Source organism: Paraburkholderia sp. BR10936, assembly GCF_040965735.1.
In the GTDB taxonomy this organism is placed as follows: Bacteria; Pseudomonadota; Gammaproteobacteria; order Burkholderiales; family Burkholderiaceae; genus Paraburkholderia; species Paraburkholderia nodosa_A.
Genome location: NZ_JBFRCM010000001.1, coordinates 113471 through 171141 on the forward strand (window position 1 = coordinate 113471; position 57671 = coordinate 171141).

Below are 57671 nucleotides of genomic sequence, written 5' to 3' on the forward strand. Positions count from 1 at the left end.
TTCACGGCCAGCTCGCCAATGCGCCCCGCCTGCGCGCGATCCACGCCGTAGCGGCGCATGAAGCCCTCCACCGTCACCGTACGCATGTCCTCGTGCTGCGAGCGGCCCAGCAGGTCGTAGAGCACGCCCAGGCGCAACGCGCCGTCCGTGGTGTCGACATAGTCGATACCGAGCTCCTCGAACACCGCGATCATGATCGAGAGACCGCCCGCCAGCACCGGGATGCGGTCGGGCTTGAGCGCGACGAGCTTGAGCCGGTTGACGTTCTCGGCCTTGATGAGCGCGCGCTTCAGGCGCTCGAGGCCACCGCGCGAAATGCCGTGCGTGATGCCGGGATCATTGAAGCCGTTCGCCTCGACGAGTTCTGCGAGCGCGCGCGCCGTACCCGACGAGCCGATCGCCTGGTCCCAGCCGGTCTTGCGGTAGTCGGAGGAAATGATCTGGATTTCACGCGTGGCCGCGAGTTCGGCCTGGCGCATGGTGTACTCGTCGACGTTGCCCGACGGGAAGAACTGGCGGCTATGGCTCACGCAGCCGATATAGAGGCTTTCCATGCGGATCGGCGTGTAGTGCGCGCCGATGATGAACTCGGTCGAGCCGCCGCCGATGTCCACCACGAAGCGCTTGCCCGCGCTCGCCGGCACCGAGTGCGCGGCGCCCGCATAGATGAGGCGCGCTTCTTCGCGCCCCGCGATCACTTCGATCGGGAACCCGAGCGCGGCTTCCGCCTCGGTGAGAAACTCGCGCGCGTTCTTGGCGACACGCAGCGTATTGGTCGCCACCGCGCGCACCTGGTCGGGATGAAAGTCGCGCAGGCGCTCGCCGAAGCGCTTGAGCGCGTCCCAGCCGCGCACCTGCGAGGCGCGGTCGAGCAGCTTGTCCCTCGAGAGGCCGGCCGCGAGGCGCACCGGTTCGCGCAGCGCGTCCACCGGGTAGATCTGGCTGCCGGCATCGGTTTCCTCGACGCGGCCGACGATCAGACGAAAACTGTTCGAACCGAGATCGACGGCGGCAAGCAGTTGGGGATTGGTGACCATCGAAGGGGCAGGCTCCATGCGTGCATACAGAGACGAACGCGCAGCCATGCGGGCTTGCTGCGCCGCCGCCGCGCTGTCCAAATGCGTCATTTTAAGCGTAGCCGACTTCACCATGTCGCTCCTCGCATTGGTCATGACCATGGGTACTTTTACCCAGCGTGCATGTTCGCAACGCGACTTGTCGATTTCGTGAAAATGCGGCGTAAAATTTATGACACTTCGAAAGTCACAATAAAGTCATATTACTGTGAGAATTTCCGAGCGTCCGTTCGAATCCATTTCTGACATTCCGTTTTCATTGCCGATGTCCATCCGCTATCCCCTACTCAATCGCGAACTGGGCATTCTGGGATTCAATGAGCGCGTGCTCGCACAGGCGTCCGATCCCGCTGTTCCTCTGCTGGAGCGCTTGCGCTTCATCTGTATCACCAGCAGCAACCTCGACGAATTCTTCGAAGTCCGGATGGCCGGGCTTCAGGAGCAGATGCGCGACAACCCGGGCGTGCTCTCGCCCGACGGCATGTCGCTGCAGCACGTGTACGACCTCGTGGTCGAGCGCGCGCAGCGTCTCGTGCATCGCCAGTACCGCATGCTGCACGACACCGTGCTGCCCGCGCTCGAACAGGAAGGCATCTACTTCCACGGCACCGACGCCTGGAACGAAGCGCAAACCGCATGGGCGCGCAAATATTTCTTCGACGAACTGCTGCCCGTTCTCACGCCCATCGGGCTCGATCCCGCGCACCCGTTCCCGCGCGTGCTCAACAAGAGTCTGAACTTCGTGGTCGAGCTCGAAGGCAAGGACGCTTTCGGGCGGCAGGCCGTCATGGGCATCGTGCAGGCGCCGCGCGCGCTGCCGCGCCTCGTGCGCATGCCGCAGGAGCTTTCCGGCTTCCAGCACGGCTTCGTGCTGCTCGGCTCGCTCTTGCAGCGCTTCGTGGGCGAGCTGTTCCCGAGCCTCGTCGTGCGCAGCTGCAACCAGTTCCGCATCACGCGCAACAGTGAACTCTTCGTCGACGAAGACGAAATCACCAACCTGCGCGTGGCGCTGCAGGGCGAACTGCCGGCGCGGCACCTCGGCAATGCGGTGCGTCTCGAAGTGTCGGCGGAAACGCCCCCGCATCTCGTGAAGCGCCTGCTCGACGAAAGCGGCCTCGACGAAAAGGACTGCTATTTCGTCGATGGCCCCGTGAATCTCGTACGGCTCATGCAGCTGCCCGAGATGGTCGATCGCCCCGACCTCAAGTTCGTGCCGCACGTGCCCGCGATTCCGCGCCGCATTGCCGCGAACAGCAACATGTTCGATGTGATCGATCAGGGCGACGTGCTCCTGCATCATCCGTACGAGAGCTTCCAGCCCGTGCTCGAACTACTGCTGCAGGCCGCGAACGACCCGAACGTCGTCGCGATCAAGCAGACGATCTACCGCACCGGCACCGACTCGCCGCTCATGGACGCGCTCATGCAGGCCGCGCGCAACGGCAAGGAAGTAACGGTGGTGGTGGAGCTGCTCGCGCGCTTCGACGAAGAGACCAACATCAACTGGGCGGCGCAGCTCGAAGCCGTGGGCGCGCACGTGGTGTACGGCGTGGTGGGCCACAAGTGCCACGCCAAGATGATGCTGATCGTGCGCCGCGTGCCCGTGAACGGGCGCATGGTGCTGCGCCGCTACGTGCACCTGGGCACGGGCAACTACCACCCGCGCACGGCACGCCTCTATACCGACTTCGGCCTCATGACCTCGGAGCCGAAGATGTGCGAGGACGTGCACCACGTCTTCCAGCAGCTCACCGGCATCGGCGGCGAGCTGCAGCTGCACGATCTGTGGCAGTCGCCGTTCACGCTGCATCCGAAGATGATCGAGGCGATCCGCAACGAAGCCGATGCCGCGCGCGCGGGCAAGAAGGCGCGCATCGTCGCGAAGATGAACGCGCTGCTCGAGCCGACCGTGATCGACGAGTTGTACGAAGCATCGCAGGCCGGCGTGAAGATCGATCTGATCATCCGTGGCGTGTGCTCGTTGCAGCCCGGCGTGCCGGGGCTCTCCGAGAACATCACCGTGCGCTCGATCGTCGGGCGTTTCCTCGAGCACCACCGCATCTACTACTTCTATGCGGGTGGTAAGGAAGACGTCTACCTGTCGAGCGCGGACTGGATGGATCGCAACCTGTTCCGCCGCGTCGAAGTGGCGTTCCCGATTCACGACCGCAGACTCAAGCGCCGCGTGATCGCCGAAGGGCTTTCCACCTTCCTCGGCGACAATCAATCGGCGTGGCTCATGCAAAGCGACGGCCACTATCGCCGCCGCCGCGCGGGCAAGGCCGTGCGCAATGCGCAGTTGAGCTTGCTGGCGAAGTTCTGTCCGTGATGCCTTGACGGAGCAATAACGCCGAACGCAAAAAAGCCGCTTCGAATGAAGCGGCTTTTTCAATTGCGGCGGCGCTTCGTTACGCCGGCGCCGGCTGCCGTCTCGTCGTGCGCGCGGCCGGGAAGCGCACCGTGAACGTGCTGCCCCGCCCTTCCTCGCTCTTCACTTCGAGCGCCGCGTCGTGACGCTGCAGCACGTGCTTGACGATCGCGAGACCCAGTCCCGTGCCGCCCGTATCGCGCGAGCGGCTGCGGTCCACACGATAGAAGCGCTCGGTCAGGCGCGGAATATCGGCGGCCGGAATGCCGAGGCCGCTGTCGGTGACCGCGAAGACCGCGCTGCCGTGTTCTGCGCGCCACGACAGATGCACCGTCCCGCCGTCCGGCGTGTAGCGCACCGCGTTGGTCGCCAGATTGCCGAGCGCGCTCATGATCTCGGTTTCGGAACCGGTGACGCTCAGTCCGTCGTCGAAATCGGCCGTGATGCGGTGACGCCCGCCCGAAAGGCTTTCGGCGTCCTCGCGCACGTGCCCGAGCACCGCGCGCATATCGACCATGTGGTCGCCGGGCTGGCGCCCCTCGCCTTCGAGCTTGGCGAGCACGAGCAGGTCGGTGACGATATGGCGCATGCGCGAGGCCTGTTGCTCCATCAGTTCCAGGTAGCGATTGCGCTCGGCTTCGCCAAGCGGCAGCTCGCGCATCGTCTCGAGGAAGCCCGAGAGCACCGTGATCGGCGTTTTCAGCTCGTGCGAGACGTTGGCCACGAAGTCGCGCCGCATGGCGTCGGTGCGCTCGAGTTCGGTGATGTCCTGCGACAGGATGAGCTTGCGGTTCTCGCCGTACGGAAACACCTGCACCGAGATCACGTTCTGACGCTTCGCGCCCATGCCTCGCATGATCAGCATGTCCTTGTAATCGTGCGAATTGAGGTAGCGCACGAAGTCGGGCTGACGCACGAGATGCGTGATGTGCTGGCGCAGGTCGCGCCTCGCATCGAGGCCGAAGTGAACTTCCGAGATCGCGTTGCACCACTCGATCTGGTCGTGGTCGTCGAGCATGGCGACGCCGTTGGGCGACGCCTGGATCGCCTGGATGAAGCGCGAATGCTGCTGCTCCACCTGGCGCACCTGAGCGTGCCAGCGCTTCGCGAGCTTATGCAGACGGTAGTAGATTTCGCCCCAGATGCCGGGAGCGCTCGGCACTTCGCCGTAGACCGGCGCGTCGAGCAGGCGCCACAGACGCTGCTTGTGAAACGTGCTGAAGAGCATTTGCGCGAGCAGCGCCAGAACGGCGATGCTCAGCGCGATCTTGACGCCGAAAATCGCGCCAACACCCGCGCACATGAGCGCGAGCAACACGATCGATACGAGGGAGCGCGCCCAGATGATGTTCATGTTCCTGCGATCGAAGATAAATACGGTCGGATGCGGGCACGCGACATCGAGTGACTACCGCGCGCATACCGGCGGCAGTGAAACGGTCGCGCCGCCCGGTGAGTCACCCTGCGGCGCGGCCATGGGTCCAGCTCAGGCGCTCTTGGCGAGACGGTAGCCGCTGCCGCGCACCGTTTCGATCATAGCATCGCACCCTGCCGGCTTGAGCGCGGCGCGCAGACGCTTGATATGCACGTCCACCGTGCGCTCTTCCACGAACACGTGATCGCCCCATACCTGGTCGAGAAGTTGCGTACGGCTATGCACGCGCTCCGGATGCGTCATGAAGAAGTGCAGCAGGCGGAATTCGGTCGGGCCGAGATCGAGCTTGATTTCCGAGCCTTCGGCGGCGGCCGCCACGCGGTGCGTGGCCGGATCGAGCTTCAGACCGTTGATCGCCACCACGTCTTCCGTGAGCTGCGGCGCACGGCGGCGCAGCACCGCCTTGATGCGCGCCATCAGCTCCTTGGGCGAAAACGGCTTAGTCACGTAATCGTCAGCGCCGATTTCGAGGCCGAGCACCTTGTCCTGCTCGTCGCCGCGCGCGGTCAGCATGATGATCGGAATATGCTTCGTGCGTTCGTTGTTGCGCAAGTCGCGCGCGAAGTTCACACCCGACTTGCCCGGCAACATCCAGTCCAGCAGGATGAGATCGGGCAGCACGTCGCTGATCAGGTTTTGCGCCTGCTCCGCGTTGTAGGCGCGGATCGGGCAGTGGCCTGCGTGCTGCAGGTTCACCGAAATCAGCTCGGAAATGGCGGGCTCATCTTCGATGACGAGAATGCTGCTAGGCATCGGCACCTCTTGACCTTGTTACCTATGGAGTGAATTAGCTGAGCGCTTCGCGTTCGAGCGCGTCGCGCGACTTGTGGCGCACGTCGGTGCCCTTCACGATGTAGATGATGAATTCCGCGATGTTCTTCGCGTGGTCGCCGATCCGCTCGATCGCCTTGGCGATGAACAGATAGTCGAGGCCCACCGAAATCGTGCGCGGATCTTCCATCATGTAGCTCACGAGTTTGCGCACGAACGCGCGGAATTCCTCGTCGATCGCCTTGTCGTCGCGCACGATCTGCGCGGCGGCCACGGTGTCGAGACGCGCAAACGCGTCGAGCGCGCGGCGCAGGATCGACACGGCCATTTCGCCCGAGACCTTGATCTCGGCGATGTTGACCGCGCGCGAAGCGCCGTCTTCCATCAGGCGTTTGGTGCGCTTGGCGATCTTCTCGGCTTCGTCGCCGGCGCGCTCGAGGTTCGTGATGGTCTTCGAAATGGCGAGCACGAGGCGCAGGTCGCGCGCGGCCGGCTGGCGGCGCGCGATGATGTTGCTGCACTCCTCGTCGATCTCGACTTCCATCGTGTTGAGGCGGTCTTCGGCGGCGATCACGCGCTCGGCGGCGGCGCCGTCGAACTCGTTCAATGCCTGCATTGCCGTGATGATCTGCGATTCGACGAGGCCGCCCATTTCGAGCACCTTCGACGAAATGAGGTTCAAATCGGCGTCGAACTGGCTGGACAAGTGTTTGTCGGACATGATTTGCTCCCTGCTCCGATTAGCCGAAGCGGCCGGTGATGTAGTCTTCCGTTTCCTTGCGGACCGGCTTGATGAAGATCTTTTCGGTGTCACCGAATTCGATCAGCTCACCAAGGTACATGTAAGCAGTGTAGTCCGAGCAACGCGCGGCCTGCTGCATGTTATGGGTGACGATCACCACCGTGTAATCGCTCTTGAGTTCCGCGATCAGCTCTTCGATGCGGCCGGTGGAAATGGGGTCGAGCGCCGAGCACGGCTCATCGAGCAGCAGCACTTCGGGGCGGATCGCAATGCCGCGCGCGATGCATAGGCGCTGCTGCTGGCCGCCCGAGAGGCCGTAGCCGCTCTGGCCGAGCTTGTCCTTCACTTCGTTCCAGAGCGCGGCCTTGGTGAGCGCCCATTCGACGCGGTCATCCATTTCCGGGCGCGAGAGCTTCTCGAACATCTTCACGCCGAACGCGATGTTGTCGTAAATCGACATCGGGAACGGGGTCGGCTTCTGGAACACCATGCCGATACGCGCACGCAAAAGCGAGATGTCGCGCCTGGTCGTCAGCAGGTTCTCGCCGTCCATGACGATTTCGCCCTCGGCGCGCTGCTCCGGATAGAGCGCGAACATCTTGTTGAAGGTGCGCAGGAGCGTGGACTTGCCGCAGCCCGACGGGCCGATGAACGCCGTCACCTTGCCTTCGGGAATCTGCAGGTTGATGTTCTTCAGCGCGTGGTACTTGCCGTAGAAGAAGTTCAGGTCCTTCACTTCGATCTTCGGCTTGCCCAGCGCCGGCAGGCGTGCGTTCTGGGCGGGATCCGCAGGTTCAAACCCAGCGGAGGGCGCATTGCCGTGCGCAGCGGTGTTGAGGTGACTCTCAGCCATGTTCATCGGGAACTCCGCCCTTGCTTACTTGTTCGAAAAGATCGTGCGCGCGAGGATATTCAGACCCAGCACGCCGAGCGTGATCAGGAAAACGCCGGCCCACGCAAGCGACTGCCACTGCGCAAACGGGCTCATCGCAAACTTGAAGATCGTGACCGGCAGGTTCGCGATCGGTTGATTCATGTTCGCGGTGAAGAACTGGTTCGACAGCGCGGTGAAGAGCAGCGGCGCGGTTTCGCCGGCGATACGCGCAACCGCCAGCAGCACGCCCGTCACGATACCGGCGATCGAAGCCTTCAGCGTGATCGACATCACCATCTTCCACTTCGGCGTGCCGAGCGCGAATGCCGCTTCACGCAGGTTGTTCGGCACGAGCTTGAGCATGTTCTCGGTCGTGCGAATCACGATCGGAACCTGCAGGAGCGCCAGCGCAATCGCGCCGGCCCAGCCGCTGAAGTGCCCCATCTTCGCCACGACGAGCGCGTACACGAACAGGCCCACGACGATCGAAGGCGCCGACAGCAGAATGTCGTTGATGAAGCGCGTGACGCCCGCGAGCCAGCCCTTCTGGCCATATTCCGCGAGATAGATGCCCGCGAGAATGCCGATCGGCGTGCCGACGAACGTTGCGATCGCAACGAGCATCAAGCTGCCGACGATGGCGTTGGCGAGACCGCCGCCGTCGGTGTTCGGCGGCGGCGTGGACTGCGTGAACAGTTCCACCGAAAGGCCGCCGATCCCAAGCGAGAGCGTCGTGTAGAGAATCCACACGAGCCAGATCAGGCCGAACACCATCGCAGCGAGCGAGCACGTGAGCGCGATCGCATTGGTCACGCGGCGGCGACGCTGCAGCTTGTCGCGCATGCGCTCCAGTTCGGGGCCGTAAATCGCGCCCGGAATTTTCATCATCGGTTCGCTCATCGCGCACCCTCCGCTTTTTCAAGGCGCAGCAACATGAGCTTCGAGATCGACAGCACGATGAAGGTGATCACGAAAAGGATCAGGCCGAGTTCCATCAGCGCGGCGGTGTGCAGGCCCGGGCTCGCTTCCGCGAACTCGTTGGCGAGCGCCGAGGTGATGCTGTTGCCCGGTGAAAAGAGCGACACGTTGTCGAGCAGGTTCGTATTGCCGATCACGAACGTGACGGCCATCGTCTCGCCGAGCGCGCGGCCGAGACCCAGCATCACGCCGCCGATCACGCCGGTCTTGGTGAACGGCAGCACGATCTTCCACATCACTTCCCACGTCGTGCAGCCAATGCCGTAAGCCGACTCCTTGAGCAGTACGGGCGTGACTTCGAACACGTCGCGCATGACCGAAGCGATATACGGAATGATCATGATCGCGAGAATCACGCCGGCGCACAGAATGCCGATGCCGATGGGCGCGCCCTGGAACAGCGCGCCGACGATCGGCATGCCGCCGAGCAGCGAGCCGAGCGGCTTTTCGAACCACTGCGCGAAGATCGGCGCAAAGACGAGCAGACCCCACATACCGTAGACGATCGACGGGATCGCGGCGAGCAGTTCGATGGCGATGCCGAGCGGACGGCGCAGCCACGCCGGCGAAAGCTCAGTGAGGAACAGCGCAATGCCGAAGCTCACAGGCACGGCGATGATGAGCGCGATGATCGAGGTGGCGATCGTGCCGTAGATGGGCACGAGCGCGCCGAACTGCTCGCTGGGTGGATCCCAGTCGGCAGTCCAGAGGAATGCGAAACCGAATTTCTGGATCGTCGGCAACGAGGCGACGATCAGTGACACGATGATGCCGCCGAGCAGCAACAACGTGACGATGGCGGCGAGGCGTGCGAGGCCGCCAAAAATGATGTCCCCTGCCGGGCTGGGCGCTTTTTGCTGCGCGGCGTTGCCGGGCGGGTTCGACACGAGCGGGACGTCGGACATGGTGACCTGGGTTCCAGTTGCCGCGAGCGCGGGCTCACGACGTTGATGCAGCCGTGGGACTGCAGATCGCCCGACTTCCGGCCGTTAATACTGACGACTCAGCCGGAAGGCGGACGGCACATCTTGGACAGCGCGGATTCAGGCAAGCCACAAGCGAACAGGCCGCGCGCGTCACGCGGCGGCCTTTTTTTACACTTGCCTGACGCCCTGCTTACTCGGCGACCGGCTTGCCGCTCGCGTCCTTGACCTTCTCCTTCCACTGCGACTTGATTTCGCTCACGACCGACTGCGGCAGCGAGATGTAGTCGAGGCTGTCAGCAGCCGGCGTACCGTTCTTGAAGGCCCAGTCGAAGAACTTGAGCGTTTCCTTGCCCTGGTCCGGCTTGTCCTGTGCCGTGTGCAGCAGCACGAAGGTCGCGCCGACGACCGGCCATGCGTCCTTGCCCGGCTCGTTCGTGAGGATCTGGTAGAACGACTTCTTCCAGTCCGCGCCAGCGGCCGCTGCCTTGAACGTTTCGGTGTCCGGCTGAACCACAGTGCCCGCCTCGTTCTTCATGGCAGTGTAGACCATGTGATTTTGCTTGGCGTACGCCCACTCGACGTAGCCGATCGCGCCCGGCAGACGCTGCACGAAGGCTGCGACGCCGTCGTTGCCCTTGCCGCCCGTACCCGTCGGCCAGTTCACGGTCGTGCCTTCGCCGACCTTGCTCTTCCAGTCGGGGTTGACCTTCGACAGGTAGTTCGTCCAGATGAAGCTGGTGCCCGAACCATCGGCGCGGCGGACCACGGCGATGTCGAGATCAGGCAGCTTGACCTTCGGGTTCAGGGCGACGATGGCCGGATCGTTCCACTTCTTGATCTTGCCGAGGTAGATATCGCCGAGCACCGGGCCCGACAGGGTGATCTCGCCCGGCTTCACGCCCGGCACATTGATCGCCGGCACGACGCCGCCGACCACCGTCGGGAACTGGAACAGGCCTTCCTTGGCCAGATCCTCGTCCTTCAGCGGAGCGTCCGAGCCCGCGAAGTCAACGGTCTTGGCCTGAATCTGCTTGATGCCGCCCGACGAACCAATACCTTGGTAGTTCACCTTGCCGCCGCCCGCCTTTTGATAGGCATCCGCCCATTTCGTATAGATCGGTGCTGCGAAGGTGCTGCCCGCGCCGGTGATGTCAGCAGCCTGCGCTGCGATCGCGAAGAGCGCGCCAGCAACGCCAGCGAGCGCGGTTTGCATCAATTTCATGAGACCTCCAGTGTGTGAGCGGATGAACGACACCGCGAAGCTTAGGGGGTCTCTGTGACAGTACTGTGACGATTCATGAAGCGAACGTGACAGTTCGATTACTGGCTGAAAGGCGCGTGGATATGCGTTTTGGGCGACTTTGCAGGCGCGGTTGCGACATGGCCTGCACGTGCCTGGATAGCAGAAAAGCCCGCCAGGCGGGAGTTTGGCGGATGCTGAGGGTCGCATGAAAAAATTCGAGGCTTTCCTCGAAAATGGTTTGCAAACCGTTATGCGATTGTTTTAAACGTTTGCCTGCTTCCCTTGTGACGCCGAATAAATCGCAAAAAAATGAGCACGACGGCGGATTGCAACGTCGTGCTCATCGGTTAGGCGCAAGCGTGATTCAGTCGCGCGACTTGCGCGACTGAATCGTCGGCGATCACGCGATCGAACGCTTCACCACACTGGCGATCGCCTCGGCGTAATGCATCGTGTCGCGCTCCTCGCGGGCTTCGACCATCACACGCAGGACCGGCTCCGTCCCTGAAGCGCGAATCAACACACGGCCCTTGCCCTTTAATTCCGCCTCGGCGGAAGCGATCGATTGCTGGATCTCGGCGTTGCCCTTCCAGTCGGCGCCCTGCGCGATGCGCACGTTGATGAGCTTCTGCGGAAACAGCTTCACGCCGTCGAGCAGCTGCGCGATCGTCTTGCCGCTGCGCTTCATCGCCGCGAGCACGAGCAGCGCCGAGACGATGCCGTCGCCGGTGGTGTGGCGGTCGAGCGAAAGAATGTGGCCCGAGCCTTCCGCGCCGAGCTGCCAGCCGCGCTCGCGAAGTTGCTCCAGCACGTAGCGGTCGCCCACGTTCGCGCGCACCAGCTGTACGCCGAGGCCTTCGAGCGCCTGCTCCACCGCGAGATTGGTCATGAGCGTGCCAACTGCCCCTTCCACTACTTTGCCGTCGGTCGCGATGCGGTCCTTCACGAGCACATAGAGCAGCTCGTCACCGTTGTAGAGGCGGCCCTGGGCATCGACGATCTGCAGACGGTCGGCGTCGCCGTCGAGCGCGATGCCGAGGTCCGCATGATTCGCACGCACGGCGCGCACGAGCGCATCGGGCGCGGTCGCGCCCACGCCGTCGTTGATGTTGAACCCGTTCGGCGACACACCGATCGGAATCACATCCGCGCCCAGCTCGTGGAACACGTGCGGCGCGATGTCATAGGCCGCACCGTTGGCGCAATCGATCACGAGCTTCAGGCCGCGCAGATTGAACGCCTGCGGGAACGTGCTCTTGCAGAACTCGATATAGCGCCCACCCGCGTCGTGCAGGCGGCGTGCGCGGCCAAGCTGTTCGGACGGCGCGCAGGCGAGCGGCTGCTCGAGCTGCTCCTCGATCAGCGTCTCCACTTCGTCGGGGAGCTTGTTGCCGTCGGCGGAGAAGAACTTGATGCCGTTGTCGTAGTAGGGATTGTGCGACGCGCTGATCACGACACCCGCGGCCAGCCGCAGCGCACGCGTGAGATAGGCGATGCCTGGCGTCGTCATTGGCCCGGCCAGCATCACGTCGATGCCCGCAGCCGAGAGCCCCGCTTCCAGGGAGGCTTCGAGCATATAGCCCGAAATACGCGTGTCCTTGCCGATCAGCACGGACGGGCGCGGCCCGGATGCCGCTGCCGACCCCGCGAGCACCTTGCCCGCGGCATAGCCTAGCCGAAGCACGAAATCGGGCGTGATCGGCGCCTCGCCGACCTTGCCACGCACTCCATCAGTTCCGAAATAACGACGTCCCATCTTTCTACCCCTCGGTTTGGTGCTGCTTTGTCCTGTATTGTGGCGCCCGGAGCCGCTCCGGCGCACTTCGCGCCGGTCAGCGTTGCGCCGGGCAAACGCTCAGCCTTGTGTAGCCGACGTAGCGGCGGACATCGCGTCACGCATCGCCGCCCAGACTTTGAGCGCGTCCACGGTGGGCGCCACGTCGTGCACGCGAATGATCGCCGCACCGCGCTCTGCCGCGCACACGGCCGCCCCCACGCTCGCCGCCACGCGTTCGGGCGCGGGCCGGTTCACGAGCGCGCCGAGCATCGACTTGCGCGACATGCCGGCCAGGATCGGATACGGTGCGAGGCCTGCCGCAACCTCTGGCGCCGTCTCGGGCAGGTGCGCGAGCAGCGCGTAATTGTGCTCGACCACCGACTTGCCGAAGCCGAAGCCCGGGTCAACGCTGATGCGCGCCTTCGCCACGCCTGCCGCTTCGAGTTCGGCGCAACGCTGGGCAAGAAACTCGCGCACCTCGCGCACAACATTCACGTAGTCGGGCTCGCCCAGCTGCATCGTCTGCGGCTCGCCGAGCATGTGCATCACGCACAGCCCGCAGTTGCTCGCGCGCACGGCCTCGATCGCGCCGGGCATCCGGAAACCCCAGATGTCGTTGATCATGTCTGCGCCTGCCGCGAGCGCCGCGCGCATGACCTCGGGCTTGTACGTGTCGATCGACAGCGGCACGTTCGCACCCTTGAGCTTTTCCACCAGCGGAATCACGCGTTCGAGTTCCTCGTCGAGCGGCACAGGCGGCGCACCCGGGCGCGTCGATTCGCCGCCGATGTCGATGATATCGGCGCCGTCTAGCATCATCTGCTCGGCGCGGCGCAAGGCGTCGCCGAAAGCGATATAGCGACCGCCGTCGGAAAACGAGTCGGGTGTGGTGTTGAGGATGCCCATGACGAGCGGACGCTCGAACGTCAGCGTGAAACGACCGCACGCGAGCGGTTCAGGTGGGAGACTACCTTGCGAGGAGATGTTGGGCACGTCAGAAAACGTCAGATGTGTAACGAGATGCGGCGCCACAGCGGCACGCCAGAAATGCAAAACGGGCCGATGTGAACATCACACCGGCCCGCAACTTTACTCGATAAGGATCACGCCGGTGCGGTGGCGCTACCGGGCTTGACCTCAGTGCCCGTGCTGCCGCCCGACGACGCGTCGCCCGGCGACGGCGTGCTCTTCGGCGAGCGCGGCGGACGGCCGGCCATGATGTCGTTGATCTGGTCGGCGTCGATCGTTTCCCACTCCATGAGGGCCGCGGTCATGGCTTCGACCTTGTCGCGGTTCTCGTCGAGCAAGCGCTTCGCGAGGTTGTACTGCTCGTCGAGCACGCGGCGGATTTCCGCATCGACTTTCTGCTGCGTCGCTTCCGAGATCGCACGCGTGAAGCCCTTGCCGAACGGGCCACCGTCGTTGTCGTCGTCGGCGTAGACCATCGTTCCGAGCGCGTCGGTCATGCCGAAGCGCGTGACCATGGCGCGAGCGGTTTGCGTGGCCTTGTTGAAGTCGTCCGAGGCGCCCGTGCTGATCAGGTTCATGAACAGCTCTTCCGCCACACGGCCACCGAACAGAATGGCCAGACGATCCAGCAGATAGTCCTTCGAGTACGTTTCGTTGTCGTGCTCGGGCAACTGCCACGTCACGCCCAGCGCGCGACCGCGCGGGATGATCGTGACCTTGTGCACCGGGTCCGCCTTCGGCAGCAGCTTCGCGATCACCGCGTGACCCGACTCGTGGTACGCCGTGGCGCGCTTCGCTTCTTCGCGGATCACCGCCGACTTGCGCTCCGGACCCATGAAGATCTTGTCCTTCGCGTCTTCGAAGTCCTGCATTTCGACGATGCGCTTGCCGCGGCGCGCCGCGAACAGCGCGGCTTCGTTCACGAGGTTCGCGAGGTCGGCGCCCGAGAAGCCCGGCGTGCCGCGTGCAATGACCGCTGCATCCACGTCGTTGGCGATCGGCACCTTGCGCAGGTGCACCTTCATGATCTGTTCGCGGCCGCGGATGTCCGGCAGGCCAACATAGACCTGGCGGTCGAAACGGCCCGGACGCAGCAGCGCCTTGTCCAGCACGTCCGAACGGTTGGTTGCCGCGATCACGATGACGCCCGAGTTCGCCTCGAAGCCGTCCATCTCGACCAGCATCTGGTTCAGCGTCTGCTCACGCTCGTCGTTGCCGCCGCCCATGCCGGCGCCACGATGGCGGCCGACCGCGTCGATTTCGTCGATGAACACGATACACGGTGCATGCTTCTTGGCCTGCTCGAACATGTCGCGCACGCGGGCCGCGCCCACGCCGACGAACATTTCGACGAAGTCCGAACCCGAGATGCTGAAGAACGGCACCTTCGCTTCGCCGGCAATGGCGCGCGCCAGCAGCGTCTTACCCGTGCCCGGAGGGCCAACGAGCAGCACTCCGCGCGGAATGCGTCCACCCAGCTTCTGGAATTTTTGCGGATCGCGCAGGAAGTCGACGAGTTCGGACACTTCTTCCTTCGCTTCGTCGCAGCCCGCGACGTCGGAGAAGTTGACCGCATTGTTGTTCTCGTCGATCAGGCGGGCGCGCGATTTACCAAAGGAGAACGCCCCGCCTTTGCCGCCCCCCTGCATCTGTCTCATCATGTAGAACCAGAACACGATGATGAGTATGGTCGGCCCGAGGTAGTACAGCGCGGAAACGAGCGCGTTCGGCTCTTCGTCAGCCTTGCCGCTCACCTGCACGCCATATTTCATCAGGTCGCCGACCATCCAGATGTCGCCTGGGGAGACGATCTGGTATTTCTGGCCATCAGCCGGAGTGACCGTGAGGTTCCGCCCCTGCACCACGACGCTCTTGACCTTGCCGTTCTTCGCGTCGTCCATGAACTGCGAATAGGAAACGCCTTCCTGGACACGGGGCTTGTCGAACTGCTTGAACACCGTAAACAGCACCAGTGCGATTACCAGCCACACTGCTGCCTTCGAAAACATGTTGTTGTTCAAAGCACCACTCCTTCACTCATAGATGGGCGCCTACATTTGCCTTGCGACTGCGACACCACCAAAGCATTCTAATCCAGTACACGGACCCCTGCCATAACGTTTCGCTACCGCAGGAATAGCCCGAGCGCCTTGTCCGGACCGCCTCTCGGGGTCATTTTGCGACCAGATTGCGCCATTTGCACGGCAATCATGCCCCGTTTAACAGGGACGCTTCAGATGTTTACCCAAAATAAACGTTTCAGACGATTTATCACGCGAAGCCTTCGGTTTGCGTGCCGCCACGACCTTGAACTGCTGCTTGAACTTCTCGACGATCTGACTGTAACCGCTGCCGTGGAAGCATTTGACTAAAAGGGCTCCATCGGGTTTCAGATGATTCTGCGAAAACTCGAGCGCGAGGTCGCACACGTGCTCGATGCGTGCCGCGTCTGCCGACGCGACCCCCGAGAGATTGGGCGCCATGTCCGAAATTACAAGGTCGACCGGGCGGCCGCCCACCAATTCTTCCAGTTGCGCGAGCACCTCGTCGTCGCGAAAGTCGCCCTGCAGGAACTGCACGTCGGAGATGGGTTCCATCGGAAGGAGATCGAGCGCAATGATCGTGCCGTCGATCCCACCCTGCCGCTGGTCGTCGCGCTTCGTGCCTTGCGCGAGCTTGTTGCGAGCGTACTGGCTCCAGCTGCCGGGCGCCGCGCCCAGGTCCACGATCACCATGCCGGGGCGGATCAGCTTGTCCTGCTCGTCGATTTCCTTCAGCTTGTAGGCAGCGCGGGCACGATAGCCCTCCCGCTGTGCCATTTTCACGTACGGATCGTTGATATGGTCGTGCAGCCACGACTGGTTGAAGCGATTTTTTGCCATTAAAGATGAACTCTTGCTGCGTGATTCCGCGCTTTTAGCGGATAATACGCGTTTTATTCGTGCGGCCGTCGCGGCCCGCCTGGCCGGATGTTTGTTGCTCCGCCGGCGTTTTTTGCCCGCGCCCTGCCGTTCCCCACGGTTTTCCGTAGTTCCGACGCGCTTTGCCCGCTGGCGGCCCGCTTTTCGCGGACCGCAATCCACGTCTGTCCAGGTTGTCAATTCACGCCTGTCGACCCGCGCGGCGCCGTCATTTTAGTCGAGTCTGCCACATCCCATGCCCGCCCTCACTCTTTCCGCCGAACAGCGCTCCGAGCTGCGCTCCCAGGCTCACGCGCTCAAACCGGTCGTGCTCATCGGCGCCGAGGGACTGACCGACGCCGTCCTCAAGGAAATCAAGGTTCACCTTTTTGCGCACCAGCTCATCAAGGTGCGCGTGTTCGGCGACGAGCGCGAAGAGCGCCTCGCGATCTACGAAGAGATCTGCGACCGCCTGAGCGCCGCCCCGATCCAGCACATCGGCAAGCTGCTCGTCATCTACAAGCCCGAAGAAGCCAAGGCGAAGGCCACGACCGCGCGCGCCGGCGCCCGCGGCACCGTGTCGCGCCCGGCCGCCGACGTACCGAGCGCTCGTGAAGCGGGCAAGCGCGGCGCCGCGCCGCGCACCGTCAAGGTCGTCAAGGCCAGCGAGAACCCCATGCGCAAGCCGAAGGCGCAAAAGGTGACGGTCAAGGGCAACGAGCGCGTCACGCAAGGCGGCAACATCAAGCGCGCCAAGAAACGCCAAACCAGCTCCAAGCGGGCCCACCAGGGTTCGAAGTAAAAAGCGCGGCCTTCGAGCCGCGCTTTTTTTACGCCTGAACCGGCTTCAGGCCACTTTCAGCGCGGCGCGCTTTCCATGCGCTGCCCCAGCGTGCCGCGTGCCGAAGGCAGCAGCCAAACGAGCCACGCACCCAGCAGGCTCTGCACGAGATAGAACAGGCTCGACACGCCGTGCAGCAAGCCGAAGCGGCTCGCATACGGCGAACTGGCCACGTCCATGCCCGCGCTCATCGCCTGAACGCGCAACGCGTTCATGAACGGCTGCAGCGCGAAATAGCCGATCAGCACGCACAGCAGCATGGCGGCCAGAATCCAGCGCAGCCGGCGATAGCCCAACGCGCCGCGGCGCACGAGCACGCTCGAGAGCCCGAGCAGCAGCAGCCCGCACACCACGCCGATCAGACCTTCGAGGCGAAACAGCTGCGCGGCGAGTTCGCCCGCCACCGGCCTGTCGAGCGACGCGAACAGGACGGGGGCGACCGCATAGCCGATGGTCAGCTGACTGCCGACCCACAGCATGGCGAGCAGCCCGAAGAGGCGGTGCGCAACGAGCGAAACCGGAGTGGCGGAACCCACGTGGCTTGCAGTACTCACGTCGACGCGCCCTCAGACGTAGCGGACCTCGATGACCTCGTATTCGCGCACGCCGCCGGGGGCCTGCACTTCGGCGACGTCGCCTTCGGACTTGCCGATCAGCGCACGGGCGATGGGCGAGCTGACCGAGATCAGGCCGTGCTCGAGATCGGCTTCGTCGTCGCCGACGATCTGGTAGGTCACCGTCTTGCCCGAATCGAGGTCTTCGAGATCCACGGTCGAGCCGAACACCACGCGGCCGTCTGCTTCGAGCGTGGCCGGGTCGATGATCTGCGCGGCCGCCAGTTTCGACTCGATCTCGGCGATGCGGCCTTCGATGAAGCCCTGCTTTTCCTTTGCGGCGTCGTATTCCGCGTTTTCCGACAGATCGCCCTGCGCGCGCGCTTCCGCGATCGAATTGATGACCGCCGGACGCTCGACGGACTTGAGGCGCTGCAACTCTCCGCGGAGTTGGTCTGCACCGCGCTTGGTCAAGGGAATCGTGCTCATAAACAACTCGTACGGCCCAAAAGGGCCTAAAGGAGACCGCGCCACGCACGCTTGTCGCGCACGTTGCGGCCATAAAAAAATTCCGCGGTTAAGTGCATCCCGCGAGGGCGGCTGCGCGGTCTGGCGCAGCCTGAAACCCTGTTGGGACGCCGCTTAACCGCGGCACATTCAGCTTTTGTAGCCTGCCTCGTCGAACGTTAGACAGACAATGGAAGCCTTAGTTTAGGCGAGCATGGAGGCCTTGTAAATCATAGACTTCCAGGTTCTTCAGGTAGCGCAGACCCTCGACGGCCGCACGGGCGCCCGACATCGTCGTGTAGTACGTGACCTTGTTGGCCTGCGCGCTCATGCGGATCGAACGCGAATCGGCGATCGCGGAGCGGGTTTCGTCGACCGTCGTGAACACGAGCGAAATCTCGCCATTCTTGATCATGTCGACGATGTGCGGACGGCCGTCCTTCACCTTGTTCACGACCTTCACCGGCACACCGGCCGCCTCGATCGCGGCAGCGGTGCCGCGCGTGGCGACGATCGGGTAGCCGAGTTCGTGCAACATGCGCGCGACTTCGACAGCCTTGGGCTTGTCGGCGTCCATCACGGTGATGAAGACGGTGCCCGACTCCGGCAGGCGCGAGCCCGCTGCGAGCTGCGACTTGAAGAGCGCTTCACCGAAGGTCTTGCCCACGCCCATCACTTCGCCCGTGGAACGCATTTCCGGTCCGAGCACCGGGTCGACGGTCGGGAACTTGATGAACGGGAACACCGCTTCCTTCACGCTGAAGTACGGCGGCACGACTTCCTTCGTCACGCCCTGCTCCGCCAGCTTCTGGCCGACCATCGCGCGCGCCGCGATCTTCGCGAGCGGCAGGCTGGTCGCCTTCGAGACGTATGGCACGGTACGCGAAGCGCGGGGGTTCACTTCCAGCACGTAGATGATGTCCTTCTTCGAACCGTCATCCTGCGGCACTTGCTGGATTGCGAACTGCACGTTCATCAGGCCGACCACGTTCAGCGCCTTGGCCATCGCGGCAGTTTGACGCTTCAGTTCGGCGACCGTTTCCTGCGACAGCGAGTACGGCGGCAGCGAGCAGGCCGAGTCGCCCGAGTGCACGCCTGCCTGTTCGATGTGTTCCATGACGCCGCCGATGAACACGTCCGTGCCATCGGAGATGCAATCCACATCGCATTCGATCGCGTCGTTCAGGAAGCGGTCGAGCAGCACCGGCGAGTCGTTCGACACCTTCACGGCCTCGCGCATGTAGCGCTCGAGGTCGCGCGGCTCGTGGACGATTTCCATGGCGCGGCCGCCCAGCACGTACGACGGACGCACGACGAGCGGGTAGCCGATTTCGTCGGCGAGCTTGAGCGCTTCGTCTTCGGCGCGTGCCGTGCGGTTCGGCGGCTGGCGCAGGTTCAGGTCCTGCAGCAGCTTCTGGAAGCGCTCGCGGTCCTCCGCGGCGTCGATCATGTCCGGCGACGTGCCGACGATGGGCACGCCGTTCGCCTCGAGGTCGAGCGCGAGCTTCAGCGGCGTCTGGCCGCCGTACTGCACGATCACGCCAACCGGCTTTTCCAGGTCCACGACTTCGAGCACGTCTTCGAGCGTGAGCGGCTCGAAGTACAGACGGTCGGACGTGTCGTAGTCGGTCGAGACGGTCTCGGGGTTGCAGTTGACCATGATCGTTTCGTAGCCGTCTTCGCGCATCGCGAGCGCGGCGTGCACGCAGCAGTAGTCGAACTCGATACCCTGGCCGATCCGGTTCGGGCCGCCGCCCAGCACCATGATCTTCTTGTTGGCGGTCGGGTTGGCCTCGCACTCTTCCTCATAGGTCGAGTACATGTAGGCGGTCTTCGTGGCGAACTCGGCCGCGCAGGTGTCAACGCGCTTGTAGACCGGGCGCACGTTCAGCTCGATACGACGCTTGCGCACGTCCGTGGCGTTGCTGCCCAGCAGCTTCGCGAGACGGCGATCCGAGAAACCGCTTTGCTTGAGGTAACGCAGCTCGTCCTTCGAGAGACTTTCGAGCGTGCGGCCCTTGCATGCCTCTTCCTTCTTGACGATCTCTTCGATCTGCGCGAGGAACCATGGGTCGATCGCGGTCTCTTCGAAGATCTCTTCGCGCGTCATGCCCACGCGGAACGCGTCGCCCACGTACCAGATGCGGTCCGGACCGGCTTCGCCGATCTCGCGGATGATCTCGTCGCGGCTCGTGGTCTTTTCGTCCAGACCGTCGACGCCGACTTCGAGGCCGCGCAGCGCCTTCTGGAACGACTCCTGGAACGTGCGGCCGATCGCCATGACTTCGCCCACCGACTTCATCTGCGTGGTGAGGCGCGGGTCGGCTTCGCGGAACTTCTCGAACGCGAAACGCGGAATCTTCGTGACGACGTAGTCGATGGTCGGCTCGAACGAAGCCGGCGTCTGACCGCCCGTGATTTCGTTCTTGAGCTCGTCGAGCGTATAGCCCACGGCCAGCTTGGCCGCGACCTTGGCGATCGGGAAGCCCGTGGCCTTCGAAGCCAGCGCCGACGAACGCGACACGCGCGGGTTCATTTCGATCACGATCATGCGGCCCGTGCGCGGGTCGATCGAGAACTGGACGTTCGAGCCGCCCGTATCCACGCCGATCTCGCGCAGCACCGCCAGCGAGGCGTCGCGCAGGATCTGGTATTCCTTGTCGGTGAGCGTTTGCGCCGGCGCGACCGTGATCGAGTCGCCGGTGTGGATGCCCATCGGGTCGAGGTTTTCGATCGAGCAGACGATGATGCAGTTGTCCGCCTTGTCGCGGACCACTTCCATCTCGTATTCCTTCCAGCCGAGCAGCGATTCTTCGATCAGCAGTTCGCGCGTGGGCGAGAGGTCGAGGCCGCGCTTGCAGATCTCTTCGAACTCTTCACGGTTGTAGGCAATGCCGCCGCCGGAACCGCCGAGCGTGAACGACGGACGGATCACGACGGGGTAGCCGCCCGAGCCGGTGGCTTCGGCGATTTCGCCTTGCACCTTGAGCGCCTCTTCCATCGAGTGCGCGACGCCCGACTTCGCCGAACCAAGGCCGATCTTCGTCATTGCGTCCTTGAACTTCTGGCGGTCTTCGGCCTTGTCGATGGCTTCCGGCGACGCGCCGATCAGCTCGACGTTGTACTTCGCAAGCACGCCGTGGTGATGCAGGTCGAGCGCGCAGTTCAGCGCGGTTTGGCCGCCCATCGTCGGCAGGATCGCGTCCGGGCGCTCCTTCTCGATGATGCGCTCCACCACTTCCCACGTGATCGGCTCGATGTACGTGACGTCGGCCGTGTTCGGGTCGGTCATGATCGTCGCCGGATTGCTGTTGACGAGGATGACCTTGTAGCCTTCTTCACGCAGCGCCTTGCATGCCTGCGCGCCCGAATAGTCGAACTCGCACGCCTGGCCGATGATGATCGGACCCGCGCCGATGATGAGAATGCTCTTGATGTCTGTCCGCTTGGGCATAACGCTCTCGCTAAATATTCCTGTGTCTTTTACGTCTGGCGGCTCGCGGGTGACTCAGCTTGCCGCCCGGGTGCGCGCGTGGGCCGTCGTTCTTCGAACCGGCTCGCTGCGCACCCTGCTCTGCTTTTGCGCTCGATGCGGCGCTTACGCCGCCTTGGCCTTGTCCATCAGCGCCGTGAAGCGGTCGAACAGATAGCCGATGTCCTGCGGGCCCGGCGACGCTTCCGGGTGGCCCTGGAAGCAGAACGCGGGCTTGTCGGTCAGCTCGAAGCCTTGCAGCGTGCCGTCGAACAGCGAAACGTGCGTGACGCGCGTGTTGGCCGGCAGCGTGGCGGCATCCACCGCGAAGCCGTGGTTCTGCGACGTGATGACGACACGACCGTCGGCCAGATCCTTCACCGGATGGTTCGCGCCGTGGTGGCCCGTTTTCATCTTCATGGTCTTCGCGCCCACGGCGAGGCCCATGATCTGGTGGCCGAGGCAGATGCCGAAGGTCGGGATGCCGCGCTCGATGAAGGCTTGCGTCGCCTTGATCGCGTAGTCGCAGGGTTCCGGGTCGCCGGGGCCGTTCGAAAGGAACACGCCGTCCGGGTTCAGTGCGAAGGCATCTTCAGCCGTCGCTTGCGCCGGCAGCACCGTGACGTCGCAGCCGCGCTCGGCCAGCATGCGCAGGATGTTCTGCTTCACGCCGTAATCGAACGCCACGACCTTGTACTTCGGCGCCGATTGCGTGCGGTAGCCTTCACCCAGACGCCATTCGGTGGTGTTCCACTTGTACGGCTCGTCGGTCGAGACGACCTTCGCGAGGTCCATGCCCGCGAGGCCCGGGAACGAGCGCGCGAGTTCGATGGCCTTCGCTTCGTCGTCGGAGCCTGCGAGGATCGCGCCGTTCTGCGCGCCCTTGTCGCGCAGGATACGCGTGAGCTTGCGCGTATCGATGCCGGCGATGGCGACTACGCCTTCGTCCTTCAGATACTGGCCGAGCGTGCGCTCCATGCGGAAGTTCGAGGCGAGCACAGGCAGGTCGCGGATGATCAGACCGGCGGCATGGACTTTCGTGGCTTCGACGTCTTCGGCATTGACGCCGACGTTGCCGATATGCGGATACGTGAGGGTGACGATCTGGCGAGCGTAGCTCGGGTCAGTCAGGATTTCCTGATAACCGGTGATGGCCGTGTTAAACACGACTTCACCGATCGTATGACCCGGCGCGCCGATCGAGTAACCACGAAAGACCGTGCCGTCGGCGAGCGCGAGCAGAGCGGGAGAGAATGACGGCAACACGGGAGACTCCTTGGGGGAGCACCCTGTGCCGACCTGTTATCCGACGTTGCGATCTTGCGACCTGTGGGAGCGGCTGCGGCGTCGGCACCCCTTTCCGTGAGGATCAGGATGCGCGCGCGGCTCGCTCGCTTGCGCGACTCTTCGTGCGGTCGACCGTTGTGGCGCCGGGCCACGAGCGCGCGTTTGTGACGCAGGATCGGGCGGCAGCCGGCCAGTTGACGATGAAGCGCGGGCGGCGGATGAACGGATGGGAGGAGGTAGGCGCTAGGGTGCGGGTTGATAAGCTCAAACCTTGAAATTATAGCGCGAAAGTCACCTTTCCTTCAAATTTCAGGATGACGCTGGCGACGGGGAGCGTGCTCGCGGCCCGGTGCATGGCCCTTTCCACTATAGCGGGCGGGGGCGCAGCGGCAAGCGTCGCCCGCACGGCGCCGCACCGAATCACGCCCTTTATGTTTGGGACCCGCCAATGAAAACGCCGCCACCTGGCGGGGTGACGGCGTCAAACACAACAAAAACGGAAAAGTGATCGGAGCGAAATACCATGCGCTGCCCCCGCAACGCATGTTTGAGCACCCTTCGCCAGCCGCTATTTTGTATGGTGTTTCTGCGTGTGGGTGTCGGCCTTCGGGCGGCTCGCCGTACCCTTCGACGCCTTGCTGGGCGCAGCGCTGACCGTCCTGGCCTTGACAGGTTCAGAAACCTTGACGACCTCGGTGCGCGCGCGACCGTGCTTCTTATCGTATCGCGACTTCGACCCGGTGTCTGCAACGCGGGTGCCAATTCGCTGCACTCCACCACTAGAAACGTTCGTTGCCAGACGCTCCGGTCCCGGCTCGCTCGGCATCGCCTTGTTGACCGGTACGTGCAAAACCAGCACCTGGCCGGGCGCGACGTAGTCGCGGCGGGTCTTGTTCCACGCCTTCAACTGGCCTAGCGACACGCCATAGCGGCTCGCCACGGCTTCCATCGACTGCTTGCGGCGTACGCGGATCAGCATCTTGCGCGTGTCGGGTACGTCCGGCTCCATGGCCAGCACCGCGCTTTCCGCCACGTCGGCGCTGATGTCCTCGTCGTCGCCGTCGTCGGTGCGCGGCACCACGAGCGTCGAGCCCGCCTTCAGGCGCATGCCCGCCGGAATCTTGTTCACCGACATCAGCGTATCGGCGTCCACGCCGATCTTCTGCGCAATCGCCGCAGGCGTGGTGCGCGAGTCGGTCGTGTAGACGGTCCACGACGAAAGCTGACCGGAATAGGCCTTCAGGTTGCGCTCGAACGCGCTCGCGTTGTCGAACGGCAGCAGGATCTGCGGGTCGGTCGCGCCGAGAATCACGGGCTTCTTGAACGACGGGTTGAGCGAGCGGAACTCGTCGGTCGTCATGTTCGCGAGCTTGGCGGCGACGTCCACGTCGATGTCGTGCGAGGTCGTGACCGTGACGAAATACGGGTGGTTCGGAATGGATGGCAGCGTAAGCCCGTACTGCTGCGGGTTCATCACGATGTTCTTGACCGCCTGAAGCTTCGGCACGTAGTTACGTGTTTCGCTGGGCATGCGCAAGCTTTGATAGTCGGTCGGCAGGCCCGCCGCCTCGTTGCGCGCGATGGCGCGCTGCACGTTGCCCTCGCCCCAGTTGTAGGCGGCCAGCGCGAGATACCAGTCGCCGAACATGTCGTGCAGGCGCGAGAGATAGTCGAGCGCGGCGCTGGTGGAGGCCAGCACGTCGCGGCGCTCGTCCTGCCACATGTTCTGCTTGAGGTTGTAGGTGCGCCCCGTGCCCGGCACGAACTGCCACATGCCGGCGGCCTTCGCGACCGACAGCGCCTGCGGGTTATAGGCGGACTCGATGAACGGCAGCAGCGCGAGCTCGGTAGGCATGTGACGCGCCTCGAGCTCTTCGACGATGTGATAGAGGTACTTCTGCGAACGCTCGGTCATGCGCGCGACGTAGTCCGGCCGCTGGGCGTACCAGTTGGCGTTCATGTCGACGAGGTCGCTCTGCAGGTCGGGCATCTGGAAGCCGCGGCGAATGCGTCCCCAGAGGTCGGCGTCGGGGCTCGTCAACTGATCGACGGAGCCTTGATCGACGTTAATGGTTTCTTTGGCAGCGGAGGTCTTACGAATGAGGTCGGCGTTGGCCTGGGCGTTGGCTGGTGCTTGAGAACTCGCAGACGGTCCCCCGCTCGCACAGGCGGCGAGCATGAGGACCAGCAGCGCACTGATTATGAATCGCATGAAAATCTACATCCGCATGGCTGGAATTTGCAGCCGATAGTACGGAACGTGCCGGTTTCCGTCAATCGGAATTAATGGAAAAAAAGCCATGAAATCCGCAGCTTGGGCGTGATTCCATACGATTGGGTTGAGCATGCCCCCTGGCCCGGCTGGGTCAGCGGAACCGATTCTTCCATTCACGCATCATTGCGAAAGCCGCCAGCCGGTCCGGCACCGATTCGTGCAGCGCCTCTGAGAGCGCGGCTTGCACCGCCGCATCGCCCGCGCGCAGGAAAGGATTGACGGCGCGCTCGTGCGCGATCGTCGTAGGCAGAGTCGGCACGCCGCGCTCGCGCAGCGCCGCCGCCTCGCGGCTCCAGTCGAGCAGATCGCCGTTTTCGGGATCGCAGGCGAGCGCGAAGCGAATGTTCGACAACGTGTACTCGTGTGCGCAATGCACATGGGTATTGCCGGGCAGCGCCGCGAGTGCGTCGAGCGAGTCGAGCATCTGCGCGGGCGTACCCTCGAAGAGGCGGCCGCAGCCGCAGGCAAAGAGCGTGTCGCCGCAGAACACGTGAGGTGTGCCGGTGGCATCGGCCGCCAGGAAATACGCAATATGGCCACGCGTATGGCCAGGCACATCGATCACCGTCAGGTCGAGCGCGGGTGCATCCAGATGGACGGCGTCGCCACCCTTCACGCGCGTGACGAATCCATCGAGCGAGCCGAGCGCCTCGCCGGCCGGGCCGTAGACGGGCACGCGTGCGTCGGCGAGCAGGTCGGCCACACCGCCGACATGGTCGTTGTGGTGATGGGTGAGTAAAATAGCGACGAGCCGCCAGCCGCGCTTCGCGAGGTACGCGCGAACCGGAGCGGCGTCGCCCGGATCGACGGCAACGGCATTCCGGCCGTCCGAAACGACCCAGATGTAATTGTCTTCAAAAGCCGGAACCGGTACGTACTCGTAGGCGCACGCATCGCTCGAACGCGCGTACTCAAGCGGATTCTTCATGGGGCGACGTATTCTTCGACATGTCTGACCGATTGATTATAGACTGGCCCGCCTGGACCGCCTCGCCCGCTGGTAGGTATGTGCTCGGCTGGGAGCAGGAGCAGCTCGACCGCGTGGTGTCGAACATATTCGGCTACCATGCGCTGCAGCTCGGCCTGCCGCAGCTCGACGCCCTGCGCGAGAACCGCATGTCGTGCCGCGGCCTCGTGCTCGATGCCGCCAGTGCTGCAAGCGCACCCTACTCCGTACCCGGCGCGTCGGCCCATTCCCACCCGAACGGCGGGCAAACTCCGCCCGAGGCAGGCGGCGCAACAGCGGACCGCACGCCGGCTGCGGGCGGCGGTTCGTTGCTTCACGCGCCCGCGGGCCGCAGCACTGTCTGGTGCGACTTTCTCGATCTGCCGTTCGAGGCGCAGAGCGTCGACCTCATCGTGATGCCGCACACGCTCGAATTCACGAGCGACCCGCACCGTCTGCTGCGCGAAGCCGAACGTGTGCTGATGCCCGAAGGGCAGCTGCTGATCGTCGGGTTCAACTCGCTTTCACTGTGGGGTGCGCGCCAGTCGGTCGGCAAGCTGACCGGCCATCCGTTCCTGCCCGCGCGCCAGGACCTGATCGCGTTCACGCGTCTGAAAGACTGGATCAAGCTGCTGGGCTTCGAGCTTGAACGCGGGCGCTTCGGCTGCTATCGTCCGCCGCTCGCGACGGACCAGTGGCTCGGCCGCTACGGCTTCATGGAAGCCGCCGGCGACCGCTGGTGGCCGATTTTCGGCGCTATCTATATGGTGACGGCGATCAAGCGCGTGCGCGGCATGCGCCTCGTCGGCCCATTGAAGGTCAAGAAGCCGGTGCTGGCCGCGAGCCTGAAGCCCGCGGCGACCACCCCCTCCCCAACACGCAACAAGGACTCATGAGCACACCCGACTTCGTCGAAATCTTCACGGACGGCGCCTGCAAGGGCAACCCCGGCCCCGGCGGCTGGGGCGCGCTGCTGCGCTTCGGCGCGCAGGAAAAGGAACTGTTCGGCGGCGAGGCCGGCACGACCAACAACCGCATGGAGTTGATGGCGGTGATCGCCGCACTCGACGCGCTCAAGCGCCCGTGCAAGGTGATCGTGCATACCGACTCGCAGTACGTGCAAAAAGGCATCAGCGAGTGGATTCACGGCTGGAAGAAGAAGAACTGGATGACGGCCGCTAAAACGCCGGTCAAGAACGACGACCTCTGGAAGCGTCTGGACTCGCTCGTCGCCCAGCACGAGATCGAGTGGCGCTGGGTGAAGGGTCACGCCGGCCACCCGGAGAACGAGCGCGCCGACGCGCTCGCGAACCGCGGCGTCGCCACCCTCGCGGAACTCTGAGACCGCTGCTTTCCAGGACCGCTTCGCGGCGGCCTCACGCTTTCACGCCTTACAAGACATGCGCCAGATCATTCTCGATACCGAAACCACCGGCCTGAACGCCCGCACGGGCGACCGCATCATCGAAATCGGCTGCGTCGAGCTGGTGAACCGCCGGCTCACCGGCAACAACCTGCACTTCTACGTGAACCCGGAGCGTGACAGCGACCCGGGCGCACTCGCCGTGCACGGCCTCACGACCGAGTTCCTCTCCGACAAGCCGAAGTTCGCCGAAGTCGCGGACGAGATCCTCGACTTCATTCGCGGCGCGGACATCATCATCCACAACGCGCCGTTCGACATCGGCTTTCTCGACGCCGAACTCGCGCTACTCGGCAAGCCGGGATTCAAGGAGCACTGTGGCGAGGTGATCGACACGCTCGTGCAGGCCAAGCAGATCTTCCCGGGCAAGCGCAACTCGCTCGACGCCCTGTGCGACCGCTTCGGCATCAGCAACGCGCACCGCACGCTGCACGGCGCGCTGCTCGACTCGGAACTGCTCGCCGAGGTGTACCTCGCGATGACGCGCGGCCAGGAAAGCCTCGTCATCGACATGCTGGGCGAGCACGCCGCGCCCGGTGCGGCCGCCGCGCCGCGCATCCAGCTCGAGTCGATCGATCTGCCGGTGATCATGGCTAGCGACGAAGAAATCGCCGAACACAATGCCGTGCTCGACGGTCTCGACAAGGCGATCAAGGGGACGTCGGTTTGGCGCACCGAGCCGGCTCCCGCCGAAGCCAATGCGGCCGATGCGCAAAATGCTTAAAAAGGGCTTTACAAGATCGAAAACACCCTGCATAATCTCAATCTCTTCGGGTGGTTAGCTCAGCGGTAGAGCACTGCCTTCACACGGCAGGGGTCACTGGTTCGATCCCAGTACTACCCACCAGAATTCCTGGTGTTGGTAACGACAAGCACCGAAGAATAAAGGCCTCGTTGCGAAAGCAACGAGGCCTTTTGCTTTGGCTTCGGCATTGCGCGAAACATCCGGTCGGCGCGTTTCACTGTCAGCAATCCGAATCAAACAATCGAAGGATCTAGACCGATGCCGCGCGCCATGCCCGTGGCCGCGAATACCATCACGACAAGCATGAGCGTCTGCCATCTGCCGATGAGTGCGTATTTCGCCGCGCCGGTGAGATCCGGCACGTCGCCGCGCCGCACGGCGAGCCTCCAGCGCAGCAGCGCCATCATGGGTGCGATTTCGAGCAGAAGGATCAGCACGAGCGCGGCCATCTTTACGAGAAAGAGCGGCTCATGGATGTAGTACTCAGCGCCCTTCTCGAAACCGCCGAACGCACGCATTGCGCCAGTCACGATCAGGACGACCGCCGAGCCGCCCCAGCCGTTGTCGGCGCTGAAGATCATCGGCAGGTCTTCGGTCGACGTGCAGCGGCGCAGGCCGCGCGTGCGCCGCAGGATCGAAGCGAGCGCAAAGCCGAAGGCGAGCAAATGAACGGCGGCGAGCAACCAGCGTATCAGCATTGCAACTCCTTCCGGTGGACGACAGGAACGGCAAGCAATGGTAAAGCGGCGAGAACGCGGACGTCGCGCAACGCGGCCGGGCCACGGGCCGTCAGACCTGCTTGAGCGCGGTGTCGAGGGCACGTGCAGCGGTGCGGTCGCCTTCGGAGGCGAGCCCCACGCGAAACACAGTCTGACGGTTATGGCCCGCCGCAGCGGGCGAATCCCAGAGCAACTCGATCTTCGCGCGGCGCGCGGGCTTGCCCGCAGGCGCCGCAGCAGAGGATGCCGATGCCGCCCGCTGCGCAGCGGGCGCGCCCGGCTCAGGCGTGGCCGCAGACTGGCCGGCCCCCAGCGTTGCAGTGGTATCCGTGGTATCCGCGGCATGCGCAGCATCCGAAACAGCAGCCGGTTCGGCGACGCCACCCGCGGGCGCAGGATCGCCGGTCTGCGGCGGCGCGGGCAAGAGCGCGGGCCCGGACGCAACGGCCCCGCCCTGCGCCGCACCGCAGAGCCAGCGCACCGACAACTCGCGGGCATCATACTGGCCTACCTTACGGCTCTCCCGCCAGACGACCGTCGTGCGCGTCGCAGCATCGATCGAAACGGCGAAGCGCCCGATCGCGAAGCGCCGCGCGGCGAAGTTGCTGCGCCAGAGCGCGCGCGGCCGGCAGATCCAGACCACGGCGGCATAGAGCGCGGGGGCGGCAACCAGCCAGCCGTTGGTGTCGGCCACGGCGTGGAAGGTGCGACGCCAGCCGGCGGTCCAGACGAACACGCCGATCGAGCCGATTGCGAACAAGAGGCCGAGCACGCCGAAAAATCGCAGCGCCTGACGCAGCCACTGGGGCAGCGGATGAAACGGCCGCTCGACGCGCGCCTTGGCGCCCGGCAGCACGATCAGCAAAAACAGGAAGACGAGATTCAGGCTTGCCGCCGGCGACGACGCCATGCCTTCGAGCGCGGCGACGAAGTTCATTTGCGCCATGGAGTGCAACCAGCGCGCGAGGATTACGAGCCCGATCGCGCGTAGCGCGAAAAGCGTCCCGGCACCGGGTACGGTGGCCGTGGGCGTCGGTCGGGTTCTGGCCAAGGGTATTCTCCTCTGTCGACCAGAGTTGACGCTTTAGCGTCTTACTCTGGTCCCATGCATAGCTGTCGACCAGAGTTGACGCTTTAGCGTCTTACTCTGGTCCCATGCAAAGCTGTCGACCGGAGTTGGCGCTTTAGCGTCTTACTCCGGTCCCATGCAAAGCACGCTTTCGTGGGCGCTGCGGATTTTACGGCACGGCCATTATAGGGACATTAAGCGTGCGCCTCACCCGCCGCCGCCGCGAATGTGACAACGCCCCGGTGCATTGCACCGGGGCGTTGGGGAACAGCGGGAAAACCGGGCGCGCCGCAGCGCGTCCAGTTTCGGTACGTAGCTTAGCCGGCGTTGACTTCGCGCAGCACGGTGCGATGCTTCTGGCGCAGCAGTTCTTCGTACACGGCCACGTAATTGCGTGCCATCACCTTCGACGAGAAGCGTGCCTCGAACGCGGCGCGCACCTTCTCGCGCGGCAGCGTCGACACGCGCTTGACCGCCGCGACTGCGCTGATTTCGTCCTCGACGACGAAGCCCGACACGCCGTTCTCGATGACTTCCGGCACCGAGCCGCGCTTGAACGCGATGACCGGCGTACCGCAGGCCATGGCTTCGATCATGACGAGACCGAAGGGCTCCGGCCAGTCGATCGGGAACACCAGGGCATGCGCATTGCCGAGGAACTCGCGCTTTTCGTGCTCGCCGATTTCGCCGATGTACTCGACATGCGGCAACGCCATCAGCGGCTTGATGACTTCTTCGTAGTAGGCGCGGTCGGCCTTGTCGATCTTGGCGGCGACCTTGAGCTTCATGCCCGCCTGGCCGGCGATGCGGATCGCCCGGTCAAGACCCTTCTCCGGCGAAACGCGGCCGAGGAATGCGAGGTAGCCGGGCTCGACGTTCGGAATCGGCGTGAGCACGTCTTCCGGCAGGCCGTGGTACACGGTCTGCTGCCAGTTGGCCTGCTGCAGCGGAATACGCTGGTTGTCCGAGATCGACACCACCGGCACGTCGTTGAACGCATTGAACACCGGCTGCAGTTCCGGCAGGTCCAGACGGCCGTGCATGGTCGTGACGAACGGCACCGGCTGGCGCTGGAACAGCGAGAACGGGTAGTAGTCGATGTGGAAGTGCAGCACGTCGAACTCGTCCGCGCGGCGGCGAACTTCTTCGAGCAGCAGCATGTGCGGAGCCATCACGTCGCGAATCGTGGGGTCGAGGCGCAGTGCCTGCGGCCAGAACGCTTCGAGCTTTGCCGAGGTGATCGAATCGCCGCTGGCGAACAGCGTGACATCGTGGCCCTGTTCGACCAGCGCTTCGGTCAGGTAGGAGACCACCCGTTCCGTGCCGCCGTACAGCTTGGGAGGAACCGCCTCGTGCAACGGAGCGATTTGAGCGATTCGCATAGTGGTGAACTCCTTCCTCGTAATAAATCGGGCAATAGACTGCAAGTTTGACAATCGACCTATGCAGGCTGCGGCTTCCTTGTCGCCACGCGCCTTACAGGCGTTCCATACCGCTAACCGCGCCGGAAATCCGGACACAGACCCGACGCAGTTGTGAAGCGGCAAGAGAGCGCACACGCGGCGGTTCAGGCGGTAAACGCGCAGGGTTCGCGGCCGTTGACACAGAAGCTGTCAAATTCCCTACGCTGTCCGAGTCGGCATTATCCCGGTCCAGGGTAAATACCGGCTAGATCATTTCAAAGTCTTTACGTTGTTACACACCGGAAACACTCCGCAACCCATTGTTTTCCAAGAGAGTTCTAGATTGGGTGCTGCGCTGCGGGAAGCAACTGCGCGCGATTGTCGCGGCTCTTGTGCGCATGAATCGATCCTGCTCGTTTCCGGGTTCGCAACCGGCCGACAGCGTGTTGCGAGCAAGCACACCGCTTTTCCGAATGCAATCGGTAATTCTATCTCTAAAACACCTATCTCTAAAACGATCCACGATTCCTGTTGAACCTCCACTGCAACAACGTGTCCCCAATCTGTATCCCGCGCTATCGTGTCGCGATATGATGCGCGTCCGCCGGGCACAGGCGGTGCGCCAGGCCCATGGGGTGTTTACAATGCGGTAAGTCCGCCTTCGTTGCCGCGCGCCGGAAGCCGTTCATCGCCGGAGCGCCCGCTATCTTCCTTGAACTTGCACGGACGAAATTCCGTCAGACCGACCACCCGATCAATTGGAACATCTGACTCCCGCTCAGCGTAACGCCCACAACGCCAAGCTCGCGAGCTATGCGCGGCGCCCGCTCGCGTTCCTTTTCCGCTACATCAAGCGCCATCCGTTCGCCCATACTGTCGTGCTCGCGAGCGTGTTCGCGGCCGTCGGCTGCGCGCTTGCGTCGCAGTACGCCATCAAGCATCTGATCGACGTGCTCGGAGCGGGACGCCACCATCCGGGCCCGCTGTGGACCGCGTTCGCCATCCTCGTCGGCCTGATCGCCGCCGACAACCTGCTCTGGCGGGTCGGCGGCTGGTTCGCAGCGCACACCTTCGTCGCCGTGACGGGCGACCTGCGGCGCGATCTCTTTCAGTATCTGAGCGGGCACTCGCCCACTTACTACGCCGAAAAACAGCCCGGCACGCTCGCCAGCCGCATCACGGCGACGTCGAACGCCGTCTACACGGCCGAGAACACCACCGCCTGGAACGTGCTGCCGCCCTGCATCGCCGTGGCCGGCGCGATCGTCATGATCATCGTCGTGAACCCGCTGATGGCGGCGGGCCTCCTGCTCTGCTCTGCGATCCTTTCGGTGATCCTCTTCAAGCTGGCTGGGCGCGGCTCGTCGCGCCACCACACCTTCGCCTCGAAAGCGGCCGCGGTGGATGGCGAGCTCGTCGACGTGATCGGCAACATGGCGCTCGTGCGCGCCTTCGGTATGACGTTCCGCGAGCAAAAGCGCTTCGGCTCGACGGTCAAGGCCGAACTCGACGCGCGACGCTCGAGCCTGCTCTATCTCGAAAAGCTGCGTCTGCTGCACGCCGTGATCACGGCCATGCTGTCCGCCGGCCTGCTCGGCTGGGCGCTGTGGCTGTGGGATCAGGGCAAGGCGACGTCGGGCGACATCGTGCTGGTCAGCTCGCTCGGCTTCACGATCCTGCACGGCACGCGCGATCTGGCCGTGGCGCTCGTGGACGTGACCCAGCACGTGGCACGCCTCGCCGAGGCCGTGCAGACGCTGCTGGAGCCGCACGGCATGCCCGACCGGGACGACGCCAAGGAGCTCGTGGCTCAGGGCGGCCGCGTCGAATTCGAGGGCGTGACCTTCGCGTATCCGCACCGCAAGCCGATCCTCGACCATTTCGACCTGCGCATCGAGGCCGGCCAGCGCGTGGGGCTGATCGGCAAATCGGGCGCAGGCAAGACGACGGTGCTCGCGCTGCTGCAGCACTTCTACGACACCCAGGGCGGCGCCATCAAGATCGACGGCCAGGACATCGCGCACGTTACGCAGGACACCCTGCGCCACGCCATCGCGCTCGTGCCGCAGGACATCTCGCTGCTGCACCGCTCGATCTACGAAAACATCGCCTACGGCCGCCCCGAGGCGAGCCGCGAGGAAGTGCTCGCCGCGGCCCGCGAGGCGCGCTGCGCCGAATTCATCGAGGCGATGCCCGAGGGTTACGACACGATCGTGGGCGACCGCGGCGTGAAACTGTCGGGCGGCCAGCGCCAGCGCATCGCGATCGCGCGCGCCATTCTCAAGAATTCGCCGATCCTGCTGCTCGACGAGGCCACCTCGGCGCTCGACAGCGCGTCCGAAGAGGCCATCCAGCAGGCGCTCGACCGGCTGATGGTGGGCCGCACGGTGATCGCGATCGCGCACCGCCTCTCCACGCTCAACAACTTCGACCGCATCATCGTGATGAGTGCGGGCAAGGTGATCGACGACGGCAGTCCGGAAGAACTGCGCAACCGTCCGGGCCTCTACCGCGACCTCCTCGCCAAGCAGTACGGCAAGCAGGCCACGCTCCATCTGGGCAGCAAGAAGGCCGACGAAAAGCACGTGGCCTGACGCCACCCCGCCTGCGGGCGCATCGCCCGCTGGTCTTGCCCCAGACTCCCGGACGCAAAAAAGCCGCTTCAGTGCATCGACTGAAGCGGCTTTTTTTCGCTCTCGAATGGGAGCGAGGCGCGGGTGCTCAGCCCTGCGCGCGCTCGAGCGGCCGCAAGCTCACCCCTTGCCGCACGCAGACCCGGCCGAGATCGCGCATGAAGCGGTCGCGCCAGACCGAGACATTGTTCTCGCGCAACTGGGCCATCATGTCCTGATAGCGCGCGAGGCGCTCAGCAACCGGCATGGAGAGCGCGGCGCCCAGCGCATCGGCCATGCCGTCGATATCGAGCGGATTGACGATCAGCGCGCCGGAAAGCTCCTGCGCCGCGCCGGCAAAGCGCGAGAGCACGAGCACGCCCGGGTCCTCGGGGTCCTGCGCCGACACGTATTCCTTGGCGACGAGGTTCATGCCGTCGCGCAGCGGCGTGACGTAGCCGACGTTCGACGCCCGGAACAGCGCGGCCAGCACCGCCCGTTCGTACTGGCGGTGGATGTACCAGATCGGCGTCCAGTCGAGTTCCGCGTAACGGCCGTTGATACGCCCCGACTCCGCCTCGAGGCGCAGCCGGATGTCCTGATAGGCATGCAGGTCGGCACGCGTGGGCGGCGCGATCTGCACGAACGAGACCTTGTTGCGCTGCGCCGGCGTGTGGTCGAGCAGGCGTTCGAAAGCACGGAAGCGCTCCACGAGCCCCTTCGAGTAGTCGAGCCGGTCCACGCTCATGATGACCTTGCGCCCGTGCAGCGTGGACTTGAGCGTACGCACCGGCTTGCCGCGCTCGCCGGCCTTGGCGAGTTCCGCGATCTCGTCGGGATAGACGCCGATCGGGTAATCGCCCGCGCAGAGCGTCTGCCCGAACGCCTCGATGCGCGTGAGGCCGTCCGGCTGCATCGCCGTCGTGCCTCCCGCCTCGTTCACGATGTAGTCGCAGAAGGCGCGCAGATCGGGCTTGGTCTGGAAGCCGAGCAGGTCGAACGCGCACAGCGCCTCAACCAGCTCGCGATGCGGCGGCACCGCCAGCAACACCTGCGAGGCCGGAAACGGAATGTGCAGGAAGAAGCCGATGCGGTTCTTCACGCCCGCCGCGCGCAATGCCTGGGCGAACGGGATGAGGTGATAGTCGTGGACCCAGATCACGTCGTCTTCGCGCAGCAGCGGCACGAGCTGCTGCGCGAGCCACGCGTTCACGCGGCTATAGCCCTCGTAGTCGTGGCGGTCGTACTGGACGAGATCGGCGCGGTAGTGGAAGGCGGGCCAGAGCGTCGCGTTCGAGAAACCGCGGTAGTACTGGTCGTAGTCGCGCCGCAGCAGGCCGATGGTGGCGAAGGTCACGGGACCGCGCTCTTCGAGGGCGATCTGCGGCTGGCCGGAGGTGAGCACGTCCCCGCTCCAGCCGAACCACATGCCGCCGGTTTCCTTGAGTGCGTCGTACACGCCCACCGCGAGGCCGCCCGCGGCCGGACCGCCTTCGGAAATCGGCGCGACGCGGTTCGACACGATGATCAATCGGCTCATGAGGGGCGGGGTCCGTGCAGGAAATCGGGAAGGCGTGGCGCGCGCGAGGCGGGGCTTCGGCTCGGCCAGGTCAGGCAGTCTACGTGGGCAATGAAGTGAGGCATGCGCGCGGTCATCGGGCGCCTGGCATGGCGGCGACCAGCGATGCGAGCCAGCCGATCAGCGCTTCGACCGAGTCGACGCGCGTCTGCGCGATGGTGTCGCCGCCGCCGACCTTGATTGACAGCCCGCCCAGCGCGTTGACGACGGCGAAGCCCTTTTCGTCGGTCAAGTCGTCGCCGGCGAACACCGGGCTACGGCCCGCGAACGGCGGCTCGTCGAGGAACGCGCGCAGCGCGCGGCCCTTGTCGACGTCCTTCGGCTTGATTTCGTAGACCATCTTGCCGGGCTGCAGGACGTAGGCGTCAGCGTAGTCGGCGGCGAGGCGCTCGGTCGCGGCGCGCGCTTCGGCTTCTCGCTCCGGCGCGTTGCGGTAGTGCAGCGCGAGCGACGCGCCCTTGATCTCGAGCAGCATACCCGCATGCGTGCGCACGACCTCCGCGAGCACCTGCTCCATGTGCAGCAGACGCTGGTCGTTGAAGCCGACACGCTGCGTGTCGCCGTTGGCGTCGCGCCGCTCGGCGCCGTGCAGGCCGGCCACGGGCATATCGGGCATGCCGAGGAAACCGTCGATGCTCTCGATGCCGCGACCGGAGACGATCGCCACCGCGCCGTGCGTCGCGCGGCGCAACTCGCGCAGCAGCGCGAGCATCTCCGGTCGGACGAGCACGCCATCGGGCGTGGGCGCGAGCTCGACGAGCGTGCCGTCGAAATCGAAGAAAAATGCCGTCTGATCAGGCGGCAGGACTGCCGGAAGTGCTTGCATTGCGTTCTTTTCACCCATCGGCCTCGCTGGCCGGGTATGGCCCCGGGCTGCGCCCAGGGAAAGTGTGCGAATCTTACCGCGCCTTGGATCGATTATCGAGAAAGTGAGGGCTGACCGCCTGTGCAGGCATTCCCGGACTCGAAGATGCGGCATATCGACGCGAGCGATCGGCACGACCGGGCCACTCGCGACCGCGCGGACCCAATTTTGCTACAGTCGCAGCGACAAGCCGAGCCCCATGGTCTGAGCGAGCGCGGCCAACGTGATCCAATCGAGTCGACGAGATTGCCTTTGTTTCCCACCTTCGAGCGCACGCTGCGCACGTTCCGCACCCGCCTGCGCGGCCACCTTCGCGGCCACCTTCGCGGCGGCATGCGTAGCCTGCGGCACGCGGCGGTGGTGGCCGGCGCGGTGCTGCTCGCCGCGTGTTCGCACCCGGGCGAGGCGTGGCAGATCACGAACGTGAGCGGTCATCTGCCCGACCTGGACTTCGCGCTCACGGCCGACAACGGACAACCCGTGACCGGCACCAGTTTTCGCGGGGACACGACGCTCGTCTATTTCGGCTACACGCATTGCCCGGACGTCTGTCCGGAAACCATGGCGCGCCTGATGCAGGTTATAGCGAAGCTCGGCCCCGACGCGGACAAAGTGCGGATACTCTTCATCAGCGTCGATCCGGCGCGCGATACGCCGCAGGCACTTCACGCCTACGTCGGCGCGTTCGACGCCCGGCATGCGCGCGGCCTGACCGGCACCGATGCCCAGATCGAGTCGCTCGCGCGGCGCTACCGCGTGGCCTATCAGATGGAAAAGCGCGACCCCGACGGCGACTACGAAGTCACGCACAGCTCGGCCGTCTATGTGTTCGACGCGCAAGGTCATGCGCGCCTGCTCGCCACCGACCACGACTCTGCGGACGCGATCGCGCATGACCTGCGCCGCGTCATCAACGACACGGCGTGAACGCATGCGGCCTCGCCGGTCCAAACATCGGGTTTTGACGCAACAGCAATCGCAACAGGAAACGTTATGACGAAGAACCTCAAGTCACTCACCGTCTCGCTCGGCTGCGCGCTGAGCACCTTCGGTGCGCTCGCCGCCTTCGCGCCCGGCGCACACGCCGCCACCACGCTGAGCGCGCAGGACGCATGGGTGCGCTGGCTGCCCAACGACCTGCCGGCCGCGGGCTACGTGACGCTCAAGAACGATGGCGACCAGCCGGTCGACCTCGTGGGTGTCTCGAGCGACGCTTACGGCATGGTCATGCTGCATCAGACAGTCTCGAATGGCTCGACGCAGAAGATGGTCATGGTGCACAAGGCGACGGTGCCTGCGCACGGCACGCTCGCCATCGCGCCGGGTGGCTACCACCTGATGCTGGAGAAAGCGAAGCACAAGGTCGCGCCGGGCGACACCGTGAACGTGAAGCTGCAGTTCTCGGACGGCGAAACGCTCGACACGCCGTTCGCGGTCAAGCCGCCCTCGGGGCAGTAAGGCCGCGGTAACACCACCGCGCGCGCATTCAATACTGGTTGCGCGCGCAAGCATGTTGAACCCGCGATGAAGCCGCCGCCATGCTCGCGATGACCCTGCTCTACTGGCTCCAGCCCTGGGAGCCTTCGCCGACCGTGATGATCTGCACGATGCTCGCGGCGGTGTTGTTCGTGCGCGGCAAGCGGCACGCGCGGGTGTCGCTCGCACGCCAGCTCTCGTTCTGGTTCGGGCTTGGCGCGCTCTACGTCGTGCTGCATACGCGCCTCGACTACTACTTCGAGCACGAGTTCTTCATGCATCGCGCGCAGCACCTGGTGCTGCACCATCTGGGGCCGTTCTTCATCGCGCTCGCCTACCCGGGTGCGGCGCTGCGCGCGGGCATTCCGTTCAGGTGGCGGCAGCGCTTCGTGCGTCCCGCGCTCGCCGCTCGACCCGTGCGCGTGGCGCTCGACATCGTCATGCATCCCGTCGTCGCGGTCGGACTCTTCGTCGGGCTCATCTATTTCTGGCTCTTTTCGCCGATCCACCTCATCGCGATGCTCGACTGGCGTCTCTACCGCGTCATGAACTGGAGCATGGTGCTCGACGGGCTGTTGTTCTGGTGGCTCGTGCTCGACTCGCGCCCCGCACCGCCCGCGCGCCTCTCGCCGGGCAAGCGCGTGCTCGTCGTGATCGCGGCGATTCCGCCGCAGATCGTGCTCGGCGCGTTCATCTTTTTCACGCCGCACGAGCTTTACCCGGTCTATTCGATCTGCGGCCGCGCGTTCACCTGGCTCTCGCCCATTCGCGACCAGCAGATCGGCGGGCTGCTGCTGTGGATTCCGGGGTCGATGATGAGCGTGGTCGGCGCGCTGGTCGCGCTGCGCCACTGGATGCGGCTATCCGCGCGCGGACGCTTGCAGCGGGACCGGCGCCCCGGCATGCGTCCGGCGGACGGCCAGCGTCACGAGGAAGAGCGCACCCTGCGCACGTAAAGCACTCGAGTGCCGGCGCAAGATGCAATCAACGTCGAATCAGGCCGAGCGCATCCATACGTGCGCAATGCCGTCCTCGTCGTGAATCTCGCCAACGGGCGAGAAGCCGAACGCACCGTAGAACTTCTGCAGATGCGCCTGGGCATGCAGACGCATCGCGACCTCCGGCCATTGACGCTCGATCTGCGCGATGGCGCGTTCGAGCAGCGCGTTGCCGAGTTTGATGCCGCGGTGGTTTTGCGACGTCACCACGCGGCCGATGCGCACGTCGGGGTCCTGCGCGTCAGGCAGCAGCACGCGCAAATAGCCCGCAAGCTCCCGCGCGCCGCCCTGCTCGCTCCATGCGAACAGATGCCATGCGCCGAAGTCGAGACCGTCGATATCGCCATACACGCAGTTCTGCTCGACGACGAACGCGTCCGAGCGCAGTTTGAGCATGGCGTAGACTTCGCGCGCGTCGAGCGCATCAAAGGCTTTCCATTGCCAGTCGAATTGGGGCAGCGGCAAGGCGGTGGACTGCACGGTCATGGTCGGTGATTTCCATCAAGGCGTCGTGAATGACCACGATTATGCCGCGCGCCGCGAGCGCCACAAACCCGCGACTCGCGCAGCGCTCACTTTCGCCGGCGCGGTTGCTCGTATTTGCGCCAGTACTGGAATGGCTCCTCGTGCAGATCGATGTCGAGATCGACGATGCGCGCCTGCATGCTCTCCTGCGCGTCGGCAATGGCCTTGTTGTAGACCGCCGGCGCGATCTCTTCGAGAAAGAAGCCCAGCAGCGCGCCCGCTGCGACGTTGCCGATCGGCTCTTCCATGTTGGCATCGAAATAGCGCTGGATGGAGGCGATCGCTTCGGTGCGCGCGTCTTCGGGGAGTTCGATGGACATGTCGGCAAACCGCAGAGGAAAGGTTGCGGTTATTTTGCGCCAGGCGCGTTGGCGTGTCGCGAAAAACGCAGCAAGGCGGGCGCAAAAAACAAAAGCCACCCGAAGGTGGCTTTTGTTTTGCATCTGGAGGCGCGAGCCGGAGTCGAACCGGCCTACACGGCTTTGCAGGCCGCTGCATAACCGCTTTGCTATCGCGCCAGAAGCGGACTGACCGGGGTGCGGAAACTGCTTGCGCTCGCAACGACCGGACAGATTTGTTTGATGGCTTGATACGCTGACCAAAACCTGCCAAACAAAAAGGGAAGCGCTGCTTCCCCTTGGCATTTGGAGCGGGAGACGAGTCTCGAACTCGCGACCTCAACCTTGGCAAGGTTGCGCTCTACCAACTGAGCTACTCCCGCAAATATCCTGCTTTACTGCGACTTTTACTGCTTCGGCACTTCGTTTTTCGTTACTGCAAAAACGCCGCACCTGAAATTCTGGAGCGGGAGACGAGTCTCGAACTCGCGACCTCAACCTTGGCAAGGTTGCGCTCTACCAACTGAGCTACTCCCGCATATTGGCTTTAGATTTCGCCGAATTTTCCACTAACATCGGCCTATCTTCTGCTATCTCCACCGCATCTTCTTGCTTGCTACTGCGTCGTGCAGCGGAGAAGTGAGATTATGTATAACCCGCAGAATCGTGTCAACCCCTTCGCATGATCTTTTTGGAAAAAGACATAAGGGATTCACAGCACAGGGGTCACAAGCTCCCCCGTTCGCGGATCTGGGGCCACGCGAGCTTCATGTAGTAAAGCATCGACCAGATCGTGAGGAACGCTGCCACGTAGATGAGCCACGCACCCCACACGCGCGAGTCGAACAGCGTTACGCCACCGAGCGTGAGCGGGGCGTAGAACAGCAGCATGGGAATCGCGACCATCTGGCACGCGGTCTTGAACTTGCCGAGCGAATTCACGGCCACGCTCTTCGACGCGCCGATTTGCGCCATCCACTCGCGCAGCGCCGAGATCGCGATTTCGCGCCCGACGATCACGAGCGCGATCACGGCGTCGAGACGCTGCAGATGCACGAGCACGAGCAGAGCCGCGGTCACCATGAGCTTGTCCGCGACGGGATCGAGGAATGCGCCGAACGACGAGGTCTGATTCCACTTGCGCGCGAGAAAACCGTCGAACCAGTCGGTGAGCGCCGCCAGCACGAAGAGCAGCATCGCCAGCACGTTCTGCTGCATCGGGGAAAGCATCGTCTGCGGCAGATAGAACACGCCAACCACGAGCGGAATCGCCAGGATCCGCAGCCAGGTCAGGAGAATCGGAATATTGAACGGCATCGGCTGGCGCTATCTGTCGGGGAGATGCAATGATGGGAGATGCAATTGTGCCGCGTCGCCGCACGTGCCACAAGCAACCGTAAGGAATGGCCAGGCCGGACCCGGCCAGCGACGCCGCCGCATCAGTGAAGCTGCTGGTAGATCTGCTCGGCGAGCGAGCGCGAGATGCCCTCCACGCTCGCCAGATCCTCCACGCTCGCCGCCATCACGCCGCGCAGGCCGCCAAAGCGCGCGAGCAGGCGCTGGCGACGCTTCGCCCCCACGCCCTCCAGCTCTTCGAGACGCGAAGTCTGGCGCGTTTTGCCGCGCTTCGCGCGCATGCCCGTGATGGCGAAGCGGTGCGCTTCGTCGCGGATCTGCGCGACGAGCATGAGTGCGGCGCTCTCCTTGCCGAGTTCGAGCGGCGCACGGCCGTCGGCGAACACGAGCGTTTCGAGGCCGACCTTGCGGCCCTCGCCCTTCGCCACGCCCACCAGCATCGCCGGATCGAGACCCAGTTCGGTGAACACCTGGCGCGCGATCTCGACCTGCCCCTTGCCGCCGTCGATCAGGACGATGTTGGGCAGCGTGCCGCCGGGCGGCGGGGCTTCGACTGCCTCGCTGGCCTCCACGGCTTGCGACGCTGCATCCGGGTCGGCCGGATCGGGCGCAGGCACGGACAGCCCAGGCGCCTCGTCGGCTTCGGCGCGCGCCGCTTGCGCGACCATCTTTTCGTAGCGCCGCGTGAGCACCTGGCGCATGGCGGCGTAGTCGTCGCCGGGCGTGATGCCGGTGATGTTGTAGCGCCGGTATTCGGCCGACTGCATCTTGTGATGGTGATACACCACGCATGAGGCCTGGGTCGCCTCGCCCATCGTGTGGCTGATGTCGAAGCACTCGATGCGCAGGTGCGCGAGATCGTCCAGCTCGAGCCCGAGCAGTTGCGCGAGCGTGCGCGTGCGGGCCTGCTGCGAGCCCTGCTCGGAGAGCAGACGCGCGAGCGCGAGCCGCGCATTCTGTTCGGCCATGGCAAGCCATGCGCGCTTCTGACCTTGCGGCTGACGCAGCACCGTGACCTTGTGTCCGGCCTGCTCGCTCAGCACGTCCACGAGTTCGCGGTTCGCGGGCGGATGGCTCACCACCAGCACGGGCGGCACACGGTTGCCGAAGTAATGCTGCGCGATGAAGGCGTCGAGCACTTCGGATTCGATGCCGATCTCGCGCTTTCTGCGCGCATCCGCCTGCGGCTCGAGCGCGGGCGTGGCGGTTTCGGCATCGCTTGCCGCGTCGTCATCGTCGGCGAGATCGGCCGCGATGGCGAGCGGATCCGCTTCGAGCGCCGCATCGTCCTGTGCGTCTTCCGCCTGCGCTTCCTCGACGTAGTCCTCCACCGTCTTGCGCGCGAGCGTGGGCAGCGACTTCAGCGCGCTTGCCGCGACCACGGTCTCGCTGTCGATTTCCTCGGCGACGCCGCCCTCCTCGTCGGTCAGCGCACGCTCCACGTGCGCGGGGAAATAAGCCTTGTCGCCCAGATGCCGGCCGCCGCGCACCATCGCGAGATTCACGCAAACGCGCCCGCCCAGCGCCACCACGGCAAGAATGTCGACGTCGCTCTCGCTGCCCGTTTCGATGGCCTGTTGATGCAGCACCGTCGAAAGCGAACTCATCTGATTGCGCACGGAGGCCGCCTGCTCGAACTTAAGCTCCGAGGCGAACGCGTGCATCTTCGTCTCGAGTTCCTTCATCACCTCGTTCTGACGGCCCAGCAAAAAACGCGATGCGTTGTTCACGTCGCGCGCGTAATCCTCTTCGCTGATGGCGCCCACGCAAGGCGCCGTGCAGCGACCGATCTGATGCAGCAGGCAAGGCCGCGTGCGGTTGTTGAACACCGAGTCCTCGCAGGTTCGCAACTGGAATACGCGCTGCAGGATCTGGATGCTCTCGCGCACCGCCGACGCACTCGGAAACGGCCCGAAGTACTGGTTGTTGCGATCCACCGCGCCGCGGTAGTACGCCATGCGCGGGAACTTGTGCCCGGTGATCTTGAGAAACGGATACGACTTGTCGTCGCGAAAAAGGATGTTGTAGCGCGGTGTGAGCGCCTTGATGAGGTTGTTCTCGAGCAGCAGCGCCTCGGCCTCGGAACGCGTGACCGTGGTTTCGATGCGCGCGATACGCGTGATCATCATCGCGATGCGCGGCGAAAGCTGCGTCTTGGTGAAGTAGCTCGATACGCGCTTTTTCAGGTCGCGCGCCTTGCCGACGTAGAGCACCGCGCCTTGCGCGTCGTAGTAGCGATACACGCCCGGCAGATGCGGCAACTGCGCGAGCGCCTTTTTCGGGTCGAAAACGTCGGTGTCGGTCATCCAGTTTCGGGGACGGGCGGTGCGTCGAGAGAGATGAGACCTGGCCCAGCGCCGCCGTCGCGACGCATTCATGGCTGTGTCCTAGAATCGCAAGTTTAGATCATTCCATGCCGCACGGAACCTGCGCCGAACTTGCCGGCCGGGCGTTCTGCACCCGCTTGCTGCATGGCGGTCCCGATTCTCCGCGTCACCCGCTACCTATGACAGAAGCCCCCACACCCACCGCCGTCAGCGCTAGCGCCATTGCCTGCGACCTCTTTTGCGCCGTCATCGACAATTTCGGCGACATCGGCGTGTGCTGGCGGCTCGCACGCCAGCTCGCGCACGAGCACGGCTGGCAGGTGCGCCTCTTCGTCGACGACTTGCACGCGTTTCGCAAGCTCTGCCCCGCGCTCGACCCGAGCCGCGCCACGCAATCGGTCGAAGGCGTGCTCGTCGAGCACTGGCACGCGCCGGAGCATGCGGGCGACATGCTGCAGATCGCCGATGTCGTGATCGAGGCGTTCGCGTGCGAGCTGCCGGGCGTCTACGTCGCGGCGATGGCCGAGCGTGCGCGCAAGCCCGTCTGGCTCAACCTCGAATATCTGAGCGGCGAGGACTGGGTCGCCGACTTTCATCTGCGGCCGTCGCCGCACCCGCGTTACGCGCTCGCCAAGCACTTCTTCTTTCCCGGCCTCGGACCCGGCACGGGGGGCGTGCTCAAGGAGCGCACGCTCGATGCGGCGCGCGCGGACTTCGAGCGCTCACCGGACGAGCGCGCCGCATGGTGGCAGCGCGCCACGGGCGGCCCACCGCCCGGGCCGGAAGCCACCGTGATCTCGCTCTTCGCCTATGAGAATCCCGCCGTCGACGCGCTGCTCGAGCAATGGCGCGACGGCGCGAAGCCGGTGGTCCTGCTCGTGCCGGAGGGCCGCATCTCTGGCGCGCTCGCGCGCTTTTTCGGAGAGCCGGCGTTCGGTGCAGGTTCGCAGGCCACGCGCGGCGCGCTTCGCGCGCACGCGCTGGCGTTCACCGAGCAGCGCGGTTACGACCCCCTGCTCTGGGCGAGCGACCTCAACTTCGTGCGCGGCGAGGACTCGTTCGTGCGCGCCCAATGGGCCGCGCGACCGTTCGTGTGGCACATCTACCCGCAAGCCGACGACGCCCATCTGCCGAAGCTCGACGCCGCGCTCGCGCACTACGGCCGCACGCTGCCGAAGGCACCGCGCGCCGCGCTCGGACGCTTCTGGCATGCGTGGAACGGCCGCGGCACGCCGGACTGGGCCGATTTTGCGCAGCATCTGCCCGCCTACGCGGCGCGCGCCAACGCCTGGGCGGCCGAACTCGGGCAGGTTGGCGATCTCGCCGGAAATCTCGCCGAGTTCGCAAAAAGTCAGTTAAAATAAGCGGTTATCCGACGGCAGCCGTCTCAAGCGCTTCGAGTTCCGCGGCCCCCATCGTGCACGCATGAAAGAGGGTCGCAGCACCTGCACCTGCTGCAGCAACCGAATCCGCTTGCGACGTTTGCCGTCGAGCACACTCGAAGCTACTTAATCTGGACAGGACAGTTTTTTACTATGAAGACCGCACAGGAACTCCGCGTCGGCAACGTCGTGATGATCGGTAACGACGCGATGGTCGTGCAGAAGGCCGAATACAACAAGTCGGGCCGCAACGCCGCCGTCGTCAAGATGAAGTTCAAGAACCTGCTGACCGGCGCGGGCATGGAAACCGTGTACAAGGCGGACGACAAGTTCGACGTCGTCGTGCTGGATCGCAAGGAAGTGACGTACTCGTACTTCGCCGACCCGATGTACGTGTTCATGGACGCCGACTACAACCAGTTCGAAGTCGAAGGCGAGATGATGGGCGACGCCCTGAACTACCTCGAAGACGGCATGGCTTGCGAAGTCGTGTTCTACAACGAGAAGGCCATCTCGGTCGAACTGCCGACCGTGCTGGTGCGCGAGATCATCTACACGGAACCGGCCGTCAAGGGCGACACGTCGTCGGGCAAGGTCCTGAAGACCGCCAAGCTGAACACCGGTTTCGAGCTGCAAGTGCCGCTCTTCTGCAACATCGGCGACAAGATCGAAATCGACACGCGTACGAACGAGTACCGCAGCCGCGCCTAACGGCGGGCTGACGACAGCCTCAGGCCGAAAAGGCGCCCGCCCGCTGTCCCAGCGGCAAAAGGCGTACACCGCTATGAAAGCGCCCCCCGGGGCGCTTTTTCTTTTTTTGCCGAACGTGTATGTTTGAGAGTGCTACGGAAAACCTTACCGGTTATGCGCAATGGATTACGTGCTTGCCGCCTTTAGCGGGCAAGCGGCGAGCAAGGGCAGCGCGCACCGGTCAAAGTGACTCCCGCGGCACGATTTCTGCTGTGGGGTGAGAGAGCATGCGTACCACGCTCTTTCCCCTTTTCAGGAGAAACACAATGAACAACGACATTGCCGAAGGCAAGTGGAAGCAGTTGATCGGCAAGGCCAAAGCGGCATGGGGCGAGCTGACGGACGACGAACTCGCCAAAGCCGAAGGCCGTGCGGATCGGCTCGCCGGGCTTATCCAGGAACGTTACGGCAAGACGCGTGACGAGGCGGAACTGGAAGTGCGCCGCTGGTTCGACGCGCACCGGCCACGCGACTGACGCACCGTCCACGGCATGGCCGGTACGGACGTCGCCCACTTGCAGGCAAACAGGGGGTTGCACGCATGCCAAAGCGCCCGGCGCTTCGGGCTTGCGCTGCTGCTCGGCCCCGCCGGCAGTTCACTGCCCGGCAACGCCGTCGCGCCCCCGTTCTGGCGCAGCACAACTGGGAGGACCGGAACTGAACACCCTGCTACGAGACATCTCCGTGATCTCGGTGAAATCTTTCGCATCGTGCCGCGCTCCCGCGCGCCGCGCGGCTGCCTGCCGGGGCGCACGCGCTACCCGCGCGCGCAGCACCGGCGCGACTGCGCTCATCCGTAAGCCGCTACCGCCATGCCACACGCCCTGATTGTCGAAGACGATCCCAATAGCCTGTCAGGTCTGTCTGCGATCCTGTCGGCCGACGGGTTCTCCGTCGACACCGCTGCCACCCTCGCCGAAGCGCGTGCCGCCCTTGCGCGCTTCATCCCCGACGTCGTACTCGTCGACCTGAACCTGCCCGATGGCGGCGGCCTCGAGTTGCTGCCGCATTTGCCGGCGCAGCCGCCAGGCGGCGCCCTGCCGGTGATCGTGATGACCGGCAACGCCACGGTCGAAAGCGCGATCGAAGGCCTGCGCCACGGCATCTGGGACTATCTGCTCAAGCCCGTCAACATTCCGCGCCTGCGCAGCTTGCTCGCACGCATTCCGCGTCCCTACGAGCTAACCGAGGAGGTCAGCGCGCTGCGCGCGACACTGCGCAAGATGGGCCACTTCGGGCCGATGCTCGGCCGCAGCAGCGCGATCCAGCATGTCTACGACACGCTCGAACAGCTCGCGCCCACCGAAGCGGCGCTGCTCGTGCACGGCGAAGCCGGCACCGGCAAGGAAGTCGCGGCGCGCACGCTGCACCAGCTGAGCCGCCGCCGCAAGGGGCCGTTCATCGTGTGCGACGCGCGCTCGCTCGTGGCCGAAGCGGCCGCGGGCCGGCCGCTGGCGAGCGTGCTGTTCGGCCACGAGCGCGGCGCGTTCACGGGCGCGGAACAGCGCGAGCCGGGTCTCGTCGATCAGGCGAGCGGCGGTACGCTTTTCATCGACGAGCTGACCGACCTGCCGCGTGAGCAGCAGGAAACACTGCTGCGCGCGCTCGATTCGCAGACCTTCATGCGCGTGGGCGGCAACAGCGAGGTGGGCACCGATTTCCGCCTGATCGCGGCCACCCATGCGAACCCGCGAGAAGCCGTCCAGCAGGGTGCACTGCACGAGGATCTCTGGCTGCGCCTCGATGCGGCGGCGATCCAGCTGCCGCCGCTGCGAGAGCGCGACGACGACGCCGCCCTGCTCGCGCTCGCCTGCATCGACGAACTCAATCAGGAGGCCCAGGCGCACGGTCTGGCCGGCGCGACGCGGCTCGTCGCGCCCTCGTTTATCCGCGAGTGCCTCGCGTACGACTGGCCCGGCAACGTCCGCGAACTGCACGAACGCGTGAGGCGCGCGTGGCACGCCTCGGGCGAGGTGCTCGAGACGCTGCAGGCCGAGGAAAGCAGCGGCGCGGGCCCGCGCGAGATGAACGGCGGCCGCGTGCAGGTCACCGTGGGCACGCCGCTCGCCGACGTGGAGGAAATGCTGATCCGCGCGACGCTCGACGCCGTGGGCGGCACGCGGCACCGCGCCGCGTCGCTGCTCGGCATCAGCCCCAAGACGCTCTATAACAAGCTCCAGCGCATGCGGCTCAACTGAATCGGCAAAACCCACGCACGTTGTAAAAAGGCTGTCCTTCGTTTCCGAAGGACAGCCTTTTTCATTCCACCGACGCAGCAATCAGCACATCAAGGCAGCACGCTGCGCAGTAACGCCTGCGCCTCGATGTACCCCGGGTCCGCTACCATCCTGTCCCAGCGCTGCGCCTTGCCGCGCGCGCGCATGCGCTTGATGCGCAGCCCCGAAGCCTTGGGCGCGCGGCGCGGCTCCATCGTACGCAACGCGTCGAGCACCTTCCCGGCTTCGTGCGGTTGGTTGCAGATCAGCACCATGTCGCAACCCGCTTCGAGCGCGGCGCGCGCGCCCTCGGTGAGCGTACCGCCCTGGCGCGCGGCCTCCATCGAGAGGTCGTCGCTGAAGATCGCGCCCGTGAAGCGCAAGCGCTTGCGCAGCACTTCCTCGACCCAGATGCGCGAGAAGCCCGCGGGCTTCGCATCGACCTTCGGATAAATCACGTGCCCCGGCATCACCGCCGTGAGCGAGAGACCGAGCCAGTCGTAAGGCTGTGCGTCTTCGCCGAGGATCGCTTCGAGCGGACGCTCGTCGACGGGCACCGCGACGTGCGAGTCCGCCGTCGCGAAGCCATGCCCCGGGAAATGCTTGCCGCAATTGGCCATGCCCGCAAGGGATAGCCCGTGATTGAGACTCTTGGCGAGCAGCGTGACGACCCGCGGATCGCGATGGAACGCGCGATCGCCGACCACCTTCGACTGGCCGTAGCCGAGATCGAGCACCGGCGTGAACGAGAGATCGATGCCGCACGCGCGCAACTCGCTCGCGAGGATATAGCCCACCGCCGTTGCGAGCTTGGTGGCGAGCAGCACATCCTTGTCCCACAAGGCGCCGAGGCGCCCCATGGCTGGCAGCACGGTGAAGCCGTCGGTGCGAAAGCGCTGCACGCGGCCGCCTTCGTGGTCGACGGCGATCAGCAGGTCCTCGCGCACCGAGCGGATGGCGTCGGTCAGCGCAACGAGCTGCGCGCGGTTCTCGTAGTGACGCGCGAACAGGATCACGCCGCCCGTCATCGGGTGTGCGAGGCGACGCACGTCGTCGTCGTTCAGCGTGGTGCCGACCACGTCGAGCATGACTGGCCCGGGATTATTCTTCATCGATGAGTTTTGCGTAGATGCCGCGCAACGCACGGCGAAAGATATCAACCGTTGATTTCCGCAACCACGAACGACACCGCGTAGTCATGCTCGTCGGTGATGCTCACGCGCGCCGTGATACCGCGTTCGTCGAGCCACCGCGCGAGTTCGCCCGAAGCGGCGATCACCGGACGGCCGCCCGGCTCGTTGAGGGTCTGCATGGCGCGCCAGGTCATCGGCATACGCATGCCGAGGCCGATCGCTTTCGAGAACGCCTCTTTCGCGGAGAACCGCGTGCATAGATACGCGAGGCCCCGCGCCGCCGAGCGCGCCTTGCGCGCCTCGTAGACGGCGAGTTCGTCCGGGCCGAGCACGCGCGGCGCGAAGCGCCCGTTGGTGCGCTCCATGACCGCCGCCACTCGGCTCACCTGGATGATGTCGGTGCCGATACCGTAGATCGCCATGAGACTCCCGTCGATGTCTGTCGATTGCGCCTGACGCGATGGCGCGGGGTAGCAGTCAGCCGCGCGTGCCGAGGCGCGCCGCAACCATGATCGCCTTCATTTCGCGCACCGCGTTCTCCCAGCCCGCAAAAATTGCGTGCGCAACGATCGCGTGGCCGATGTTCAGCTCGACGATGCCGTCGATGGCCGCGATCTGCTGCACGTTCGTATAGTGCAGACCGTGGCCGGCATTCACCTTCAGTCCGAGGCTGTTGCCGCAGCTCACGCCGGTGACCACGCGCTCGTATTCGCGCTCCTGCTCGCCGGCGTCGTGCGCCTCGGCGTAGCGGCCCGTATGCAACTCGATCACGGGCGCGCCCGTTTCGTGCGCCGCGCGAATCTGCGTTTCGTCCGGGTCGATGAAAAGCGAGACGCGGCAGCCCGCATCGGCAAGTTGACGGCAGGCGGCGGCAACGGCGTCGAAGTGGCCCGCGACGTCGAGGCCGCCTTCGGTCGTCAGTTCCGCGCGCTTTTCGGGCACGAGGCAAACGTCATGCGGCTTGATCTCGCACGCAATGTCGAGCATCTCGGGCGTCACCGCGCATTCGAGATTCATGCGCGTTTTCAGCTGCGGACGCAGCGCGCGCACGTCGGCGTCGACGATATGGCGGCGATCCTCGCGCAGATGCAGCGTGATCGCGTCGGCGCCCGCCTCTTCGGCGAGAAGCGCCGCGCGGATCGGATCGGGATAAGCGGTGCCGCGCGCGTTGCGCAGCGTGGCGACGTGATCGATGTTCACACCGAGGTCGATCACGTTGGGCGAAGTGAGAAAGAAGCTCATAGGTTCTGCAAGTCGATCAGAATCTGGCGCGTCGCGAGCGGCGTGCCGCCAAGGTACATGTTCAGCAGGAAGCGCATGAGCGCCTTGCTCTGCGCAACCGTCTGGGGTCGATGGTAATCGTCCTCTTCCATGTCGAGCAACGTCTGACCCGAAAGCCGGGGCCATTGAGAAGGCCATTCATCCGATGCTTCGCGCACGCCGCGTTCCGGATCGAACACGTAGCGCCCTTCGGCCGCGACGGTCTTGCGGTTCACGGTGCGGTTGAGTGCGAGCGCATAGCCGGCCTCGCGCAGCAGCACGCGCTCGAACGAGCGCAGCACCTGCACGGGCGGCTCGTCGTGAGCGAGGCGCGTGAGCGTCACGACGTAGTGGCGAAAGAGTTCGGGGTGCGGGTCTTCGCGCGCGATGAACTTCACGAGCAGCTCGTTCACGTAGAAGCCGCACAGGAGCGCGTCGCCGGTCAGCGGCAACATGCCGCCGACCCACTCGGCGCCCGTGAGCGTGCGCACCTCGCCCTTGCCGGTCCACGAAAGCGCGAGCGGCTGGAAGGTCTGCAGCACGCCGCGCAACGCCGAATGCGGACGCTTCGCGCCCTTCGCGACGAGCGCCACGCGGCCGTGATCGCGCGAGAGCACATCGATGATGAGGCTCGTCTCGCGGTACGGATAGCTGTGCAGCACGAAAGCCGGCTGCTCGGCGATGCGGTAATCGGGGGTCGTGCTGCGTGACGCGCGCGGCAATTGCGAGCGCGCGGTGGTCTTGCGGCCGTTGCGCGGTTCGGCGCGGCCTTCGAGCGTGGCGTCGGCGCCTTCGGTCATCGCGTTGCGCGTGGCGGCGCCTTTCGTCGCCTTCGTGCTGCGCGTGCTCGTCGCACTTTGGGTGCCTTTCGCGGGCGAGCGACGCGCGCTGCGGGAACCGGTCGGTTCGTCCGCAGCGATTGCCTCGTCGGCCTGCGCGTCATCGTGCGCGGGCCAGTCGTCGTGCAGGGTTCCGGCTGCGCCGTCACTCATACGCGGTGCCCGTCGTGCTTACTCGTAACCGTAGGCGCGCAGCCCGGCTTCGTTATCGGCCCAGCCGCTCTTCACCTTCACGAAGGTTTCGAGGTAGACGGGACCGTCGAACAGCTTCTCCATATCGAGTCGCGCCTCGGTGCTGATCTGCTTGAGCTTCGCGCCCTTCTGGCCGATCACCATCGCCTTCTGCGTGTCTCGCTCGACGAGAATCGTCGCGAAGACGCGGCGCAGCCGCCCTTCCTGCTCGAACTTGTCGATCAGCACCGTGCTCGTGTACGGCAGTTCGTCGCCGGTCCAGCGGAACACTTTCTCGCGCAGGATTTCGGCTGCGAGGAAGCGCTCGCTGCGATCGGTGAGGTCGTCTTCGCCGTAGATCGGCTCGCCGTCGGGCAGATACGGCTTGAGCGTCGCGAGCAGGCGCTTGATGTCGTCCGGATTATTTGCCGAAAGCGGCACGATCTCGCGGAATTCGCGCAGACCCTGCACCTGCTGGATGAACGGATACAGCGTGCCCTTGTCGGTCACGCGGTCGATCTTGTTGGCGATCAGGATCGTGGGCGCACTCGGGGGAATCAGGTCGAGCACTTTCTGGTCGTCGGGACCGAACTTGCCGGCCTCGATCACGAACAGCACGGCGTCGACCGAGCTGAGCGTGGAGGTCACCGCGCGGTTCAGCGAGCGGTTGAGCGCCGTGCTGTGGCGCGTCTGGAAACCGGGCGTGTCGACGAAGATGTACTGCGCGTCGTCGATCGTGTTGATGCCGGTGATGCGATGGCGCGTAGTCTGCGCCTTGCGCGACGTGATGCTGATCTTCTGGCCGACCAGCGCGTTCATCAGCGTCGATTTGCCAACGTTCGGACGGCCGACGATCGCGACCATGCCGCAACGGAAACCGGCAGGAGTGGAAGTGGGAGCGTTCATGATCGGACCGGAATAGAAAAACGGGAGGCGCGCTCGCGGCGCGCCTCGGTGGAATCAGTGGCCGGCATCGGCCGCGCGCACGGGAATGGCCGTCGTGGCTTCGGCATGGGTCTGGGCGTCGGCGCTAGTGCCGCCGGCCGTTGCGGTTTGCGCGCGCTCGACAGTGCGCAACGCCGCTTCGGCCTTCACCGCGGCCGAACGGTGGCCGATGGCGCCGGCGCTCGGCACGGCGTCGAAGCCCGTGACCTTGTCGGCGGGCTTGTCGCTGGCCTTCTCTGCACCGCGTTCGGCCTTCTCTGCGGGCTTTTCAGCCGGTTTGTCCTTCTCCGCCGGACGCTCCTGGACGTGCGCCGCGCGGATCACCGCGAGCGGCGCGCCTTCGGCTGCCGCGGTTTGCGACGGACGCTCGGCGCGCGCCGAGGCACGCTCGCGGCGTTCCGGCGAGCGCAGATCGAGCGCGCCCTGCACGCCGGTCACGCCGGGGACGACCTCGGGTTCCGCTTTGGGCGCACGCGCGCCCTTCGAGCGGCGCGGCTTCGCAACCAGCGCGGGCGCCGCAGCCATGACCTCGTCGAGTGCCTTCTTCGCTGCGGCCTGCTCCGCCGCGCGACGGCTCGCGCCCGAACCCGACACCTTCACGTCGAGCTTGGGCACCGTGCATTCGACTTCGAACTGCTGATTGTGCGCCGCACCATGCGTCGCGACGACCGTGTAGGTCGGCAGCGCGATCTTATGACCCTGCAGGTACTCCTGCAGCAGCGTTTTGGAATCCTTGCCAAGCGTGCGCGGATCGATGTGATCGAGGATCGGCACGTAGAGGCGCTTGATGACCGTCTGGGCGGCATCGAAGCCGCCGTCGAGGAAAATCGCCCCGAAGATCGCTTCCAGCGCGTCGGCGAGGATCGACGGGCGGCGGAAACCGCCGCTGCGCAACTCGCCTTCGCCGAGGCGCAGGCCGTCGGCGATATTGAGGGCCTGAGCAATCTCGTAGAGCGACTGTTGCTTGACCAGGTTCGCGCGCACGCGCGAGAGGTCGCCCTCGTCCAGCTTGCCAAAACGTTGGAACAATAGGGCAGCCACCGCGCAATTCAGAACCGAATCACCGAGGAATTCGAGGCGTTCGTTATGCGTGGCACTGTGACTGCGGTGGGTTAAAGCCTGGCGCAGCAATTCCGCATTGCGAAATTCGTAGCGCAGACGGCTTTCCAACGGAGATTGGGGCATGGGGAGAGTATAACGCGCCCGCCGCCCCCGGCGAAAACAGGGGGCGGCGGGCGAAAAACCGTGACGAAGCGACGTTACCGGGGATTCTTCAAGTAGCGCGCGAAGATGCGTTGCGAGTGAGACTCGTGCTCGCGCATACGCTTTTTGTTGCTGCTTCGATGGCTCCTTCGCGCGCATGCTCTACATGCATTGCACGTCGAGGCAACACGAATTACTCGAACGAACCGATGCGACGCAGGTTGCTGAAGTTCATCCAGATGAAGAACGCGCGGCCCACGATGTTCGCGTCGGGCACGAAGCCCCAGTAGCGGCTGTCCGCGCTGTTGTCGCGATTGTCGCCCATCATGAAGTAATGGCCCGCCGGCACCTTGCAGATCACGCCGCGCGCGTTGTACTGGCAGTTGTCGCGATACGGATAATCCTCTGCGCCTACGATGAACGGCGGCACCGCGGGGTTGTTGAGGATGTTGTTCTTGCGGCCGCTGCCGAGGTCTTCCGTGAACTGCTTCGCATAGCCGATGCGCTCTTCGTCGAAGAAGTCGCCCTGCGGCACTTCCGGCACCGGCTTGCCGTTGATCGTGAGCTGCTTGTCCTGATACGAGACCACGTCGCCCGGCAGGCCGATCACGCGCTTGATGTAGTCGACCGACTCATCCTTCGGATAGCGGAACACGACCACGTCGCCGCGCTCGAGCGGCCGGCCCTGCGTGATCTTCGTGTTCGTGATCGGCAGGCGGATACCGTAGTCGAACTTGTTCACGAGGATGAAGTCGCCCACGAGCAGCGTGGGCACCATCGAACCCGACGGAATCTTGAACGGCTCGACGACGAACGACCGTACGAGGAACACGATCAGGATGACGGGGAAGAAGCTCGCCGTGTACTCGAGCCACCACGGCTGGCGCAGCTTGTCGTTGCGCAGGTTCTGACGCGTGACAGGCGCGTTTTCATCGGCGAAGCGCTCGCCCACACGTTCCTGCTGACGGTCGAACTCCGCGACCGCCGCATCGGCGGCGAGGCGCCGGCGCGGCATGAACACCAGTTTGTCTGCAACCCACGCGACGCCCGTCAAGATGACGAGCACAAAGAGTATCAGCGCGAAATTCATGTAGAGATCCGTTGTCCGGCTTATTTGCGTTACTTATTTATCTTCGACACGAAGGATGGCGAGGAAGGCCTCTTGCGGAATCTCGACCGAGCCGACCTGCTTCATCCGCTTCTTGCCTTCCTTCTGCTTTTCGAGCAGCTTCTTCTTACGCGTGATGTCGCCGCCGTAGCACTTGGCCAGCACGTTCTTGCGCAGCGCCTTGATGTTCTCGCGCGCGATGATGTGCGCGCCGATCGCAGCCTGAATGGCCACGTCGTACATCTGGCGCGGAATGATCTCGCGCATCTTCGCCGCGACTTCGCGGCCGCGGTACTGCGACTGCGAACGGTGGACGATGATGGACAGCGCATCGACCTTGTCGCCGTTGATCAGCATGTCGACCTTCACGACGTCGGAGGTGCGGTATTCCTTGAACTCGTAGTCCATCGACGCATAACCGCGCGACACCGACTTCAGACGGTCGAAGAAGTCGAGCACGATTTCCGCCATCGGAATTTCGTACGTGAGCTGCACCTGGCGGCCGTGGTACTGCATGTTGATCTGGTTGCCGCGCTTTTGCGTACAGAGCGTGATGACCGAACCCACGTACTCTTGCGGCATGTACAGGTTCACCGTCACGATCGGCTCGCGGACCTCGGCAATCTTCGAGGGCTCCGGCATCTTCGCCGGGTTCTCGACCTTGATCGTGCTGCCGTCCGCCTGCACGACTTCGTACACCACGGTCGGCGCCGTGGTGATGAGGTCCATGTCGAACTCGCGCTCGAGACGCTCCTGCACGATTTCCATGTGCAGAAGACCCAGGAAGCCGCAGCGGAAGCCGAAGCCCAGCGCCTGCGAAACTTCCGGCTCGTATTGCAGCGAGGCGTCGTTGAGCTTGAGCTTTTCAAGCGATTCGCGCAGCGCGTCGTACTGGTTCGCCTCGACCGGATAGAGGCCCGCGAACACCTGCGGCTTCACTTCCTTGAAACCCGGCAGCGGCTCGGCCGCCGGCTTCGTCGCGAGCGTGACGGTGTCGCCCACCTTGGTCGCGGCGAGTTCCTTGATGCCGGCGATGATGAAGCCCACCTGCCCCGCCGAAAGCTGCTCGAGGTTGCGCGACTTCGGCGAGAACACGCCGACGTGCTCGACCGGATACTGCGCGCCGGTAGCCATCAGCTTGATCTTGTCCTTCGGACGCAGCGTACCGTTGACGATACGCACGAGCATCACCACGCCGACGTAGTTGTCGAACCACGAGTCGATGATGAGCGCCTGCAGCGGCGCTTGCGGATCGCCCTTGGGCGGCGGCACCTTGGCGATGAGCGCTTCGAGCACGTCTTCCACGCCGAGGCCGGTCTTCGCGCTGCAGCGCGTGGCGTCGGTGGCGTCGATGCCGATCACGTCCTCGATCTCTTCGATGGCGTTTTCGGGGTTGGCGGCGGGCAGGTCGATCTTGTTGAGCACCGGCACGACTTCCACGCCGAGTTCGATCGCGGTGTAGCAGTTCGCCACCGTCTGCGCCTCGACGCCCTGGCTCGCGTCCACCACGAGCAGCGCGCCCTCGCACGCGGAGAGCGAGCGGCTCACCTCGTAGGAGAAGTCGACGTGCCCCGGCGTGTCGATCAGGTTCAGGTTGTAGACCTTCCCGTCACGCGCCTTGTACGAGAGCGCAGCGGTCTGCGCCTTGATGGTGATGCCGCGCTCGCGCTCGAGATCCATCGAGTCGAGCACCTGCGATTCCATTTCGCGGTCGGACAAGCCGCCGCACAGCTGGATGATGCGATCGGCGAGCGTCGACTTGCCATGGTCGATGTGCGCAATGATCGAGAAGTTACGAATATGATCCATTCAGTGCCGATCAAGCGAAAAAGGCGCGCCCCAACGATAGCTGGACACGCCTCGTAAACAGATGAAAAACCGGACTATTTTAGCCGAAAAGGGGTCCCACAGGCTAACCGTCCGCTGATGTAACGGATGTGTGATGGCGCGGGGCACGTCTTGCGCCGCCCCCGCGCCCGCGTTTCACACACCGCCCGGCGGCGCCGGCGGTGTGTTCGGCGCGTCGGCGCTCAGGCCCAGCGTAGCGCGCACGCGTGCTTCGTCGAGACGGTAGTGACACAGCTCGATGCCGTCGCAAAGGAGCACCGGCACGAGCTCGTCGTAACGCGCCTGGATCGCGGGGTCTGAATCGACATCGACGACGTCGAGACGCGCACCCGCCGCGGCGGCGAGCGGCGCGAGCGCCACGCGCATCTCTTCGCAGAGATGACACCACGCGCGCCCATACAGCACGAGGTGCGCGCTCGTGCGTTCGAGCGCGCCCGGCGCCGCCGACGAAGACCGCATGGGCGTGCGCATCGGCGTTACTTCTGCCCCGGCGCGCGCGGGCGCAGCGGCACGAATTGCGTGTTGTCGCCGCGACGCACGAGCACCGCGACCGTCTTCTGCGAGTCGAGATGCGCCGTCACCTCCTGGAACTGCTTCGCGCTGGTGATATCCGTGTCGCCCACGCGCAGGATGATGTCGCCCTTCTGCAGGCCGGCGCGCTGTGCGGGGCCATCGACCGAGTCCACCATCGCGCCGCCCTTGATCTTGAGCTGGGCGAGCTGGTCGGCGGGAATATCGACCACCGCGATACCGAGCGCGTTCATCGCGCGCGGCTTGGGCTCGGGCGCCTTTTTCTGGTCGGCCTTCGCGCTCTTGTCGGTCTGCATCTCGGCGATCGTGATCGGTAGATCGCGCGTTGCGCCCTTGCGCCAGATCGTCACGGTCGCCTTGGTGCCCGGCTTCGTGTCGCCGACCATGCGCGGCAGGTCGGTCGCGGCGTCGACGGTCGTGCCGTTGAACTTCAGGATGATGTCGCCCGGCTGGATGCCCGCCTTGTCGGCCGGGCCGCCCGGCTCGACGCTGGAGACCAGCGCGCCTTGCGCCTTGGGCAGACCGAGCGAGTCGGCGACGTCCTTCGTCACCTCGCCGATTGCGACGGCAATGCGGCCGCGCGTGACCTTGCCCGTGGACTTGAGCTGGTCCGCCACGCGCATCGCCTCGTCGATCGGAATCGCGAACGAGATGCCCATGAAGCCGCCGGTGCGGCTATAGATCTGCGAGTTGATGCCGATCACCTCGCCCTGCATGTTGATGAGCGGACCGCCCGAGTTGCCGGGATTCACGGCCACGTCGGTCTGGATGAACGGCAAATAGTCGCCCGTGTCGCGACCCTTCGCGCTCACGATGCCCGCCGTCACGGTGTTCTCGAGGCCGAACGGCGAACCGATCGCCACGACCCACTCGCCCACGCGCACCTTGTTCGAATCGCCCATCGTCACG

General features: G+C 64.7%; 50 protein-coding genes and 4 tRNA genes (2 of these 54 running past the window's edge). 14 read left to right on the forward strand and 40 right to left on the reverse strand.

Features of this window, described 5'->3' with window-relative positions:
• Positions 1-1148: the 5' portion of an exopolyphosphatase gene (ppx, locus tag AB4Y36_RS00530; RefSeq protein ID WP_342945989.1), read on the reverse strand. 475 nt of this gene lie to the left of the window's left edge; the window shows 1148 of its 1623 coding nt (coding positions 1-1148); it begins with the start codon at positions 1146-1148; its stop codon lies off the left edge, out of view.
• A gap of 193 nt (positions 1149-1341) precedes the next feature.
• Between ppx and ppk1 the strand changes: the two genes are divergently transcribed.
• The gene (gene ppk1 / locus AB4Y36_RS00535) at positions 1342-3405 is read left to right on the forward strand and encodes a polyphosphate kinase 1 (protein ID WP_069262532.1); all 2064 of its coding nucleotides are present in this window, start codon (positions 1342-1344) and stop codon (positions 3403-3405) included.
• 79 nt (positions 3406-3484) lie between these two features.
• On the opposite strand, the gene phoR is transcribed toward ppk1, so the two are convergent.
• The 11 genes from phoR to AB4Y36_RS00590 form a co-directional block, all read right to left on the reverse strand.
• Positions 3485-4798, reverse strand: a complete 1314-nt coding sequence (gene phoR / locus AB4Y36_RS00540; RefSeq protein ID WP_069262533.1) for a phosphate regulon sensor histidine kinase PhoR — start codon at positions 4796-4798, stop codon at positions 3485-3487.
• Between the two features lie 132 nt (positions 4799-4930).
• A complete protein-coding gene (phoB, locus tag AB4Y36_RS00545; RefSeq protein WP_042261377.1) occupies positions 4931-5632 on the reverse strand; it encodes a phosphate regulon transcriptional regulator PhoB in 702 nt (233 codons plus the stop codon).
• A gap of 34 nt (positions 5633-5666) precedes the next feature.
• A complete protein-coding gene (gene phoU / locus AB4Y36_RS00550) occupies positions 5667-6371 on the reverse strand; it encodes a phosphate signaling complex protein PhoU (protein ID WP_069262534.1) in 705 nt (234 codons plus the stop codon).
• 19 nt (positions 6372-6390) lie between these two features.
• Positions 6391-7251 (reverse strand): phosphate ABC transporter ATP-binding protein PstB, encoded by an 861-nt coding sequence (gene pstB, locus AB4Y36_RS00555; protein ID WP_342945466.1) that lies wholly within the window; start codon positions 7249-7251, stop codon positions 6391-6393.
• Between the two features lie 18 nt (positions 7252-7269).
• Positions 7270-8166: a phosphate ABC transporter permease PstA gene (gene pstA, locus AB4Y36_RS00560; RefSeq protein WP_342945465.1), complete on the reverse strand. Its 897-nt coding sequence runs from the start codon at positions 8164-8166 to the stop codon at positions 7270-7272.
• Positions 8163-9149, reverse strand: a complete 987-nt coding sequence (gene pstC, locus AB4Y36_RS00565) for a phosphate ABC transporter permease PstC (RefSeq protein WP_069262537.1) — start codon at positions 9147-9149, stop codon at positions 8163-8165. The genes pstA and pstC overlap by 4 nt, the downstream gene beginning before the upstream one ends.
• A gap of 211 nt (positions 9150-9360) precedes the next feature.
• Complete coding sequence (gene pstS / locus AB4Y36_RS00570) at positions 9361-10392, reverse strand: phosphate ABC transporter substrate-binding protein PstS (protein WP_069262538.1); 1032 nt, start codon at positions 10390-10392, stop codon at positions 9361-9363.
• Between the two features lie 421 nt (positions 10393-10813).
• Positions 10814-12169, reverse strand: a complete 1356-nt coding sequence (glmM, locus tag AB4Y36_RS00575; RefSeq protein ID WP_368682092.1) for a phosphoglucosamine mutase — start codon at positions 12167-12169, stop codon at positions 10814-10816.
• Between the two features lie 99 nt (positions 12170-12268).
• Positions 12269-13174 carry a dihydropteroate synthase gene (gene folP / locus AB4Y36_RS00580; RefSeq protein WP_368616257.1) on the reverse strand — a complete coding sequence of 302 codons (906 nt, stop codon included), beginning with the start codon at positions 13172-13174 and terminating at the stop codon, positions 12269-12271.
• Positions 13175-13293: 119 nt separating this feature from the next.
• Positions 13294-15180: an ATP-dependent zinc metalloprotease FtsH gene (gene ftsH / locus AB4Y36_RS00585; protein WP_069262540.1), complete on the reverse strand. Its 1887-nt coding sequence runs from the start codon at positions 15178-15180 to the stop codon at positions 13294-13296.
• Between the two features lie 198 nt (positions 15181-15378).
• Entirely contained in the window at positions 15379-16041 is a 663-nt protein-coding gene (locus tag AB4Y36_RS00590) for an RlmE family RNA methyltransferase (RefSeq protein WP_342945988.1), read from the reverse strand.
• Positions 16042-16315: 274 nt separating this feature from the next.
• On the opposite strand from AB4Y36_RS00590, the gene AB4Y36_RS00595 reads away from it, so the two are divergent.
• The gene (locus tag AB4Y36_RS00595) at positions 16316-16861 is read left to right on the forward strand and encodes a YhbY family RNA-binding protein (protein ID WP_069262542.1); all 546 of its coding nucleotides are present in this window, start codon (positions 16316-16318) and stop codon (positions 16859-16861) included.
• 56 nt (positions 16862-16917) lie between these two features.
• Here the strand turns inward: AB4Y36_RS00595 and AB4Y36_RS00600 are convergent, their stop codons facing one another.
• The 6 genes from AB4Y36_RS00600 to gloB form a co-directional block, all read right to left on the reverse strand.
• On the reverse strand, positions 16918-17379 hold the full coding sequence (locus AB4Y36_RS00600) for a DUF4149 domain-containing protein (protein ID WP_368682280.1): 462 nt from the start codon (positions 17377-17379) through the stop codon (positions 16918-16920).
• Positions 17380-17466: 87 nt separating this feature from the next.
• Complete coding sequence (gene greA / locus AB4Y36_RS00605; protein WP_042261359.1) at positions 17467-17943, reverse strand: transcription elongation factor GreA; 477 nt, start codon at positions 17941-17943, stop codon at positions 17467-17469.
• A gap of 217 nt (positions 17944-18160) precedes the next feature.
• Positions 18161-21415 (reverse strand): carbamoyl-phosphate synthase large subunit, encoded by a 3255-nt coding sequence (gene carB / locus AB4Y36_RS00610; RefSeq protein ID WP_368682093.1) that lies wholly within the window; start codon positions 21413-21415, stop codon positions 18161-18163.
• Between the two features lie 144 nt (positions 21416-21559).
• Positions 21560-22699 (reverse strand): glutamine-hydrolyzing carbamoyl-phosphate synthase small subunit, encoded by a 1140-nt coding sequence (gene carA / locus AB4Y36_RS00615; RefSeq protein WP_069262544.1) that lies wholly within the window; start codon positions 22697-22699, stop codon positions 21560-21562.
• Positions 22700-23288: 589 nt separating this feature from the next.
• Positions 23289-24932 carry a transglycosylase SLT domain-containing protein gene (locus tag AB4Y36_RS00620; protein ID WP_368682094.1) on the reverse strand — a complete coding sequence of 548 codons (1644 nt, stop codon included), beginning with the start codon at positions 24930-24932 and terminating at the stop codon, positions 23289-23291.
• A 154-nt stretch (positions 24933-25086) separates the two neighbouring features.
• Positions 25087-25923: a hydroxyacylglutathione hydrolase gene (gloB, locus tag AB4Y36_RS00625; RefSeq protein ID WP_368682095.1), complete on the reverse strand. Its 837-nt coding sequence runs from the start codon at positions 25921-25923 to the stop codon at positions 25087-25089.
• Between the two features lie 20 nt (positions 25924-25943).
• Between gloB and AB4Y36_RS00630 the strand changes: the two genes are divergently transcribed.
• The 4 genes from AB4Y36_RS00630 (at position 25944) to AB4Y36_RS00645 (ending at position 28211) form a co-directional block, all read left to right on the forward strand.
• Positions 25944-26837 carry a class I SAM-dependent methyltransferase gene (locus tag AB4Y36_RS00630; protein ID WP_069262547.1) on the forward strand — a complete coding sequence of 298 codons (894 nt, stop codon included), beginning with the start codon at positions 25944-25946 and terminating at the stop codon, positions 26835-26837.
• The gene (rnhA, locus tag AB4Y36_RS00635) at positions 26834-27283 is read left to right on the forward strand and encodes a ribonuclease HI (RefSeq protein WP_069262548.1); all 450 of its coding nucleotides are present in this window, start codon (positions 26834-26836) and stop codon (positions 27281-27283) included. Before AB4Y36_RS00630 ends, rnhA begins: the two co-directional genes overlap by 4 nt.
• A 58-nt stretch (positions 27284-27341) precedes the next feature.
• On the forward strand, positions 27342-28088 hold the full coding sequence (gene dnaQ, locus AB4Y36_RS00640) for a DNA polymerase III subunit epsilon (protein WP_342945462.1): 747 nt from the start codon (positions 27342-27344) through the stop codon (positions 28086-28088).
• A 48-nt stretch (positions 28089-28136) separates the two neighbouring features.
• Positions 28137-28211: transfer RNA gene (locus AB4Y36_RS00645), tRNA-Val, on the forward strand.
• 131 nt (positions 28212-28342) lie between these two features.
• Here AB4Y36_RS00645 and AB4Y36_RS00650 read toward each other — a convergent pair.
• From AB4Y36_RS00650 to AB4Y36_RS00660, 3 genes are all read right to left on the reverse strand, one after another.
• Entirely contained in the window at positions 28343-28807 is a 465-nt protein-coding gene (locus tag AB4Y36_RS00650) for a DUF2214 family protein (protein WP_069262550.1), read from the reverse strand.
• A gap of 91 nt (positions 28808-28898) precedes the next feature.
• The gene (locus AB4Y36_RS00655) at positions 28899-29879 is read right to left on the reverse strand and encodes a hypothetical protein (protein WP_368682096.1); all 981 of its coding nucleotides are present in this window, start codon (positions 29877-29879) and stop codon (positions 28899-28901) included.
• 335 nt (positions 29880-30214) lie between these two features.
• A complete protein-coding gene (locus AB4Y36_RS00660; RefSeq protein WP_368682097.1) occupies positions 30215-31279 on the reverse strand; it encodes a glycosyltransferase family 4 protein in 1065 nt (354 codons plus the stop codon).
• A 779-nt stretch (positions 31280-32058) separates the two neighbouring features.
• Between AB4Y36_RS00660 and AB4Y36_RS00665 the strand changes: the two genes are divergently transcribed.
• Positions 32059-33894 (forward strand): ABC transporter ATP-binding protein, encoded by a 1836-nt coding sequence (locus AB4Y36_RS00665; RefSeq protein WP_342945460.1) that lies wholly within the window; start codon positions 32059-32061, stop codon positions 33892-33894.
• 127 nt (positions 33895-34021) lie between these two features.
• On the opposite strand, the gene otsA is transcribed toward AB4Y36_RS00665, so the two are convergent.
• Complete coding sequence (gene otsA / locus AB4Y36_RS00670; protein ID WP_368682098.1) at positions 34022-35452, reverse strand: alpha,alpha-trehalose-phosphate synthase (UDP-forming); 1431 nt, start codon at positions 35450-35452, stop codon at positions 34022-34024.
• A gap of 112 nt (positions 35453-35564) precedes the next feature.
• The gene (otsB, locus tag AB4Y36_RS00675) at positions 35565-36317 is read right to left on the reverse strand and encodes a trehalose-phosphatase (RefSeq protein ID WP_368682099.1); all 753 of its coding nucleotides are present in this window, start codon (positions 36315-36317) and stop codon (positions 35565-35567) included.
• A 372-nt stretch (positions 36318-36689) separates the two neighbouring features.
• Here otsB and AB4Y36_RS00680 point away from each other — a divergent pair, with 372 nt between their 5' ends.
• The 3 genes from AB4Y36_RS00680 (at position 36690) to AB4Y36_RS00690 (ending at position 38788) form a co-directional block, all read left to right on the forward strand.
• Positions 36690-37283, forward strand: coding sequence for an SCO family protein (locus AB4Y36_RS00680; RefSeq protein WP_368682281.1), 594 nt, complete (start codon positions 36690-36692; stop codon positions 37281-37283).
• A gap of 66 nt (positions 37284-37349) precedes the next feature.
• On the forward strand, positions 37350-37814 hold the full coding sequence (locus tag AB4Y36_RS00685; protein ID WP_368604857.1) for a copper chaperone PCu(A)C: 465 nt from the start codon (positions 37350-37352) through the stop codon (positions 37812-37814).
• An 89-nt stretch (positions 37815-37903) separates the two neighbouring features.
• A complete protein-coding gene (locus AB4Y36_RS00690; protein ID WP_368682282.1) occupies positions 37904-38788 on the forward strand; it encodes a cytochrome c oxidase assembly protein in 885 nt (294 codons plus the stop codon).
• Between the two features lie 39 nt (positions 38789-38827).
• Here the strand turns inward: AB4Y36_RS00690 and AB4Y36_RS00695 are convergent, their stop codons facing one another.
• The 7 genes from AB4Y36_RS00695 to uvrC all read right to left on the reverse strand — a co-directional run bounded on the left by AB4Y36_RS00695 (position 38828) and on the right by uvrC (position 43355).
• Positions 38828-39316, reverse strand: coding sequence for a GNAT family N-acetyltransferase (locus AB4Y36_RS00695; protein WP_342945457.1), 489 nt, complete (start codon positions 39314-39316; stop codon positions 38828-38830).
• 86 nt (positions 39317-39402) lie between these two features.
• On the reverse strand, positions 39403-39675 hold the full coding sequence (locus tag AB4Y36_RS00700) for a DUF2164 domain-containing protein (RefSeq protein ID WP_069262557.1): 273 nt from the start codon (positions 39673-39675) through the stop codon (positions 39403-39405).
• Between the two features lie 124 nt (positions 39676-39799).
• Positions 39800-39873 (reverse strand) — tRNA-Cys (locus AB4Y36_RS00705).
• Positions 39874-40000: 127 nt separating this feature from the next.
• Positions 40001-40076, reverse strand: a tRNA-Gly gene (locus AB4Y36_RS00710).
• Between the two features lie 79 nt (positions 40077-40155).
• Positions 40156-40231 (reverse strand) — tRNA-Gly (locus AB4Y36_RS00715).
• Between the two features lie 188 nt (positions 40232-40419).
• Entirely contained in the window at positions 40420-41010 is a 591-nt protein-coding gene (pgsA, locus tag AB4Y36_RS00720) for a CDP-diacylglycerol--glycerol-3-phosphate 3-phosphatidyltransferase (protein ID WP_042261239.1), read from the reverse strand.
• Between the two features lie 122 nt (positions 41011-41132).
• Positions 41133-43355 (reverse strand): excinuclease ABC subunit UvrC, encoded by a 2223-nt coding sequence (gene uvrC / locus AB4Y36_RS00725; RefSeq protein ID WP_368616053.1) that lies wholly within the window; start codon positions 43353-43355, stop codon positions 41133-41135.
• A gap of 200 nt (positions 43356-43555) precedes the next feature.
• Here uvrC and earP point away from each other — a divergent pair, with 200 nt between their 5' ends.
• The 4 genes from earP to AB4Y36_RS00745 all read left to right on the forward strand — a co-directional run bounded on the left by earP (position 43556) and on the right by AB4Y36_RS00745 (position 47706).
• Positions 43556-44740: an elongation factor P maturation arginine rhamnosyltransferase EarP gene (earP, locus tag AB4Y36_RS00730; protein ID WP_368682100.1), complete on the forward strand. Its 1185-nt coding sequence runs from the start codon at positions 43556-43558 to the stop codon at positions 44738-44740.
• Positions 44741-44911: 171 nt separating this feature from the next.
• On the forward strand, positions 44912-45469 hold the full coding sequence (efp, locus tag AB4Y36_RS00735; RefSeq protein WP_069262560.1) for an elongation factor P: 558 nt from the start codon (positions 44912-44914) through the stop codon (positions 45467-45469).
• A gap of 305 nt (positions 45470-45774) precedes the next feature.
• Entirely contained in the window at positions 45775-45984 is a 210-nt protein-coding gene (locus AB4Y36_RS00740) for a CsbD family protein (RefSeq protein ID WP_028206671.1), read from the forward strand.
• Between the two features lie 336 nt (positions 45985-46320).
• Positions 46321-47706 (forward strand): sigma-54 dependent transcriptional regulator, encoded by a 1386-nt coding sequence (locus tag AB4Y36_RS00745; RefSeq protein WP_069262561.1) that lies wholly within the window; start codon positions 46321-46323, stop codon positions 47704-47706.
• Positions 47707-47795: 89 nt separating this feature from the next.
• Here AB4Y36_RS00745 and nagZ read toward each other — a convergent pair whose 3' ends face one another.
• The 10 genes from nagZ to AB4Y36_RS00795 all read right to left on the reverse strand — a co-directional run.
• Positions 47796-48836 carry a beta-N-acetylhexosaminidase gene (gene nagZ, locus AB4Y36_RS00750; RefSeq protein ID WP_069262562.1) on the reverse strand — a complete coding sequence of 347 codons (1041 nt, stop codon included), beginning with the start codon at positions 48834-48836 and terminating at the stop codon, positions 47796-47798.
• Between the two features lie 44 nt (positions 48837-48880).
• On the reverse strand, positions 48881-49279 hold the full coding sequence (gene acpS, locus AB4Y36_RS00755; RefSeq protein WP_368682101.1) for a holo-ACP synthase: 399 nt from the start codon (positions 49277-49279) through the stop codon (positions 48881-48883).
• Positions 49280-49334: 55 nt separating this feature from the next.
• The gene (gene pdxJ / locus AB4Y36_RS00760; protein WP_069262563.1) at positions 49335-50099 is read right to left on the reverse strand and encodes a pyridoxine 5'-phosphate synthase; all 765 of its coding nucleotides are present in this window, start codon (positions 50097-50099) and stop codon (positions 49335-49337) included.
• Entirely contained in the window at positions 50096-51109 is a 1014-nt protein-coding gene (gene recO / locus AB4Y36_RS00765) for a DNA repair protein RecO (RefSeq protein ID WP_368682102.1), read from the reverse strand. Before recO ends, pdxJ begins: the two co-directional genes overlap by 4 nt.
• Positions 51110-51127: 18 nt before the next feature.
• On the reverse strand, positions 51128-52033 hold the full coding sequence (gene era, locus AB4Y36_RS00770; protein WP_368682103.1) for a GTPase Era: 906 nt from the start codon (positions 52031-52033) through the stop codon (positions 51128-51130).
• A gap of 54 nt (positions 52034-52087) precedes the next feature.
• Positions 52088-53257 (reverse strand): ribonuclease III, encoded by a 1170-nt coding sequence (rnc, locus tag AB4Y36_RS00775; protein WP_368682104.1) that lies wholly within the window; start codon positions 53255-53257, stop codon positions 52088-52090.
• 211 nt (positions 53258-53468) lie between these two features.
• Positions 53469-54365 (reverse strand): signal peptidase I, encoded by an 897-nt coding sequence (gene lepB, locus AB4Y36_RS00780; protein ID WP_069262567.1) that lies wholly within the window; start codon positions 54363-54365, stop codon positions 53469-53471.
• A 33-nt stretch (positions 54366-54398) separates the two neighbouring features.
• Complete coding sequence (gene lepA, locus AB4Y36_RS00785; protein WP_069262568.1) at positions 54399-56192, reverse strand: translation elongation factor 4; 1794 nt, start codon at positions 56190-56192, stop codon at positions 54399-54401.
• A 174-nt stretch (positions 56193-56366) separates the two neighbouring features.
• A complete protein-coding gene (locus AB4Y36_RS00790; protein ID WP_368682105.1) occupies positions 56367-56702 on the reverse strand; it encodes a glutaredoxin family protein in 336 nt (111 codons plus the stop codon).
• Positions 56703-56707: 5 nt separating this feature from the next.
• A protein-coding gene (locus AB4Y36_RS00795) for a DegQ family serine endoprotease (RefSeq protein WP_368682106.1) crosses the window boundary here: on the reverse strand, positions 56708-57671 show its 3' portion. The gene runs 554 nt beyond the window's last position; the window shows 964 of its 1518 coding nt (coding positions 555-1518); its start codon lies beyond the right edge, outside the window; the stop codon is at positions 56708-56710.

Bases quoted from the DNA above. Each gene is read 5' to 3' on its own strand.
- pdxJ (WP_069262563.1), bottom strand. From the start codon at position 50,099: ATGAGCTTCTTTCTCACTTCGCCCAACGTGATCGACCTCGGTGTGAAC.
- acpS (WP_368682101.1), bottom strand. From the start codon at position 49,279: ATGGCGATCTACGGTATCGGCACCGACATCATCCAGGTGAGCCGAGTG.
- AB4Y36_RS00790 (WP_368682105.1), bottom strand. From the start codon at position 56,702: ATGCGCACGCCCATGCGGTCTTCGTCGGCGGCGCCGGGCGCGCTCGAA.
- greA (WP_042261359.1), bottom strand. From the start codon at position 17,943: ATGAGCACGATTCCCTTGACCAAGCGCGGTGCAGACCAACTCCGCGGA.
- earP (WP_368682100.1), top strand. From the start codon at position 43,556: ATGACAGAAGCCCCCACACCCACCGCCGTCAGCGCTAGCGCCATTGCC.
- ppk1 (WP_069262532.1), top strand. From the start codon at position 1,342: ATGTCCATCCGCTATCCCCTACTCAATCGCGAACTGGGCATTCTGGGA.
- otsB (WP_368682099.1), bottom strand. From the start codon at position 36,317: ATGCAAGCACTTCCGGCAGTCCTGCCGCCTGATCAGACGGCATTTTTC.
- pstS (WP_069262538.1), bottom strand. From the start codon at position 10,392: ATGAAATTGATGCAAACCGCGCTCGCTGGCGTTGCTGGCGCGCTCTTC.
- AB4Y36_RS00660 (WP_368682097.1), bottom strand. From the start codon at position 31,279: ATGCGAATCGCTCAAATCGCTCCGTTGCACGAGGCGGTTCCTCCCAAG.
- AB4Y36_RS00700 (WP_069262557.1), bottom strand. From the start codon at position 39,675: ATGTCCATCGAACTCCCCGAAGACGCGCGCACCGAAGCGATCGCCTCC.
- era (WP_368682103.1), bottom strand. From the start codon at position 52,033: ATGAACGCTCCCACTTCCACTCCTGCCGGTTTCCGTTGCGGCATGGTC.
- lepB (WP_069262567.1), bottom strand. From the start codon at position 54,365: ATGAATTTCGCGCTGATACTCTTTGTGCTCGTCATCTTGACGGGCGTC.
- AB4Y36_RS00740 (WP_028206671.1), top strand. From the start codon at position 45,775: ATGAACAACGACATTGCCGAAGGCAAGTGGAAGCAGTTGATCGGCAAG.
- gloB (WP_368682095.1), bottom strand. From the start codon at position 25,923: ATGAAGAATCCGCTTGAGTACGCGCGTTCGAGCGATGCGTGCGCCTAC.
- AB4Y36_RS00695 (WP_342945457.1), bottom strand. From the start codon at position 39,316: ATGACCGTGCAGTCCACCGCCTTGCCGCTGCCCCAATTCGACTGGCAA.
- AB4Y36_RS00595 (WP_069262542.1), top strand. From the start codon at position 16,316: ATGCCCGCCCTCACTCTTTCCGCCGAACAGCGCTCCGAGCTGCGCTCC.
- uvrC (WP_368616053.1), bottom strand. From the start codon at position 43,355: ATGACCGACACCGACGTTTTCGACCCGAAAAAGGCGCTCGCGCAGTTG.
- AB4Y36_RS00630 (WP_069262547.1), top strand. From the start codon at position 25,944: ATGTCTGACCGATTGATTATAGACTGGCCCGCCTGGACCGCCTCGCCC.
- phoR (WP_069262533.1), bottom strand. From the start codon at position 4,798: ATGAACATCATCTGGGCGCGCTCCCTCGTATCGATCGTGTTGCTCGCG.
- rnc (WP_368682104.1), bottom strand. From the start codon at position 53,257: ATGCCCCAATCTCCGTTGGAAAGCCGTCTGCGCTACGAATTTCGCAAT.
- AB4Y36_RS00690 (WP_368682282.1), top strand. From the start codon at position 37,904: ATGACCCTGCTCTACTGGCTCCAGCCCTGGGAGCCTTCGCCGACCGTG.
- phoB (WP_042261377.1), bottom strand. From the start codon at position 5,632: ATGCCTAGCAGCATTCTCGTCATCGAAGATGAGCCCGCCATTTCCGAG.
- pstA (WP_342945465.1), bottom strand. From the start codon at position 8,166: ATGAGCGAACCGATGATGAAAATTCCGGGCGCGATTTACGGCCCCGAA.
- AB4Y36_RS00680 (WP_368682281.1), top strand. From the start codon at position 36,690: ATGCGTAGCCTGCGGCACGCGGCGGTGGTGGCCGGCGCGGTGCTGCTC.
- AB4Y36_RS00650 (WP_069262550.1), bottom strand. From the start codon at position 28,807: ATGCTGATACGCTGGTTGCTCGCCGCCGTTCATTTGCTCGCCTTCGGC.
- pgsA (WP_042261239.1), bottom strand. From the start codon at position 41,010: ATGCCGTTCAATATTCCGATTCTCCTGACCTGGCTGCGGATCCTGGCG.
- rnhA (WP_069262548.1), top strand. From the start codon at position 26,834: ATGAGCACACCCGACTTCGTCGAAATCTTCACGGACGGCGCCTGCAAG.
- efp (WP_069262560.1), top strand. From the start codon at position 44,912: ATGAAGACCGCACAGGAACTCCGCGTCGGCAACGTCGTGATGATCGGT.
- AB4Y36_RS00600 (WP_368682280.1), bottom strand. From the start codon at position 17,379: ATGCTGTGGGTCGGCAGTCAGCTGACCATCGGCTATGCGGTCGCCCCC.
- otsA (WP_368682098.1), bottom strand. From the start codon at position 35,452: ATGAGCCGATTGATCATCGTGTCGAACCGCGTCGCGCCGATTTCCGAA.
- pstB (WP_342945466.1), bottom strand. From the start codon at position 7,251: ATGAACATGGCTGAGAGTCACCTCAACACCGCTGCGCACGGCAATGCG.
- recO (WP_368682102.1), bottom strand. From the start codon at position 51,109: ATGAGTGACGGCGCAGCCGGAACCCTGCACGACGACTGGCCCGCGCAC.
- dnaQ (WP_342945462.1), top strand. From the start codon at position 27,342: ATGCGCCAGATCATTCTCGATACCGAAACCACCGGCCTGAACGCCCGC.
- AB4Y36_RS00745 (WP_069262561.1), top strand. From the start codon at position 46,321: ATGCCACACGCCCTGATTGTCGAAGACGATCCCAATAGCCTGTCAGGT.
- AB4Y36_RS00685 (WP_368604857.1), top strand. From the start codon at position 37,350: ATGACGAAGAACCTCAAGTCACTCACCGTCTCGCTCGGCTGCGCGCTG.
- lepA (WP_069262568.1), bottom strand. From the start codon at position 56,192: ATGGATCATATTCGTAACTTCTCGATCATTGCGCACATCGACCATGGC.
- phoU (WP_069262534.1), bottom strand. From the start codon at position 6,371: ATGTCCGACAAACACTTGTCCAGCCAGTTCGACGCCGATTTGAACCTC.
- pstC (WP_069262537.1), bottom strand. From the start codon at position 9,149: ATGTCCGACGTCCCGCTCGTGTCGAACCCGCCCGGCAACGCCGCGCAG.
- nagZ (WP_069262562.1), bottom strand. From the start codon at position 48,836: ATGAAGAATAATCCCGGGCCAGTCATGCTCGACGTGGTCGGCACCACG.
- glmM (WP_368682092.1), bottom strand. From the start codon at position 12,169: ATGGGACGTCGTTATTTCGGAACTGATGGAGTGCGTGGCAAGGTCGGC.
- AB4Y36_RS00620 (WP_368682094.1), bottom strand. From the start codon at position 24,932: ATGCGATTCATAATCAGTGCGCTGCTGGTCCTCATGCTCGCCGCCTGT.
- carB (WP_368682093.1), bottom strand. From the start codon at position 21,415: ATGCCCAAGCGGACAGACATCAAGAGCATTCTCATCATCGGCGCGGGT.
- AB4Y36_RS00590 (WP_342945988.1), bottom strand. From the start codon at position 16,041: ATGGCAAAAAATCGCTTCAACCAGTCGTGGCTGCACGACCATATCAAC.